Annotated in this window: 31 protein-coding genes (2 of these 31 cut by a window edge); 12 read left to right on the forward strand and 19 right to left on the reverse strand. The window is 68.1% G+C overall.

Translation table 11 applies throughout. The features are described from left to right. Positions 1–1,065 carry the 3' portion of a polysaccharide biosynthesis/export family protein gene (locus tag GGR46_RS14110; protein ID WP_183998569.1) on the forward strand. 57 nt of this gene lie to the left of the window's left edge, so only the last 1,065 of its 1,122 coding nucleotides appear in the window; the start codon falls outside the window, past its left edge; it ends in the stop codon at positions 1,063–1,065. A gap of 17 nt (positions 1,066–1,082) precedes the next feature. Here the strand turns inward: GGR46_RS14110 and GGR46_RS14115 are convergent, their stop codons facing one another. Then, the gene (locus GGR46_RS14115; protein WP_183998570.1) at positions 1,083–1,745 is read right to left on the reverse strand and encodes an ABC transporter ATP-binding protein; all 663 of its coding nucleotides are present in this window, start codon (positions 1,743–1,745) and stop codon (positions 1,083–1,085) included. Between the two features lie 71 nt (positions 1,746–1,816). Here GGR46_RS14115 and GGR46_RS14120 point away from each other — a divergent pair, with 71 nt between their 5' ends. Then, positions 1,817–2,605 carry a glycosyltransferase gene (locus tag GGR46_RS14120; protein ID WP_183998571.1) on the forward strand — a complete coding sequence of 263 codons (789 nt, stop codon included), beginning with the start codon at positions 1,817–1,819 and terminating at the stop codon, positions 2,603–2,605. 8 nt (positions 2,606–2,613) lie between these two features. Here GGR46_RS14120 and GGR46_RS14125 read toward each other — a convergent pair whose 3' ends face one another. The 8 genes from GGR46_RS14125 to GGR46_RS14160 all read right to left on the reverse strand — a co-directional run bounded on the left by GGR46_RS14125 (position 2,614) and on the right by GGR46_RS14160 (position 26,249). Further along, on the reverse strand, positions 2,614–4,548 hold the full coding sequence (locus tag GGR46_RS14125) for an FkbM family methyltransferase (protein WP_183998572.1): 1,935 nt from the start codon (positions 4,546–4,548) through the stop codon (positions 2,614–2,616). 62 nt (positions 4,549–4,610) lie between these two features. Then, a complete protein-coding gene (locus tag GGR46_RS14130; protein ID WP_246426085.1) occupies positions 4,611–7,088 on the reverse strand; it encodes a glycosyltransferase family 4 protein in 2,478 nt (825 codons plus the stop codon). Continuing rightward, positions 7,085–8,326, reverse strand: coding sequence for a KpsE/RkpR family capsule polysaccharide export protein (locus GGR46_RS14135; RefSeq protein WP_183998573.1), 1,242 nt, complete (start codon positions 8,324–8,326; stop codon positions 7,085–7,087). The genes GGR46_RS14130 and GGR46_RS14135 overlap by 4 nt, the downstream gene beginning before the upstream one ends. Positions 8,327–8,330: 4 nt before the next feature. Then, positions 8,331–9,140, reverse strand: a complete 810-nt coding sequence (locus GGR46_RS14140; RefSeq protein ID WP_183998574.1) for an ABC transporter permease — start codon at positions 9,138–9,140, stop codon at positions 8,331–8,333. Continuing rightward, the gene (locus GGR46_RS14145) at positions 9,137–10,408 is read right to left on the reverse strand and encodes a glycosyltransferase family 4 protein (RefSeq protein WP_183998575.1); all 1,272 of its coding nucleotides are present in this window, start codon (positions 10,406–10,408) and stop codon (positions 9,137–9,139) included. The genes GGR46_RS14140 and GGR46_RS14145 overlap by 4 nt, the downstream gene beginning before the upstream one ends. Then, entirely contained in the window at positions 10,405–11,643 is a 1,239-nt protein-coding gene (locus GGR46_RS14150; RefSeq protein ID WP_183998576.1) for a capsule biosynthesis protein, read from the reverse strand. Before GGR46_RS14150 ends, GGR46_RS14145 begins: the two co-directional genes overlap by 4 nt. Then, positions 11,640–13,265: a capsular polysaccharide export protein, LipB/KpsS family gene (locus GGR46_RS14155; protein WP_183998577.1), complete on the reverse strand. Its 1,626-nt coding sequence runs from the start codon at positions 13,263–13,265 to the stop codon at positions 11,640–11,642. The genes GGR46_RS14150 and GGR46_RS14155 overlap by 4 nt, the downstream gene beginning before the upstream one ends. Before the next feature lie 249 nt (positions 13,266–13,514). Further along, positions 13,515–26,249 carry an autotransporter outer membrane beta-barrel domain-containing protein gene (locus GGR46_RS14160; protein WP_183998578.1) on the reverse strand — a complete coding sequence of 4,245 codons (12,735 nt, stop codon included), beginning with the start codon at positions 26,247–26,249 and terminating at the stop codon, positions 13,515–13,517. 275 nt (positions 26,250–26,524) lie between these two features. Between GGR46_RS14160 and GGR46_RS14165 the strand changes: the two genes are divergently transcribed. The 3 genes from GGR46_RS14165 (at position 26,525) to GGR46_RS14175 (ending at position 31,008) form a co-directional block, all read left to right on the forward strand. Continuing rightward, entirely contained in the window at positions 26,525–28,990 is a 2,466-nt protein-coding gene (locus GGR46_RS14165; protein WP_183998579.1) for a TonB-dependent receptor, read from the forward strand. A gap of 136 nt (positions 28,991–29,126) precedes the next feature. Then, complete coding sequence (locus GGR46_RS14170; protein ID WP_183998580.1) at positions 29,127–29,756, forward strand: TetR family transcriptional regulator; 630 nt, start codon at positions 29,127–29,129, stop codon at positions 29,754–29,756. Positions 29,757–29,823: 67 nt separating this feature from the next. Further along, entirely contained in the window at positions 29,824–31,008 is a 1,185-nt protein-coding gene (locus GGR46_RS14175) for a CehA/McbA family metallohydrolase (protein ID WP_183998581.1), read from the forward strand. A 117-nt stretch (positions 31,009–31,125) separates the two neighbouring features. Here GGR46_RS14175 and GGR46_RS14180 read toward each other — a convergent pair whose 3' ends face one another. Both GGR46_RS14180 and GGR46_RS14185 read right to left on the reverse strand, forming a co-directional pair. Beyond that, entirely contained in the window at positions 31,126–39,498 is an 8,373-nt protein-coding gene (locus GGR46_RS14180) for an RHS repeat-associated core domain-containing protein (RefSeq protein WP_183998582.1), read from the reverse strand. A gap of 110 nt (positions 39,499–39,608) precedes the next feature. Next, complete coding sequence (locus tag GGR46_RS14185) at positions 39,609–40,403, reverse strand: hypothetical protein (protein ID WP_183998583.1); 795 nt, start codon at positions 40,401–40,403, stop codon at positions 39,609–39,611. Positions 40,404–41,163: 760 nt separating this feature from the next. Here GGR46_RS14185 and GGR46_RS14190 point away from each other — a divergent pair. Together GGR46_RS14190 and GGR46_RS14195 are read left to right on the forward strand one after the other, a co-directional pair. Further along, a complete protein-coding gene (locus tag GGR46_RS14190; RefSeq protein WP_183998584.1) occupies positions 41,164–42,561 on the forward strand; it encodes a GGDEF domain-containing protein in 1,398 nt (465 codons plus the stop codon). A 189-nt stretch (positions 42,562–42,750) separates the two neighbouring features. Further along, the gene (locus GGR46_RS14195; protein WP_183998585.1) at positions 42,751–43,227 is read left to right on the forward strand and encodes a hypothetical protein; all 477 of its coding nucleotides are present in this window, start codon (positions 42,751–42,753) and stop codon (positions 43,225–43,227) included. Here the strand turns inward: GGR46_RS14195 and GGR46_RS14200 are convergent. Genes GGR46_RS14200 through GGR46_RS14210 form a run of 3 tightly spaced genes read right to left on the reverse strand, consistent with a single transcriptional unit; the run spans position 43,195 to position 47,419 of the window. Then, positions 43,195–45,378: a CHASE2 domain-containing protein gene (locus GGR46_RS14200; protein ID WP_183998586.1), complete on the reverse strand. Its 2,184-nt coding sequence runs from the start codon at positions 45,376–45,378 to the stop codon at positions 43,195–43,197. The two genes, GGR46_RS14195 and GGR46_RS14200, sit on opposite strands and share 33 nt — an antisense overlap. A gap of 2 nt (positions 45,379–45,380) precedes the next feature. Then, a complete protein-coding gene (locus GGR46_RS14205) occupies positions 45,381–46,679 on the reverse strand; it encodes a FecR family protein (protein ID WP_183998587.1) in 1,299 nt (432 codons plus the stop codon). Further along, positions 46,676–47,419, reverse strand: a complete 744-nt coding sequence (locus tag GGR46_RS14210; RefSeq protein WP_246426086.1) for a response regulator transcription factor — start codon at positions 47,417–47,419, stop codon at positions 46,676–46,678. The genes GGR46_RS14205 and GGR46_RS14210 overlap by 4 nt, the downstream gene beginning before the upstream one ends. Positions 47,420–48,143: 724 nt before the next feature. On the opposite strand from GGR46_RS14210, the gene GGR46_RS14215 reads away from it, so the two are divergent. After that, on the forward strand, positions 48,144–48,491 hold the full coding sequence (locus GGR46_RS14215) for a DUF2958 domain-containing protein (protein WP_183998588.1): 348 nt from the start codon (positions 48,144–48,146) through the stop codon (positions 48,489–48,491). A gap of 261 nt (positions 48,492–48,752) precedes the next feature. Here the strand turns inward: GGR46_RS14215 and GGR46_RS14220 are convergent, their stop codons facing one another. Further along, positions 48,753–49,259 (reverse strand): helix-turn-helix domain-containing protein, encoded by a 507-nt coding sequence (locus tag GGR46_RS14220; protein ID WP_221262736.1) that lies wholly within the window; start codon positions 49,257–49,259, stop codon positions 48,753–48,755. 305 nt (positions 49,260–49,564) lie between these two features. Between GGR46_RS14220 and GGR46_RS14225 the strand changes: the two genes are divergently transcribed. From GGR46_RS14225 to GGR46_RS14235, 3 genes are all read left to right on the forward strand, one after another. Beyond that, positions 49,565–50,230, forward strand: coding sequence for a GntR family transcriptional regulator (locus tag GGR46_RS14225; RefSeq protein ID WP_183998589.1), 666 nt, complete (start codon positions 49,565–49,567; stop codon positions 50,228–50,230). A 237-nt stretch (positions 50,231–50,467) separates the two neighbouring features. Further along, complete coding sequence (locus tag GGR46_RS14230) at positions 50,468–51,127, forward strand: lasso peptide biosynthesis B2 protein (RefSeq protein WP_183998590.1); 660 nt, start codon at positions 50,468–50,470, stop codon at positions 51,125–51,127. A gap of 133 nt (positions 51,128–51,260) precedes the next feature. Further along, entirely contained in the window at positions 51,261–52,955 is a 1,695-nt protein-coding gene (locus GGR46_RS14235; RefSeq protein WP_221262737.1) for an asparagine synthase-related protein, read from the forward strand. 610 nt (positions 52,956–53,565) lie between these two features. On the opposite strand, the gene GGR46_RS14240 is transcribed toward GGR46_RS14235, so the two are convergent. Next, a complete protein-coding gene (locus GGR46_RS14240) occupies positions 53,566–54,606 on the reverse strand; it encodes an ornithine cyclodeaminase (protein WP_183998592.1) in 1,041 nt (346 codons plus the stop codon). A gap of 124 nt (positions 54,607–54,730) precedes the next feature. On the opposite strand from GGR46_RS14240, the gene GGR46_RS14245 reads away from it, so the two are divergent. Further along, the gene (locus tag GGR46_RS14245; RefSeq protein ID WP_183998593.1) at positions 54,731–55,159 is read left to right on the forward strand and encodes an Lrp/AsnC family transcriptional regulator; all 429 of its coding nucleotides are present in this window, start codon (positions 54,731–54,733) and stop codon (positions 55,157–55,159) included. 46 nt (positions 55,160–55,205) lie between these two features. On the opposite strand, the gene GGR46_RS14250 is transcribed toward GGR46_RS14245, so the two are convergent. From GGR46_RS14250 to GGR46_RS14260, 3 genes are all read right to left on the reverse strand, one after another. Beyond that, a complete protein-coding gene (locus GGR46_RS14250; protein ID WP_183998594.1) occupies positions 55,206–56,504 on the reverse strand; it encodes an MFS transporter in 1,299 nt (432 codons plus the stop codon). Between the two features lie 106 nt (positions 56,505–56,610). Continuing rightward, entirely contained in the window at positions 56,611–57,336 is a 726-nt protein-coding gene (locus GGR46_RS14255; protein ID WP_183998595.1) for an IclR family transcriptional regulator, read from the reverse strand. A 117-nt stretch (positions 57,337–57,453) separates the two neighbouring features. Beyond that, positions 57,454–57,671 carry the 3' portion of an SDR family NAD(P)-dependent oxidoreductase gene (locus GGR46_RS14260; RefSeq protein ID WP_183998596.1) on the reverse strand. Its footprint extends 547 nt past the window's final position, so 218 of the gene's 765 nt are visible here — the last part of the coding sequence; its start codon lies off the right edge, out of view; it ends in the stop codon at positions 57,454–57,456.

A 57,671-nucleotide genomic window follows, 5' to 3' on the forward strand; every position in this document is an offset into this window, starting at 1 on the left:
GGCTGCGCCACCCTGCCGTCGAGCGGCCCGACCGGCCCCCAGGTCGTCGCCGCCTCCCGGCCCGATTCGCGCCTGCCCGCGCAGCTGGTCGAACTCGACGCCGCCGCCCTGCCGGAGGCCAACAGCGCATCGACGGCGACGGAGACGCTCGCCGGGCTGGCGGCCGAGGGTGTCACCGACCGGATCGGGCCGGGAGACGTGCTTCAGGTCACGATCTTCGAGGTCGGCACCGCGCTGTTCGCCGGCCCGTCGGCGGCGACCGCGGGCCAGCCCGCCGCAGCGGGGACCAACCTGCCGCCGATCACCGTCGCGGCCGACGGGACGATCCAGATCCCCTATGTCGGCCGCATCGCCGCCGCGGGCGAGACCGCCCAGGCGCTCGCCGGCAGCATCGAGGCGCGGCTGATCGGCTATTCCCAGCACGCCCAGGTCAGCGTCGCGATCCGGGAGAACATCGCCAACGCGGTCTTCGTGCTCGGCGGGGTCAAGGCGCCGGGGCGCATTCCCCTCTCGCTCGCCCGCGAGCATCTGCTCGATGCGGTCGCGCTGGCGGGCGGAGCGATATTCCCGGCGCAGGATACCAGCGTCCGGATCACCCGTGCCGGCCGCAGTGCCGAAATCGGCCTCGACGCGCTGCTCGCCGGATCGCCCGACGACCTGCAACTGCTCCCCGGCGATCGCATCGAGCTGCTCCGCCAGCAGCGCAGCTTCACCGTGTTCGGAGCGAGCGACAAGGTATCGGAAATCCCGTTCGAGGCCCGCCGCCTGTCGCTTGCCCAGGCTGTCGCGCGGGCCGGCGGGCCGTCGGACCGCCAGGCCGATCCGACCGCGATCTTCGTCTTCCGCTGGGCCGCCGCGGACCCGTCCGGCGGCGCGCCCGTCCCGGTCATCTACCGGCTGAACCTGCTGCGCCCGGAGAGCTATTTCGTGTCGCAGCGTTTCGCGATGCGCGACGGCGACGTGATCTACATCGCCAACGCCCGCTCCAACCAGGCGAGCAAGCTGGTCCAGATCATCAACCAGCTCTTCTCGCCCTTCTACGGGGTACGCGAGCTGACGCGATGACCGTCGGCATCGCCGGCTCAGGCCGCCAGCGTCTGCTGCGCGAGATGCACGTCGATCGCCTCGTCGATCGTCGGATAGAAGCGGAGCCGGCCCTCGTGGAGCACCGCGCCGGTGCTGCAATATTCCTGCAGCGTCGCCGGGCTGTGCGAGACCATCACCAGCGTTCCGGTCGCGCGGCGATGAGCCAGCGCGGCATGGCAGCGCTCGGCGAACCGATGATCGCCCGCGCTGGTGACTTCGTCGACCAGATAACAATCGAAGTCGATCGCCAGGCTAACCCCGAAGGCGAGGCGTGCCGCCATGCCGGCCGAATAGGTCTTCACCGGCTGGTCGAAATATTCCCCGAGCTCGGCGAACTGCTCGACAAAGGCGAGCAGCCGGTCGACCGGCTGGCGATAGATCCGGGCGATGAACCGGGCATTGTCCGCGCCGGTGAGGCTGCCCTGGAAGCAATGGGTATAGCCGATCGGCCAGGACACCCGCATGCCGCGGCGGATGGTGCCGCTGCTGGGGTGCTCGACCCCGGCGATCAGCCGCAACAGGGTCGATTTGCCCGCACCGTTCGCGCCGCAAATCCCCAGCGACTGCCCCGGGCGGATCGTGAAGCTCGCATCATGGAGCACATGCCTGGTGAGCTTGCGGCCATGATAGGCCTTGTTGACGCGGTCGAAGCTGATCATGCGCAGGGCCCTCCCGGCCTTGTCGAGCGGGCCGGGGTTTCCGGACCGGCAATCAGGAATGGAGCGGTTGCATGACGATCGAAATCACCGCGGTGGTGCTCGCCTTCAACGAAGTGGAGATGCTGTCGATCACGCTTCCGGCGATCAAGGCGCTCGTCGATCAGGTCGTCATCGTCGATATGGGCTCTACCGACGGAAGCGACGCGCTCTACGCCCGACTGCTCTCCGGGGAAGACCGGCTGGCGCATTACGATCAGTGCAATCTCTCGCAGTTCGGCTTCGCGCACGCCCGGAACCACGGCGCGAGGTACGCGGACGGGTCCTGGCTGTTCTCCATCGACGCGGACGAGTGGATCGATCCCGGCCAGGCCGGCGCGCTTCGACGCGAGATCGCCGAGGCCAGCTTCGACACGATCGCGGTCCATCGCCGCAACTATGCGGGCCAGCCGGGTGTCCCGATCGACCTCGACCAGCTTCGCGTCAGCGGTTCCTTCGGCGAGGAGACCCACCGCCGGATCTATCGCAATCGGCATGACATCCGCTGGGAGGGGCTGATCCACGAGGAGATCTGCGATCGGGACGGGAATAGCTGGCAGCGCGCGGGGCAGAGCGAACTCGTCCTTCACCACCTCTCCGCGTTCAAGCCGCATGTGGCGATCGAGGAAAAGAGCCGGCTCTATTCCTACATGGTGCTGCGCGGAGCGGTGGTGCCGGGATATCGCTATGGCACCAACCCGTTCTGGCACTCGACCTTCATCCGCGAGCATTTCGACTTCCTGATGGAAAAGGCCAATGCCTATGCGGCGGCGCGGGGCCTGCCGCCGTACGACGGTGATGCGGTCGCCCGCGCGATCGGCTGATCGGCGCTTCATCCGGCGGCCGTGTCGAACAGGATGTCGAAATGCACCCAGCCCTGGGGAAGCAGGCCCAGCCGCGTCGATTCCGCGTCGCGCGCTTCCCAGAGCCGCATCAGCTCGCTCGTCGAGCTGACCCGGGTCAGCGAACCGTCATGCTCGATCAGGTCTCCATAGGGTGCGAGCCCGAAGATATGGTCGGCGAGCAGCTCCGGATCGGCCTCGGCCTGTTCCCGGATGCACATCGGATTGAACTCGCACAGGATCCGTGGCCTGTAGCGGCGAATGCTGCCCGCCAATCCCCGCAGCACCCGTAGCTCGAAACCCTCCACGTCGATCTTGATCAGGTCCACGCGCCCCTGGGAAAGCAGGATCTCGTCGCCCGGAATGGCCTGCACCGCTTCCAGGGCCTGAAGCGCGGTCGCCTGGCCCAGTACCTTGGCATTCGACGCGTCGCTGAGGCAGATCATCTCCTCCCGGTCGCTCAGGGCGAAGGTGAAGAGCCGCACATTGTGGAGGTCATTGGCGACGATGCCGCGCCGGAACAGGGCGGCATTGTCCGTGTTCGGCTCGAAAGCCAGCACCTTGCCGGCGGCACCCACCTGCAAGGCGGCCTGGAAGGACATGACGCCGACATTGGCGCCCACGTCGACAAAGGTGGCACCGGGGTGCAGCTGTCCCGTGATCGCCCTGGCGATATGCGGCTCCCATCCCCCGCCGGCCGCGAGGCATCGGCCGAATTCGGGCTCGGCGGGATTGACCACCACCTTCGCCTCTCCACCGACCTCCGCCACGACGAGGGGCGTTCGGGACTGCCGGAATTCCGGGCTGTCGAGCAGGATGCGCCGCAGGTCCTGAAGGGCGATCGCACCGGACTCGATTTCCTTCAGATAAGCGGTCAGCCCGTCGGGATCGGGGGCCCGGCCGAGGATCCAGAGATAGGCTGCTGCAATCTCGTCCCTGGTCTGCGCGGTCGTGTTGGGCATCGGATACTCTCGATGGCTCCGGGGAGCGGTTACGGTACGGGTGGGGTCGACCGCCGGGGCAGGGGCCGGCTTCGGGACGTCGTCGGACGGTTCGCGGCTGGTGAGGCGCAGCCTGGGAAAACCGATATCGGTGTACCAGAGCGCGCCTTCGGACAGCAGCGACAGCTCGATCTCGATATCGTTCGCCGGGGTTGCGGGCGGCGCGGGAAGGCTGATGACGAACCTGGCGGACTCGCCGGGCTCGAGCTCGGCGGGGACCGGCATGGCGCGGGCCTCGATCGACCAGTGCGTTTCGCCGTGCATCCGCAGCCGCCCGCCGATCAGCAGCCGATCGGGTGACTGGCGTCCGAAGATCAGCCTCGTCTCACCGGCGTTGAGGATGCTGCCGCATAGCCGAATGCCACCCGATGGCGTGGGCCGTGCCGCTTCCGTCAGTTCGAGGCGATAGGCGTTTCGTCGCTGCCAGCGTGCAGTCAGTTCCGACAGGTCGGGAAGCGCCGCGCCGGCGATCAGTGCCGGAATGATTTGCGCCATCGCGCCGGATTGGCGCAGGGCGAGTGGCAATATCGTGTCGGGCAGCGCAACTGCCTGCTCGTCGAGAGCAGGCAGTTGCGCCAGCCACGCGTCGGCGCGCCCCAGGCCGGTTATGGCCTGCACGGATCTGGCAGCGGCGACGCAGGGCCCGTCCGCGAGCGGCGCCAGCAGGAAGATCGCGTCGGCGTCGATCTCGGCCGCGAGCCGCGTCGCCAGCATGGCCCCGGCTCCATGCGCGATCACGATCGTCCGGGCACAGCCGATCCCCTGGACGCGCAGGATCTCCGCCAACGCGGCAGGATCGACGGCATCCGGAGCGCCCGCCACGCTCGCGATACGACATTCGCTCCGCTCGACGAGATCCTCCGCGAGCGGGGCAGCGAAGTCGTCGCTCGGGTCGGCATCGGCCAGAAGGACCACGAACAGCATGTCGCCATCCCCGCGGACGGTGGATATGGCCGCGCCGTCACGGCCCAGGGGCGGGAGAGCGGTCAAGCTTCGCGCGCTGCCGTCGCCGGTCGCCGGCCGAATGCCAGGTCGTCAAGCGTCCCCAGGGTCATGGCTTCCAGGAAATCGAGCCGTGCCTGGCCGTCCTCCGTCGCGCACAGGAAGAATCCCGCAACGCCGACCGAGACCACGCGCGGATCGCCGCCCGCCGTTACTTCCGACAGGTCCAGGCTCGCATTGCCGGCGATGTTCAGGCGGATGATTCCTGCCGGGTCGGGCAGGAGCGTCATCGTCACCCATTTGAATTCGCTTGGCTTCAGCAGGCCTTCCACCTGCCGCGCGGGGTCCCCGGTGGCGATCACGAAGCGCAGGTCGCGGCCGGGAATGCCGTGGAGCCGCAGGCACAGTCGCATCGCCATGCCGGGAGCATTGGTGCCGATCTCCAGCCGTCCGCCCTGCGGCTTGGTCCAGCATCCCCAATCGTCGGGCCCCCACCAGCCGTCGCCAGCGCGGAAGATCTCGGCGGAGCGCATGCCTCGCCACAGGGTGGTGGCATAGTTGCGTTCCAGTGCGTGCCAGGCGCCGAGCTTGGCCAGGGGAGGGGCCGGGGGCGGCGCCTCCGCCGCGTCCGCAGCCCATTGCCGCGCCGCACCGGCGATATCGGCGGCGATCACGCTCCACGGGCGTGGCCTGAAGGTCTCGGCAATGCGCTGCTCGAGCGTCTCGCGATACCCCTTTTCGCGGATCAGCCGGTCGAGTGCCTCGACCAGGGCATCGACATTGCCAGACGGGAAATAGACCGCATGGTTGCCGCCCGCTTCTGGAAGCGATGCCGCGTCGGAAATCAGCGGAACCTTGCCGTGGCACAGGGACTCGGTCACCGGCAGGCCCCAGCCCTCATATTGGCTGGGATAGAGAGTGAAGAGGCACGAGCGGTACAGCCGCTCCAGCTCGGCATCCGACACGCCCGAGAGCATCACCACCTGGTCGCGCAGGCCTGCATGGCTTTCGAGCCGGGAATAGACCGCGTCGTTGAGCCAGCCCCGATTGCCCACGCACACCAGCTTCGGGACCGCTGTCGGGCCGTAGCGCTTGAGCAGCGTGATCCAGGCCTGGAATGCGGCCAGGTGGTTCTTGCGCGATTCGATGGTCGAGACGAACAGCACATAGCCGCCGGGGGTAAGCCCCCAGCGGCCGAGCCGCTGCTCGGGAAGCGGCTCTGCATCCGCCTTCCGGCAATCGCCGTCGAGGCGGATCACGGCGACGTCCTTGGGCGCCACTGGATGATCGAGCAGCGCCGCGACCCGCATCAGGTCCCGCTTGGTCGATTCCGAATTCACCAGGAAGTGATCGGCATGCTCGAAGGCGCCGATCGCCCAGCTGATGAAGTCCTGGGTCAGCTCCTTGACGCAATGCTCGCCCGCCATGACCGGGATCAGGTCGTGGACGAAGGGAACGTAGCGCACGCCCCGCAGCGCCTTGGCCTGGCGGACGAAGAGGAAATAGTTCTGCAGCCACCAGGAGGTGCCGAGGTTGATGAGATAGGCGCCATACGGCATCTCGATCGGGTCGGCGGTGGCGAGGCGCAGGTGCAGCCTGGCGAGCGCCGCGATCCATTCCGGTGCGCCGCGATCGCCGCCGTTCAGGCTGAGCTCGGCGATCGCCACGAAGCTGGCCGCCGGGATTTCGAGCCAGTCGTCACGCGATTCGAGGAAGGCGCAGATCCGGACGTGGGAACCGTCGAGGCGCAGCGCACTGCAGATCGTCTCGATCTGCACGCGCTGGATGCCGGTCGGCAGCCGGGCGTTGCGGAAATAGGAAATCAGGTCGGAGACATCGAAAACCAGCGCCGGCGAGACGGCAGCGTCCGGTGCGGTGGCGAGGGGCGACTGGGGCTCCGCGGCGCGGATGAGTGCGGTCAGCGCCTGCACCTGCTCGCGGGCGATGTTCCGTTCCTGCTCGGGCAGGGTGCGGAGGAACGCGTCGATCTGGCGCAGCGAACGCTCCGCGTCCCGCGCTTCCGGCGTCGCCAGGTCTTCGGTGGCGAGGGGCGTCGCGCCCGCCCCGAGCGTGGCGATCAGCTCGCGCATCTGGACCTGGTCGCCGCTGCCGAGCATCTGCCCCATCTCGCGCAACGCGTCCGGATTGGCGGGCTCCTGCCGGAGCGCGCGCATATAGCTGCGATTGGCCGCGGCCCGGTTGCCGCGTTCCTTGTGGAGATGGCCCAGATGGAGCCACGGATCCGCCTCTGCCGGCGCGGCGTCCGTCGCCATCCGATAGGCAGCCTCCGCCGCCTCGAGGTCGTGCTGCTCCTTCAGCGCGTGGCCGAGCTGCACCCAGATATGGCCGAGCGAGGGATCGGTCTCGAGCGCCTCGCGATAGGCGGAAGCCGCCTCCGACCAGTCGCGTGCATCGCGCGCCTTGTTGCCGGTCGCGATCATCCGGTGGACCTGCGGCGTCACGGCGATGCCCGCCGATCTGCGCAGCTTGAGCGGGAGGTTCATCATCAGGTCGGTGGTCATGCGGCATGCTCCCGGACGCCCGCGAGGATCAGCCAGCCGATCGCGTAGATCAGCAGCAGGGCGAAGAAGATGGTGGCGACCAGCTTGAGGCGCTTGGGATAGAGCGCCTTGGCCGGCAGATTGGGCTCGACGATCCGCACCAGGTACAGCTGCTGGCGCAGCGCCTGCTCTCGTGCGGTATCGAGCGCTGTTGTCGCGCTTTCATAGCGTTTCGCGGCAAGCTCCTGGCGGAACCGAATCCCCTCGAACCGCCCAAGCCCCGTGGCCGTCGCCTGGGCCGATCCGGTCAGGCTGGCCTGCGCCGCGGCGACCTGTTGTTCCAGCCCGCGAACCTGCGCCGTCTGCGCGACATATTGCGGGCTGTCGGGCCGCACCGCGGCGGCCATGCCCGCCAGCCGGGCCCGCGCCTGCGCCAGCTCGCTCTGCAGCTGGGTCACCATCGTGATGCGCGCCGCGCCGGTGCGCTCGGGATCGATGTCGCGGGCGGACTGGCGCAGGCTGCTCAGCGCCGCCTGGGAGTCGTTGACGCCGGTTTCCGCAGCCTGAAGCGCCTCGCGCGCGGCGGCCAGGCGACTGGTCAGCAGCCGCTTGTTGAACTCGTTCACGCGCTGCTCGCCGATGACGAGCAGGGCTTCGGCCAGCCGCTGGGCGTCCGCCGGCCTGAACCCCCGCACGCCGACCCGGGTGATCCCGGCCTCGTGGCCGACATCGACGTGCACCATCTCGCGATAATAGCGCAGCAGGGTCTCGGGCGGCGCGTCCGCGTCGAGGCGGGAGAAGGGATCCGCCTCGGAACGGCGGAACATGGCTCGCAGACCGACCGTGCGCTCCAGGCTGGCGACCGCGTCGTGCGACAGCAGATAGTCGACGACCGTCTGGCTGTCCGCCGTGGTAGGATTGGGATCCAGGCCGAGCAACTGGCCGAGCCCCGAATTGGCGGAGCCGCTCTGGCCGGCCGTCCGGATCACGAAATGGGTCTCGGACTCATATTGGTTGGCGACAATGCCGTACTCGAAGATCGCGACGGCGAGCGTCGGCAGCAACACGAACAGGGCCAGGTTGCGCAACCAGGCTAGCCGTTTCCGCCAGGGTTCGGGCCCGCCCGGCGCTGCCTGCTCGAACCGGTGGGCCGCATGCGCCGGTTCTCGCTGGAAGAGGGCGGCCGGTTCCCCGGACGGGGTCGGCGGCTCGGTGAGGCCGGTCTCATGGTCGGGTGGGGGAAGTGGGATCGTTGCCATCGGCTCAACTCAGATGAACATGTTTGCGGACGATGCGGATCGAGATCAGCCCCAGCAGGGTGAGGCCGAGGCACCAGAAACTCAGATAGGTCAGGTCGAAATAGGGGCTGCGGACCGAGGCGAACTGGCCGGTGTGGAACAGCTCGAAGATCTGGTTGAGCGGGAACCAGGCGAGCAGTCCGCGATAGGGTTCGGGCAGCCATTCGAGCAGGAAGAAGGTGCCGGAGATCGGCATTGCGAGGTAGACCAGCGGGTGGACGAACTTGCCCACCGCCTTGCTGAAATAGGAGGCCGCGCACACCGGCATGGCCAGCGCGAAGGAGAACCAGGCCATATAGCCAAAGCCCGCGAGCATGGTCAGCGGGGAGGCGGGCACGCCGCCGAAGCCGAGGGCCCAGGACAGGCTCAGCAGCACGACGAGCGCGAGCAGCGACGAAGCGGCTTCGAGCAGCATGCGCGCGGTGAGCAGGTCGAAGATCGTCACCATCCGGTGGAACAGGAGCGGCTTGTTTGCCTCCAGGGCGGATTCCGCGCGCGAGATCACCGAGCGGAACAGCATGAACATGCAATAGCCCCCCAGCGCGAAGGGCACCGGGTACAGGTCGCTCCCGCCGTGTGGGCTTTCCTTCCCGTGCAGGGCCGCGACCGAGGCGGCGAGCAGCATCGGCTCGACCAGCAGCCAGGCATAGCCAATATTCTCGCGGCCATAGCGCGTGTGCAGCTCGCGCATGATCAGCGCGCCGAGCACTGCGCTCTGGACCTCCAGGCCCCGGAGATATTGGGCCAGTCCGCCGCGATCGTCGGTGGCGATCATGACCGTGCGACCTCCTCTGCGAAGGCCAGCGTGCGTTCGACATGGTCTTCCCATGTCCGGCGGGAGCTGCCCCGCATGCGCGCCAGCTGGGCGCTGCGGGCGGAGGAGGCGGGGGCCGCATAGTCGAGGATGCTGCGGTGCCATCCGGGACCGTCGAGCGGATCGAGATAGTCCGGCACCGCGCCGCCGGCCTCGCGATGCGCGGGCAAATCGCTGGCAATGACCGGAATCCCCGCGGCAAGCGCCTCGGCCACGGGCAGCCCAAACCCCTCTGCGAAGGAAGGCATCAGCAATGCCGATGACCCGCCGAGCCAGGCCGACAGCGTGCGATCGGAAACCCGCCCAACCTCGAGGACATGCGGGCGTAGCTGGGGGCAACGGTCGAGCAGGTTGAACGTGTTCTGATTCTCCCAGCCGCGACGCCCGATGAGGACGAGCCGGGGTATCCGGGATCCGTCCGCAGCTTCGGCAAGCCGTCGCCATAGGTGCAGCAGAAGGAGATGGTTCTTGCGCGGCTCGATCGTGCCCAGGCAGAGGAAATAGGGCCCGTCGATCGGTGGCGGACCCGGCGCATCGGATGCAAGCGGCGCGGTGCCCAGCGGGTTGACCAGGAGCGGCGGCACCGGCTCGGCGATGGCATCGAGATGGCGGGCCAGCGCATCGGCGGTGGCCTGCGAATTGGCGATCACGCCGTGCGCATGACGCGCCACGCCGATCATCCGCCGCTGGTGGCGGAGTGATCCGTCGGCACGCGCGAAGCCGGGTTCGGCGATCGGGATGAGGTCGTGGACCAGGCAGATCAGCCGAGCGTTCTCACGGCGCAGGCGCGCTGCGATCTTGCCCGGCTTTTCGAGCGCGCTGGGGGATACGTGCAGCACGATACGTGGCCGCGTGGTCGGCTCGATCCGCTGCGGACGCAGGCTGGCCAGCGCCACGAGCAGATGCCGCATGCCCGCGCCGCCGGTCTCTTCCCCGCCGACTTCACCCCACCGCCGTTCGGTGGCATCGAGAAAGCGGAGGACCGCGCCGGGATCGAGCCGGCCGTAATGGCCGAGCGGATGGGTAGCTGCGAATTGCAGCCGTTCGGGCGCGCGCGCGAGCAGGGCGCGGGCATAGTGCAGCTCCACCCGGTCGACGCCGGTAGGTGTCGGATGCCGCACGCGCGACAGCAGGCGGGTGAGATCGAGGATGAGTTCCGGTTCGATCGAGCGAACCGGCGGCGTGTGGTCCGCACGGGCGACCTGACCGGGGAAGCTATGCGGCTTCATGTGAGCGCCCGCACCGGCTTGCCCGCCTCGACGGCGCGCGCGGCATTGCCTGCGGACAGCATCCGGGTGACCGCCGGTTCGATCAGCAGGGCACGCCCCTCGCGGCTGCTGAACCCGCCTCGGAGCAGGCAGTGATGCGCGAGTACCCGGCGAAACGCGGCAAAGATCTCCACCTGGGGCTGGCCAGGCGCCGCCCAGAAGCCATCGAGCGGGCCCTGGTGCGTGATGCCCGGAACGTCGTAGACCGCCCGGCCCAGCACCTTGACCGGGACACCTGCCGCCAGCGCCAGCGTGCCGGTGGTGCTGTTCACCGTCACCACGCCCTGCGCATGGGCGACGAGCGGTGCGATATCGGCATGTTCGAGATAGCGGACTCTGTCGGCGATGCCGAGCTCGGCGGCTCTTGCGCCGATCCATTTGCGCCAGTTGTGCAACCCGTTGTCGAGCGGATGCTCCTTGAACACCAGCATCGGTCCGGCGGGTGCATGCGCGGCGAACGAGGCCAGTATGGCGCCGATGGCGCTCTCCATGCCCTCGAACGGCGAATGGACGCGCAACTGATAGTCGGAATCCAGTTGCAGCGGCACGGCGAAATAGGACGCGGCGAGCGCACGGCGCACCCTTCGGCTCCGCCATCGGGCCAGGGGATGCCGGGCGAAGCGGCGCAGCCAGCCCGCAGCCTCTACGGGCACGCGGAAGGGGCGATGCGAGCGATAGTGCCGGAACCGGAGGGCCAATGCGGTGCTGGCGCCATAATAGGCGAATGCCTCGCGGGCGCGCTGCGTGAAGCTGGCGGGAACCGGCGGGAGAGCGGGGACCGGCGCGAGGCGGATCGCCGTCCGGCAATAATATTCGGCATCGCGCGGCAGCGGGGAATGCCCGTTCACGCCATTCTGCTCGAGCGTCACCCAGTCGGGGCGGACATAGCCTTCCTCGAAGACGTGCACGGTGACCCGATGCTCCGCCGCCACCGATATCGCTGCGCGGTGCAGTGGCCGGCAGTCGCCGAACAACACCAGATCGGTGACCTTGTGCCGCTGGATCAGCGTCTCGACCGCGTCCGGCCAGGCTTCCGCGCCTTGCCGGAAGTGGATTGCCGGCGCGCGCCAGTCGAGACGATCGCCGCCGTTGAAATTGACCCGCAGCACCGCGTGGCCGGCGCAGCGCAGGGCGTCGCCGAGTTGCCGGAAGAACGGGCCGGGCGGCCCCTGGAGGAACAGGAAACAGCGCATCATGTCGCCTGCCGCAGGATATTGCGGGCCTTGCCCTCGATCCGCCGAAGCCGGCTGAGGAACGAAACATGCGGCGCGGCGCTCGCCAGGCATTCGACCAGCCGCTCCGCAGGGCAAGGCAGGCCGGTCTCGGGATCGAGATAGAGCGGGTAGAGGAGCAAGGTTGCCGCCACCAATGCGTCGAGGTCGAGGCGGCGCGTGCGGCGCGGTACCGGCACGAGGTCGCGGGTCAGCCCCCAGCCGGCATAGAAGGGTATGCCGTGGCACAGCACGGTGCGCTCGCGCAGCAGCGCCTCGAACCCGGCCAGCGAGGTGAGGACATGAACCTCGTCGACCTGATCGAGCAGGGGCGCCAGCGGGCAGGGCGTGTCGAGGATCCGGTCGGCAAGGATGCGGGCTTCGCGGTCGAGCGCGCCGCGGCGATGGCCGGCGAGGGTGTCGGGATGCGGCTTGTAGAGGAGGAAGGCATCCGGCGCGAGCGCGCGGGCGCGCTTCAGAAGCCCGGAATTGCCCAGACCGGCAACGTCGCCCATCCGGACCGACTGATCGTCCTCGACCTGGCCCACGACCAGGATGCTGCGCCGGTCGTGCGGCAGCGGGATCGGCGTGGCATTGTCGGCACGGCCATATTTGCCGATCCCGGCGCCCACGATCGCGGCCCGAAGCGCCGCGGCGCGGCGCAGCAGCGCGGGCGGGAAGGGATGCTCCGATAGCAGCGCTTCGAGGTCGCTGGACCGGGCGGGATCGTAGTGGATTCCCTGGCGATCAACGACGATCGATTGCGGTGGCACCAGATGCACGCCCAGGCCCAGCGACCGGAGGAACCCGTCCTCGACCCGTGCCAACCTCACGCCGGCGGTCGCGGCACTGGCCTCGAAGTCGGGCGGTACCCGCGACGGCCATATCGCGACGGCGGCGTTGTCCGCGCGAGCCCTGGCCAGCGCATCCTTTCCCCGCCTGGCCTGGCCGGGCACGCCGGCGGTGCCGGTGAGGAAACGGTCGATCTGGCCGCGTTTCCAGGCGCGCATGCCGAACTGCACGCCGATTCCGGCGATCGCCTCGAGATGTCGCCGCCATTCGCCGAGCAGGTCGATGGCGGCTTCCACCGCTATCGGCGAGCCGGTGAAGGGCTCGTGATAGTCGTGCGCGACGACGAGCGTATCCCATGCCAGTGCGCGGCGCGCGTCCGCGCCGATGGGCAGCGGTTCGCCGGTTGCCGTGTCAGTCGTCGGGATCGCGCGCAACCTGGCGAGTATCGCGAGTGGATCCCCGTGCGGTGCGATCACCGCAGCGGCGTGGTCGAGCAGGTGCCAGGGGTCGATATCACCCGCCAACACTTCGGTGCCGGCCCAGAGGGTCGCATTGGCATCGGTCGGCGAACCTGGTGCCTTCACCACGGTGCAGCCCGGGGGAAGGGCCGGTCGCGCCCCCCAGAAGCTGCCGCCGACGCGCAACTGGTGCAATCGTTCGATCAGTCTATCCGACCGGTCGGCCTGTTCCTGGGTCAGAGGCGGGTGGCCGTGCGAGCCCCGTGCGACCGCCAGGGGCGCCCGCGAGCGCTTCGCAAAGGCCGGCGGTGCCTGCAGAAGCGGAGCGGCACGCGTCGGGGCGACAGGGGCGGTCATGATGTCAGCACGTCTGCGATCGCAATCCTCGCAGCCGCTATCGCAGGCACTGGAGGCGACCGGGCTGGGGATTCCCCCAGCCGGGAGCGAAATCGACAAAACCGCCCGAGGGTTGCGGGGTATCGCTGGGCCGCGCCCGAACAGGGCCCACGCTACAGGCTGAAGTTGGTACGTCGGCCTGTGTCTGCGGCTCTACGGGGGCGCGGCGGTCGCTCAAGCACGAGCCTGGCGAGTGCCGCGCCGCCCTGGTCAGAAGCGGATGCGCGCACTCAGGCTGGCACGATGATCCTCGCTGCGCTTGCCGAACTCGCCGTCATAGCCGAGCCGGAGCGAAAGGTTCTCGTTGCCGACCACCCGCAATTCCGCACCGACATGCGCGGCCCGGCGGTCCATCAGCGTCGAGATCATCGCCGGTGCTGCCGAGGGATTGCCGCCGAGCAGGCGGAACGGGGCCTCGATCCGATCGGTGGTGTTGAACACCCCGCCGGCGGTGATCGCGAAGGTCGCGATGGTCGGGCCGCTACGCGCGAACCGCACGCCGAGGCTGACCTCGGGCTGGACGGTGCCGATCCACTGGGTGTCCTGCAGGCTCTCGACGCCCAGGCCTTCCAGTCCGCGCTCCTTGAACCCGCCCTGGCGCAGCGCGGTCACATAGCCGCGCACCGCCGGACGGGCGAAGACCGAGCCCTGGCCGATCACCCAGGCTGCCTCGGCGCTGCCCTGGAAATAGCCGGTGCCCTGGTTGCCGACGCCCTGGCGCGAGTCGAAGATGTTCACGCCGCGCCGCAGTTCGGTCCATTGCCAGCCGCCGCTCACCGAAGCGGACAGTTGCGCGCCGCTCGCGCCGGCATAGCGGGCGCCGATGCCGGCATGGACGCCGTCGCCATCGGAATTGGCGCGCAGGCCGTCGATCTTGGCATTGCCGATGCTGTCATAGCCGATCGCGCCGCCGACCATCCAGTCGCCGCCCAGGGGCTTCTCGAAGCCGGCGCGGAACCGGCCGTCGGTCTCGCCGCGGACCTTGGCGTATTCGCTGTCGCCGGACCGGTTGAAGACATGGCCGCCGGCCTGGCTCCACACGCAGCCCTCGCCCGCCGGGCCGGCCAGCGTGCCGCAGCCGAACAGGTTGGACGAGAAGTCGCGTGCCGCACCGAGCTGGGTGAGCGAGGCGATCAGATAGGGCTCGGGATTGAGCTGGTCGAAGATCGCGCGATATTGCGCTTCGCCGCCTGCCTGGATGTTGCCGATCAGCGCGAGCAGGCGGCCGACGCCCGCCGAGCCGCCCGCGGTAACCGCCCGGTCCATATAGTTGCCGAGCGAACGCTCATTGGCATTGAGGAACGGCTGGGCGAAGTGGGTGTCGAGCGCGAGCTGGATGCCCGTGCTGTTGGCGAGGACGCGATAGTCGATCGCCAGCGTGTCGCGGATGTTCAGCCCGTTGTTGGTCGCCGTGCCTGCCGTGGCGAACAGCGTGACGGGGTTCTTGTCCTGCAGCCAGGTCAGGATCACGTCGCCCGTGCCGGCCACGCTGGTGTTGCCGCTGACATTGACGCGGTCCGAGGCATAGGGGCCGAAGGCGACGTCGAATGCCATGTGGCCGGTCGCGGTCTGGGTGAAATCGCCGTCCAGCGTGACCGTGTTGATCACGCGGGCACCGTAGAGCAGGTTGGTCGCGGGCGTGCCCTGTCCGTCGAGATTGGCGAAGACCGCGCCGTTCAGCAGATCGATCGGCCGCCGGTCGGCCGAGAGGCCCATCTGGAAGTCGCCGGCGTTGCTGAAGCTGCCGGTCGAGCCGGCACCGTCGCGCAGGTCGATCCGGTTGAAGGCGATGAAGGTGGCGTTGGCGTTGTTGATCACGGTGTTGGCGCCGCCGCCCAGCGCGACGTTGCCGATGATCGTGCCGCCATTCTCCACCCGGTCGTTGCCCGCGCCGGTGTCGATCGCGAGGCCCGAGGTGGCGCTGATCGAGCCGGAGGTGAGCTGGATCAGGTTGGTCGCACCGCCGGACAGGCGGATGCCCGCACCGGTTCCCGATCCGCCGCGCACCATGTTGTTGGCGGTGACCAGGATGTTGCCCGCGCCGGTGCTGCCCTGGCTCTGGGCGAAGATCGCCGTCGAGTTGAGGCCGCCGGCAAAGACCGAGCCCGAGAGGCGCAGGTCGATCGCACCGCCGGCACCCGAGCCGGTGCCGTTGCCCGCGAAGCTGCCCTCGACCCAGCCGCCACCGCCGCCGAGCGACTGGGCGACCACGCCGACCGAGTTGGCGCCGAGCACCGCGATGTTGCCGGTCTGGTCGAAATGGATCGCGCCGCCATTGCCGCTGTTGCCGGCATTGAGCGTGACGCTGGCCGAATCCACTGCGCCGAGCACTGCGCCGCCGCCGCCGCCGATCGACTGGAGGAACACGCCGTGCGAATGGCTGCCCCCGGTCTGGACCGCACCGTTGTTGGACACCGAAACAGCGCCGCCATTGCCGCTCGCGCCGCCGCTGCCGCCCAGCGTGACGTCGGCGCTGCCGCCGGTCAGGCGAACCTCGCCGCCGCCCGCGCCGATCGACTGGACCACCAGCGCCGGCGAATAATCGCCGAGCGTGGCGAAGCCGCCCGAATAGGCGAGGGTGACCACACCCCCGTCCAGCCCCGCGCCACCATTGGCGCCGAGCTTGACGACGGTGGGCGGCGGAGCGGGAGGCGCCGCCACCAGCGGATTGCCGCCCGCCATCCACAGGGCGAGCTCGCGCTGGCCGTCTGGCGAGAGGCCGTTGGCGACCGCGCTCGGCCCGGTGCCGAGGGCCGGGGCGTGGTCGATGTCGAGGACGGCCGGAGCCGATGCCGTGGTGGAGGTGCCCGTCGCGACCTCGACGATCACCGAGCCGCCGCCGCCGCCGATCGACTGGACGATCGCGCCGGGCGCGAACTTGCCGGTGGTGGTGATCGCGCCGGTCATGCTGCGCTGGATCGCGCCGCCGGCCGAACTGGTGGTGCCGTCCGCGCCGAGCGTGGCCGAGGCACCCGCGAAGAAGGCCGCCAGCTCCGCGGTCACGTCGATGATGCCGCGGCCGCCACCGCCGCCGATCGACTGGGTCAGCGAGCCCGCCGAGCCGTCGCCATTGGTGGTGACGTTGCCCGAATGGCTGCCGGTGATATTGCCGCCATTATTGCCCGAGCCGCCGGTGCCGCCCAGGGTCAGGTCGACGCGGACGGGGGCCTGCGGATCGGTCACGGTCGCATCGTGGAGCGCGACGATGTTCAGGTGCAGGTCGATCGTGCCGCCACCGCCGCCGATCGACTGGTTGCTGATGCCGACGCCGTTGCGCCCACCGACTCCGATCGTGCCGTTGGAGTTCACCGTCACCTTGCCGGCGTTCATGCCGGAGGCGCCGTCCGCGCCGGCGCGGGCGACGACCAGCGGGTTGGGACGCTCGGTGTTGCCGGTCGGACCGACAACGGGCAGGCCGGGCAGGCCGGTGATGCCGCTGAAATCGAAGCCCAGCGTGCCGCCGCCGCCATTGATGCTCTCGGCGACGATCGCCTGCGATCCCGCGCCGAGCACGGTGATGTCGCCGGTCTGGTTGACCGTCACGGTGCCGCCGGTGCCGCCGGTGCCGCCACCGGCAAGGCCGACGATCAGCGCGAGCGTGTTCGACAGGGTCAAGCTCGCCGGCTCGCCGGTCAGCGCGGCGCCGAGGCCGGCATTGCCACCGCCGCCGCCGATGCTCTGCGCGACGATGCCATGGGCCAAGGTCCCGCGGGTGAGGATCGTGCCGGTGTTGGTCACGGTGACCGCGCCGCCGTCACCGCCGCTGCCGCCCACACCGCCGATCGAGATCAGCGGTGCTGAGGTCGGGGCGCCGAGCAGCAGGGTACCGGTCAGCGCCATGCCGCCATTGCCGCCACCGCCGCCGATCGACTGGGCGAGCACGCCGTGTGCGCCCGCGCCCTTGGTCTCGATCGTGCCGGCATTGGTGACGTCGACCACGCCGCCGGTATTGCCGCTGCCGCCGATCGCGCCGAAGTTGAACCCGAAGGCGACGCTGTCCTTGCCCGACGAGACGCCGGTGAGCGCCAGGATCGTCGAGCTGTTGCCGCCGCCGCCGCCCAGCGACTGGGCGAAGATGCCGTAGGCGCCCTTGCCTTCGGTGAGGATGTCGCCCGAATTGGTGCCGCCGGTGTCACGGTTGACCACCGTGACCTTGCCGCCGGTCCCGCCATCGCCGCCATTGCCGCCGATGTTGATCTTGCCGCTATGCGTCTGCTTGTCGCTGCCGGTGAGCCCGACCGCTAGCTGGAGCACCAGCCCGGCATCGCCGCCGCCGCCGCCGATCGAGTTGGCGCTGATGCCTGCCGCATCCTCGCCCTTGGTCCAGATCAGGCCCTCGTTGGTGACGGAGACGTCACCCGCTTTCTCGCCATGCCCGCCGGCGCCGCCGACATTGACGTTGAACGAGTTGTTGGCGCTCTTGCCCTGGGCGCGGAAGTCGATGACCGCGCCACCGATGCCGCCACCGCCGCCGATCGACTGTGCGCGGATGCCGAAGGCGCGTGCGCCGGTGGTGGCGATCACGCCGGTGTTCTTCACCGTCACGGTGTCGCCTATGCCGGCGGTGCCGCCGGAGCCACCCACGGCGATGCCCATGGTGTTCGAGGTGTTGCCGCTGCCCTTGTACTGGAGCGCGACGCTCGCCGCGAAGCCGCCGGTGCCGCCGCCACCACCGATCGACTGGGCGAGGATGCCGTCCGCATCGTCGCCGCCGGTGACGATCTGCGCGCTGTTGCCGACATCGACCGTCGAGCTCTTCGAGCCGACGCCGCCGGTGCCGCCCACCGCGACGGTGAGCGCCGCAGTGGTGTTGACCATCACGCCGGTGCCGCTGCCGCCCGCACCGCCCGATCCGCCGATGCTCTGCGCCCAGATGCCGCGCGATTCGACGCCGCGGGTGGTGAGGTTCGCCGCATTGACGACCGAGACCGCACCGCCGGTGGCGCCGACGCCGCCGTCAAGCCCGACGCCGACGCTGCCGGAATAGCTCTTCGCCGCATCGCCGCTGCCGGTGCCGACGGTGCCGCCGATCTTGAACGAGCCGCTGGTGCCGCCGCCGCCGCCGACCGACTGGGCGAAGATCGCGGAGGAGTAGCCGCCGGTCGTGTCGATCACGCCTTCGGCGTTCACCGTCACTTCGCCGCCGGTTCCGCCGGTGCCGCCCGACTGGCCGAGGCTCAATGCGAACTGGTTCTTCGAGCCGGGGACCAAGCCGAAATCGAACGAGGCATTGCCGCCGCCGCCGCCGATCGACTGGGCATGGATGCCGATCGATCGCGCGCCGGTGGTGACGATCTTGCCGTCATGGCTGACATCGACGTCGCCGGCATCGCCGCCGATGCCACCGCTGCCGCCTACGCTCAGGTTGAGCTGGTTGGCGTCGCGCGTGTAGCCGCCGGCCAGGTTGAAGGTGCCGCTGCCGCCGCCCTTGCTGATCGACTGGGCAAGGATGCCGTCGCTCGCCGCACCGCTGGTGCCGATGTCGCCGCGATGCCGCAGCGTGACGTCGCCGCCCGTGCCGGCGTCGCCACCCGAGCCGCCGACATTGATCACCGCAGCGAACGGGCTGTTGTCCGCCGGTGCCAGGGTCACGTCCAGCACCAGGTTGAAGCCGGCATTGCCGCCGCCGCCGCCGATCGACTGGACGGTCATGCCGTTCGAACTGTCGCCGAAGGTGCGGATCAGGCCGGGCGTCTCGGTCTCGACGCCGCCCACCATGGTGTAGCCGCGCGTGACCGTGACGTCGCCGGCATTGCCGCCCGCGCCGCCGGTGCCGCCGATGCCGAGGGCGATCGGAGAACCCTGGCGCGAGACCGCGCCGGACACGTTGACGCCGCCCTGGCCGCCGCCGCCGCCGACCGACTGGACGAGGATGCCCGTCGCGCCGCCGATATAGTCGGTCGCCGAAAGCGTGACCGCCCCGCCGGTGCCGGTGGTCACCTTGGTGTTGACCAGCACATTGCCGTTGCTGGTGAAAGTGACGTCGCCGGCATCCGCGCCGGTCCCGCCGGTCCCGCCCAAGCCTGCGGCGAGCGCGACGCCGTTGAGCTTCGACTGGCCCGCGCCGGCATTGTTGAGCGCGGCCGAGACGTTGAGCCCGCCATCGCCGCCGCCGCCTGCGATCGACTGGACGATGATGCCGGCCGCCTCGAAGCCGTCGACCAGCACCTGGCCGTTCTGGGTGGCGATCACGTCGCCGCTGGCATTGCCCGCACCGCCAAAGCCGCCCACGCCGAAGACCAGCGCGGGTTCCTTGGTGCTGCTGCTCGCGGTGATGCCGCCCGAGATGTTGATCCCGCCGGTGCCGCCGCCGCCGCCGACCGACTGGACGAGCAGGCCGCGTGCCTTGTTGCCCTGAGCGAACAGGTCGGCATCGACATTGGCGGTCACGGCGCGGCCCAGGCCGCCATCGCCGCCGAAGCCGCCGATCCCGACGGTCAGCTGGCCGTCCATCGAGATGCCGCCCGAGACGTTGATGCCGCCAATGCCGCCGCCGCCGCCCAGCGACTGGGCGATCACCGCCGAACGCTCGTCGCCCGTGGCGCTGACCTGCACCCGGTCGGCACCCGGTGCCTTCACGGTCAGCTTCACCGTGCCCGCATCGCCGCCATCGCCGCCGAAGCCGCCAATGCCGAGTGACGCAACGCGGCTCGAGCCGGCGCTGGGCGAGGAGAGGGCGATCTGGCCGGTGACGTTGAGCCCGCCCTGGCCGCCACCGCCGCCCACGCTCTGCGCGACCACGCCGTTGGAGCCGTTCTGGATCAGGCGATAGCCGGGCAGGGTGAAATCGAAGCCGAAGAAGTTGAAGGTCACCGGGGCGATCTGGACCACGCCCGCATTGCCCGAGGCGAGGACGTTGCCGGTCACGCTTGCGACCACGTCGCCCGCGTCTCCGCCCTTGCCGCCAAAGCCGCCCAGGCCGAAGCCGAAGGACCCGGCGCTGCCGCCGGTGCTGCCCGAGATGCCGCCCGCGACGTTCAGGCCGCCCCGGCCGCCGCCGCCACCGATGCTCTGCGCGACGACGCCGTCGGAATCCTTGCCGCTGGTCACGGTATCGCCAGTGCGGGTTAGCGAGACGCCGCCCGCCTTGCCGCCGTTACCGCCGAAGCCGCCCACGCCGATCGAGACGGTGCCCGCGGTGCCGGCGGATACGCCGATCGAGCCCGAGACGTTGAGCCCGCCCGCGCCACCGCCGCCGGCGAGGCTCTGCGCCATCACGCCGACCGAATCCGCGCCGCGCGTGCGATAGTCGCCGGTGACGCTCGCGGTGACCAGCTCGCTGGTCCCGCCACCGCCGCCGAAGCCGCCCACGCCGATCGCCGCGCCCACCGAGGTGTTGTTGCTGGTCGTGACCGAGAGCGAGCCGGTGACGTTGAAGCCGCCATTGCCGCCGCCGCCACCCAGGCTCTGGATCAGCGCGCCGGCCGATTCCAGGCCGGTGGTGGCGACATCGCCGACGAGCGTGGCGTTCACCGTGCCGGCCTTGCCGCCGTCGCCGCCGAAGCCGCCGACGCCTATGCCCAGCGTACCCGCGCCGCCGCCGCTCGACAGGGCGACGTTGCCGGTGACGTTGAAGCCGCCATTGCCGCCGCCGCCGCCGGCCGACTGGACGAGGATCGCGCTGCTGCGCGCGCCGAGCGTCGAGACGTCGCCGGTCAGCTTGGCGGTCACCGCCATGGCGTCGCCGCCGCTCTTGCCGAAGCCGCCGACACCCACGCCCAGCGAGCCGGTGCCGCTGGTCCCGGCGCTGAGGCTCAGCCCGCCGGTGACGTTGAACGCGCCGTTGCCGCCGCTGCCGCCCAGGCTCTGTACCGCCAGGCCGAAGGAATCGCTGCCCTTGGTGCCGATGTCGCTGGTCAGGGTCGCGTTGACGATGCCGGCATTGCCGCCCGCGCCGCCGAACCCGCCGACGCCGACCAGGATGTTGCCGGTCAGTCCCTTGGACGCGGCGATGCCGCCGGTGACGTTGAAGCCGCCATTGCCGCCACCGCCACCGACCGACTGGATCAGCGCGCCACCCGAGCGGGCGTCGATCGTGCCGATATCGCCATTGATGTCGGCGATCACCGTGCTGGCATTGCCCGCCGTATCGCCCGAGCCGCCGATGCCGATGCCGATATTGCCCGCGCCGCTCTTGGAACCCGAGATGCCGCCGGTGATGTTGAACGCGCCGTTGCCGCCGCCGCCGCCCAGGCTCTGCGCGACGATGCCACGCGCGTCGCTGCCTTCGGTCGAGACGGCGACCAGCGTGTTGGTCGTGTCGGCGACGCCCTGGTTCACCTTCAGCGTGACGGCCTTGCCGTCGCCGCCCGAGCCGCCAGATCCGCCCAGGCCGACGCCGATATTGCCCGCACCGTCCTTGGCGATCGCGACGCCGCCGGAGACGTTGAAGGCGCCCGCGCCGCCACCGCCGCCGGCCGACTGGGCGAGGATGCCGTCGCTCTCGTCGCCGCCGGTCGCAGTGGTGCCGGTGACGGTGAGCGTGACCACGCCCGCATCGCCGCCGCCGCCGCCCGAGCCGCCCAGGCCGACATTGATCGCGCCGGCAACGGTGCCGCCGATGCCGATGCCCCCCGAGACGTTGAACCCGCCGGTGCCGCCGCCGCCACCCAGGCTCTGCGCGGTGATCGCGGTCGACTGGTTGCCGAGCGTGACGACGTTGCCGGTGACGGTCGCGCCGACGCGCTCGGCATTGCCGCCACCGCCGCCCGAACCGCCCAAACCGACCGACAATGCCACGCCGGCGGTGCCGCCAAAGCCGATCCCGCCCGAGACATTGAATCCCCCCGCGCCGCCACCGCCGCCCGCGCTCTGCGCCAGGAAGCCGCCCGACTGGTTGCCTTCGGTCAGGATCGAAACCGCGCTGGCATCGACTTCGCCGCCATTGCCCGCGCCGCCGCCGGCGCCGCCCAGGCCGATATTGACCGAGACGCCATAGCTGCCGGAGCCGGCGATGCCGCCCGAGACGTTGAACCCGCCCGCGCCACCACCGCCGCCGTTCGACTGGACCACGACGCCGCGCGACTGGTCCTTGACCGTGTGGACCGCGGCGAGCGCTGTGCCGGTCGCGTGCCCGGCGTGACCGCCCGTTCCGCCCGAGCCGCCCAGGCCGACCGAGAGGCCGCCGCCAAAGGTGCCGGCACCGGCGATCGTGCCCGAGACGTTGAACCCGCCCGCGCCGCCGCCGCCGCCCAGGCTCTGGACGAGCAGGCCGTCCGACTGGACACCCGAAGTGTAGATCGTGCCGGCCGCAGTGCCGGTGGCTTCGCCGCCGCCGCCACCACCTGCGCCGGCGCCGCCGAGGCCGACCGCGATGCCGCCCGAATAGGAACCGCTGCCGCTGATCGATCCGGAGATGTTGAAGCCGCCATTGCCGCCGCCGCCGCCGGCCGACTGGACCAGGATGCCGGTCGAGCGGTCGCCCGTGGTCTGGACGTTGCCGCCGACCCGGCCGGTCACCTTCCCGCCGTCACCGCCGCCGGCTCCCGAGCCGCCGATGCCGACCGCGATGCCCACGCTGGCCTTGCCCGCGAAGCTGACCGCGCCCGAGACGTTGAACCCGCCCGAGCCGCCCGCGCCGCCGATCGACTGGATCACGGCACCGCCGGAATCGTCTCCGCTGGTAGAGATCGTGCCGTCGAAATCGGTATCGACCACACCGCCATTGCCGGCATTGGCGCCCGAGCCGCCGATGCCGACCGCGAGCGAGATCGCGCCGGCACCGCCCGCGGCGACCGCCGCCGAGACGTTGAAGCCGCCATTGCCGCCGCCGCCGCCGACCGACTGGGTGAGCAGGCCGGTCGAGAAGTCGCCGCTGGTCTGGATCGCGCCGCCCGAATTGACCTCGACCAGCCCGCCATTGCCGCCGGTGCCGCCCGAACCGCCGATGCCGAGCGAGAAGGACGCACCCACCGAAGGCGCGCCGGCCGCCGCGACCGAGACGCTGAAGCCGCCGGCACCGCCGCCGCCTCCCACCGACTGGGCGAGGATACCCTCGGAATTGTCGCCGAGCGTGCTGATCAGCGCATCGCCGTCGAGCGTGACATGGCCGCCGATGCCGCCGCCGCCGCCGCTGCCGCCGATCGCGATGCTGGCGCCGCCGAAGATGCCGCCGGTCGCCTGGACCGCGAAGCCGCCATTGCCGCCGCCGCCGCCGACCGACTGGATCTGGATGCCGCGCGCGCGGTCGCCCGTGGTCGAGATGAACGGATCGAGCAGCACCGGCGCACCTGCGACCATCACCGAGCGCTGGCTCAGGTTGACGTCGACGATGCCGCCATCGCCGCCGGCGGAACCCGCGCCGCCGATCGCGACGCCGACGAATGCGCTCAGCGACGCGGTCGAGCCGCCATTGCCGCCGCCGCCGCCGATCGACTGGGCAAAGATGCCGTTGGAATCATTGCCGGTGCCGATGCCGGTACCGGTCAGGATGTTGCCGCTGTGGTTGACCGTGACGGTTCCGGCATTGCCGCCGCTGGCGCCCTGGCCGCCTATGGTGAGCAGCACGCCGCCGGTCGTGCCGCCATCGCCGCCACCGCCGCCGACCGACTGGACGAACAGTGCCGTCGAGTTGTTGCCCGTGGTCGTGACGCTGCCGCTGTTGCTGACGGTGACCGCGCCACCGATGCTCGCCGCCGAGCCGTCGCCGCCGATCGTGACCAGGCCGCCACTGTCGCCGCCCTTGCCGCCGCCGCCGCCGACCGACTGGGCGAAGATGCCGCGCGCCGCGTCGCCGCCGGTGGTGACCTTGCCGGCATTGGTGACGGTGACCGTACCGCCCGCGCCGCCCGCGCCGCCCTTGCCGCCCAGCGCCACCACGCCGCCCGAGGCCGAGCCCGCGCCGCCGCCGCCACCGACCGACTGGACGAAGACGCCGTCGGCGCCCTTCTTGGTGGTCGTGATCACGCCGGTATCGGCGATCGTCGCGGTGGCGCTGCCGCCTGCGCCGCCGATCGTGCCCTTGCCGCCGATCGAGACGAGGCCGCCTGTGCCCTCCGCCGAGCCGCCGCCACCGCCGATCGACTGGACGAACACGCCGCGCGCGTCGACGCCGTCGGTGGTCACCGTGCCGGCGATCGTCGCTGTGGCCGTGCCGCCGGTACCGCCCGATCCGCCCGATCCGCCGACCGCTACCGCACCGCCCGAAGCGCCACCCGCGCCGCCGCCGCCGCCGATCGATTCGGCGAACACGCCGTGCGCGTTGCTGCCCCTGGTCTCGACCAGCGTGCCCGCCGCGACGGAGATCGTCGCCGTGGCGCCGTTGCCGGCGTTGCTGCCGCTTGAGCCGAACGCGACCAGGCCACCATTGCCGCCGGCCGAACCGCCGCCGCCACCGATCGACTGGGCGAACACGCCGTACGCACCGCTGTTGGTGGTGGTGACCCGTCCGCCTGTCAGCACGTTGATCGTCGCCGATCCACCATTGCCGCCATTGCCGCCGTCGCCGCCGAACGCGACGATGCCGCCCGCATTGCCGACATTGCCGCCCGATCCGCCGATCGACTGGGCCTGGATGCCATAAGCGTCCTTGCCCGAGGTCTCGACCACGCCGCCATGGTTGATCGTGACGGACCCGCCATTGCCGCCGGCGGCGCCGCGCCCGGGATCGCCGATCACGCCGTAGCTGCTGCCGCTGGTGCCGGCGCTGCCGCCGAGGCTCTGGCCCAGGATGCCCACGGCGTCGTCGCCCGAGGTCGAGATATTGCCGGTCTGGTTGACCAGCACCGTGCCGCCCTGGCCGGCGCCGCCGCTGGCGCCGCCGCTCGAGAACACCCAGCCGGTGCCGCCTTCGCCGCCCTTGCCGCTGGCGCTGCGCGCGAGCAGGCCATGGGCGCGATCGCCTTCGGTGACGACGGTGACGCTCGAGGCCACGGTGACGTTGCCGCCGGCGCCCGCGGCGCCGCCGGTGCCGCCCTTGACGTTGCCGGCACCGTCGCCGCCCTTGCCGCCATTGCCGCCCTGACTGACCACCCGGATGCCGGGCAGATCGTCCGAGACTGTCGAGATGTCGCCGTGATTGGCGGGCGTGATGGTCGCCGAGATGTCCGCGCCGCGCGCACCGCCGCCGCCGTCGCTGGCATTGGCGCCGATCGTGAAGCAGCCGCCGAAGATACAGATCCGGACGCCGGCGCCGAAGCTGCCATTGCCGCCGTCTCCCGCGACGCGGACGTCCGAATAATAGTTCACGTCGCCCGCCGCGGGCGTGAAGGTGACGGTGGTCGAGCCCGAGCCGGCGCCCCCGCCGGCCTGTGGCGTGACTGGCGTGTTCACGCCGGTGGTCACGTCGGTGACGATGGGGGTCGTCACGCTGCCGCCGCCGCTCTTGTCGAGCGTGACGCCCGTGACCCGGCCGGAGGTGAGGGTGACGGCGCTGACGGTATAGGTGATGCTGGTATTGGTGTCGGTGAAGGTCTGGCCCACCGTGTTGGCGAGCAGGATCGTGTTGTTCTTGTCGGTGCGGACCAGCGCGGGGTTGATCACCTCGATGACGGTCTCGTCGAGATCGCTCACCGGATTGTGGACCGTGTCGCCTACCGCGACCGGCGGGATCACCGGCGGCGTGGGGGCGGGGGCCACCATCGCCTTGACCAGCGCCATGCGCGAGACGCTGGTATTGGCCGCCGCGGTGGTCGCCCAGGTCGCCGTACCGAGGGCGAGCACCAGCCCGATACGCTTCAGGTGGCGGGTGAGCGTGCCGAACAGCTTGCGGTCATTTTCCCGCGGACGTCGCGGCGTGCCGGCGCCTGCGATGCGGCCGCGAAGGCGTTCCAGCGCCTGGGAAAGTTCAGCCGAGCGATCGGCGAGCAGCGATAGGACTGCGCTGATCTCGGAAAGGAAATCCTCTCGCTGGGCGTGGTTCAGTCGGTCTGCAGAGACTGATTCGCCGGTCGCGTCCACCAAGGTCGCGAGCCGCGCGAGCCGCGCAGCATCCGTTCGCCGAGCCATTGCTATTCCCCCGAAACTCTCCTGAGTCGAGGGCGTATCTTATCAGGGTGAATGCGTGATTACCCTTATTCTTATCACCTGCACTGTCCCGCATTCGTGCACCTTCCCGGAACGGGAATTGCAACGGCAAGTCGACGGGAGGTCATTGGTGGAACCGTGGCCGGGGCGGGCCGGCAAAGATCGTGCGATGTCACGCATGCTTCGCCTGGTTGTCACATAAATGATAATTATAGCTAGCATATGCCGCCCCGACTCAAAATCAGGGGTTGCCAACAATGAACATCCGCGTTTCCCGCCTTGCCTTGTCGTGCGCGCTTTGCGCCGGTGCGGCCTGGATTTCTCCCGCGTTCGCCCAGTCCGCCGACACGCAGGCGACCTCCGGTGACGAGATCATCGTCACCGGTCGCGCCGGCACCACGCAGCAGAAGAAGGTCGATACCAGCTACGCCATCTCGACCATCTCGTCCGAGGAGCTGCAGATGCGCTCGCCGATCGGCGTGGTCGAGGCGCTCAAGCAGGTGCCGGGCTTCTTCATCACCAATACCTCGGGCGAGGCGAGCAGCGGCGTGCGCGTGCGTGGTATCCCGAGCGACGGCTTCCAGACCGTGGCGCTGCTCGAGGACGGCATCCCGATGCAGGCCGATCCGGGCCTGGGCTGGCTGAACGGCGACCAGTCGCTGCGCTACGACCAGACCGTGGAGCGCATCGAAGTGGTGCGCGGCGGCCCTTCGTCGATCTTCTATTCGAACGCGCCGGGCGCGGCGATCAACTTCATCACCCGCAAGGGCGGCGAGACGATGGAAGGCCTGGTCCGCTACGAAGGTGCCGATTATGGTTCGCACCGTGTCGATGCCTGGGTCGGCGGCCCGCTCGCCGGCGACTGGCGCTTCTTCATCGGCGGCTATTATCGGCTGAACGACGGTCCGCGCGATGCCGGTTTCCGGACCGGCCAGGGTGGCCAGTTCCGCGCCAATCTGTCGCGCGAGTTCGCGCGCGGCTCGATCAATCTGGGCATCAAGCGGATCGACGAGCGCATCAGCAACTGGGGCGGCGGCGTCTACACCACCGATGCCGATGGCAACGCGATCGGCGTGCCCGGCTTCGATCCGAAGCGCGATACCATCCAGGGCCCGGAAAGCCGCTACTTCAACTTCCGCACCCCGAACGGCAGCTATGCGTTCGACAGCGGCGTCGGCTCCACGGTCAAGCTCACCCAGTACAGCTTCGGCGGCGAGTACGAGCTGGGCGACAAGGTCAAGCTCCAGCACAACATGCGCTACCGCGAGAGCTGGACGCGCCGCAACAGCATCACCCCGTACAGCGTGGCCGGCGCCCAGGCGTTCCTGACCGGCACCTTCGGCAAGGCGATCCCAGCGGGCAGCGGGCTGACGCTCGGCCTGCGCTACCGCGACACCGGGGCGACCTATGACCTGGCCAAGGCCAACGGAAATGGCCTGGTGCTGGTCGATCTCGCGCGTTCCTACACCACGCCGCTCGACGAGTTCGTCAGCGACACTCGCCTGGTCGCCAGCTTCGAGGCGGCGGGCGAGCACAACTTCGCGGTCGGCGGCTATTACGCCAATGTCGACGAGGGCTTCCGCACCAACAGCGCCGCGATCCTGACCGAGGTGGCCAACCAGGCCCGCGTGCTGGACGCCTATGTCCTGACCGCGACCGGTACGCCGGTGCTCAAGCTCAGCGACAATGGCGTCGTCGCCTATGGCTCCGAATGGAACAATGCCGAGGGCCAGTCGGACACCTTCGCGCTCTATGCCAGCGACGAGTGGCAGATCACCGACAAGCTGCGCCTCGACGGCGGCGTGCGCTGGGAGCGGATCTCGATCAAGGGTCGGGTCGAGGGCAAACGCACCGTCAATCTGGGCCAGACCAGCTCGATCGCCGACGATGCGGTGGCGACCGGCAACGGCGTGTTCAAGCCCTACGACCGCAGCTTCGACCACACCGCCTGGACGGTGGGCGCGAACTACCAGTTCAAGCCGTATTTCGGCACGTTCGTGCGCTACACCAATACCTTCCGCCTGCCCAACATCTCGAGCTTCGTCACCAACGCCGGCGCCGATCCGGTGGTGCAGACGATGAACTTCATCGAGGCCGGGCTGAAATTCTCGCGCCGGAAGTTCGATATCTACCTCACCGGCTTCCGCACCAAGTACAACAGCTACGAGATCACCGACTTCCGCAATGTCGGCGGCACGCTCACGCCGTTCCGCGTGTTGGGCGACACCCGCACCTGGGGCACCGAGCTCGAGGCAGGCTGGCGCCCGACCGACTGGTTCGATCTCCATGCCTCCTGGACCTGGCAGGACGCGCGCTTCACCAACTTCGTCTATACCAACAACGCCGGCAAGCTGACCGACTATTCCAACCACCGGATGAACGGGCTGCCGCACAACAACTTCCGCATCAGCCCGGGCGTCAACCTGTTCGGCAAGGCGCTGCGGGTGGAAAGCGACATCAACTATAGCGGCCAGCGCTATACCGATGTTGCCAACGAGATCAGCCTCAAGCCCTTCTGGGTGGTCGATCTGACCGCACGCTACGAAGTGACGCCGCAGCTCCAGCTCAACCTGATCGTCAACAACCTGACCAACGAGTTCGGCCTAGTGAACGGCAATCCGCGTGCCGGCACGATCGACAATGGCGAGGCGGGCCAGGCGATCTTCATCGGCAGCTCGCAGTTCCGCCGCAGCTTCCGCGGCGCGATCACCTATCGCTTCTGACCTGTCCCGGACCGGCATGTCACGGCATGCCGGTCCGGTGCTTTCCATCCGGTCGCATGATTGTCGCGGCCCGATGCCGATGTTAGCCAACGCAGCGGACGGGGAACGATCCGCTCGGGCAGGAGAGTGAAGGCGCGTGACGGCATATCGCCAACCCAGGCAGGAACGATCGCGGCGAACCTTCGACGCATTGCTCGACGCGGCCGGCTATCTGCTCGCCGAAGTCGGCATCGAGCGTATCTCGACCAACCTGATCTGCGAGCGTGCCAAGGTGACGCCGCCCGCGCTCTACCGCTATTTCGACGACAAGTACGCGATCATCTACGCGCTCGCCGAACGGCTGATGCTGCGCCAGAACGATGCGCTGGAGACCTGGATCGCCAGTTATGGCGACAAGGGGCTCGACGTGCTTTCGGACAAGCTGCTCGAATTGCTCGAGACCATGTCCGCGATCACCGGCAGCCAGCCCGGTGCGATCTGGATCATGCGGGCGCTGCGATCGGTGCCGTCGCTGACGCCGGTGCGGCTCTATTCGCACAACTACGTCACCGACCTGCTCACCGATATCTATCACCAGTATCTGCCGCACGTGGATCGCGAGACGATCCGCCGGCGCACCCGCCTGTCGGTCGAGATGGCCTATTCGATGGACGAGATGCTCAAGGAAGAGGATTTCGATCAGAAGAAGCTCCTCCAGGATGCGGCCTTCGTCTTCCGGTCGATGCTCAATTTCCCCGAATATGGGCTTCACCCCGCGCCGGCCTGACTTGTCATAAAATTGATAGCTATCGCTAGTATTCGGCGCGCCAACAGGGTTCGCAAGGAGTGTGGCGATGAAGGTTTCGGATCGGTTCGGAGGCGTGCAATTGCTGGCCGCGGCGGCGCTGGCGCTGTGCGGTGCGCCTGCGGCGGCGCGGGATGACGAGCCGAATATCCCGCCGGTCGCCAGCCTTGGCGACGGCGTCTGGATGAAGGGCGACCTCCACCTCCATTCGCGCCACAGCAAGGATTCGTCGAACAATTCGGAAGCGACGATCATCGGCTTCGCCGAACAGGCCGGTTTCGATTTCCTGGCGATCACCGATCACGACAATCACGTGGAGGGGGATGTCGCGCATCACACCTGGAGCGATCCCGAGTTCCGTTCGGACAGGCTGGTGCTGCTCTACGGTGCCGAATGGACCACCAATCGCGGGCATGGCAACGTCTTCTCGGCGAAGCCCTACGACCATCAGAGCCTCTACGACATCCGGGATGCGCGCGACGCGAAGATCCTGGCGCTCAAGAAGAAGCTCGGCATCCACCTCTCGGCCAATCATCCCAGCGGCAAGGACCATTTCGGCTTCTCGTTCGACATGGTCGATTCCATCGAAGTGTGGAACTCGGTGATCTGGTCGAAGAATGCCGAAGCGGTGATGATCTGGGACGACATGCTGCGCTCCGGGCGCAAGCTTACCGGCCGGGGCGGCAGCGACTCCCATCACGGCACCCCGTCTTCGCCCGACAAGGCGGGCAAGAACAGCATGGAGCGCACCGCCAACTATGTCGGCACGCCGACGACCTGGGTGTTCGCCCGGTCGAGGACGCGCGAGGGTGTGGTCGAGGCGCTGACCAATGGCCGCGTGTCGATCAGCGCCAATCCGCGCGATCCCCGGGTCGAGCTCTATGCCGATCGCGATGGCGACGGGAAGATGGACATGATGATGGGCGACAATGCCCCTGCCAGCGGCAAGCCGGTCCGCTTCGAGGTGCGGCTGGTCGGGGGCGATGTGGCCGACGCGGTCTACACGGTCCGGGTGATCCGCAACGGCGAGAAGTTCGGCGAGTATGAAGCCCGGGGCACCAACCCCTCGATCACCTTCGAGGACAGCCCCGGCGCAAGGGAACGTTCCTATTATCGCGTCGAGGTCGAAGGCCCGCAAAGCGCCTATCCCGAAGTGCCCAATTCGATGCGGCTGAGCGGCAGGATGGTTGGCCTGTCCAACCCGGTCTTCTTCAATTTCGACCCGCGCTTCTGATATCCGCGGGCGCGTCCCAGCGCTCCCCCGGGGATACGATGTCCGCAGACGAAGGTGCGGGGTGAGAGAACCCGTGCCCCGTCTGCGGTTTCGCGCGATGGCGAAGAAGAAGGAGCGTCAGTTCTTGGAAAGCGAATAGGCGCCCCAGGCGGCATATCCCCCGGCGATGTGGAACGCGACCACGCCATAGATGGCATAGGCGTCGTTGGTCTGGAGGTTCTTGCTGAGATCGGCGAGCGCGGTGGTGAAGCGCGTGAGGCCATAGCCGGCCTTGGCGTAGTTGCCGCCCTTGTCCATCAGCGAGCCGATCGCGTTGGTGGCGAGGTAGCCGCTCTGGGCCCAGGCGCTGCTCGCCGCGCCGCTGCCCGCGCCGCCGAGCCCGCCGGTCAGCGCCGAGGTGCCCAGGTCCTGGTACCAGGGCTGATGGTCGAACAGGTTGGTGACGATCTTGCTGACGTCGCTGCGTACCGCGCCGGCGACCGCACCCAGTGCGGCGTTGGTGCCGATCCGCGTGAAGATCGCGCCATAGGAAAGGCTGCCCTGCAGCGTGCTCAGCTCCATCGCGCCGCGCGCGACATTGCCGAGCGCACTGATCCCGCCGCTGGCAAGCCCGCCGGCGGCGCCGGACAGCGCGCCGATGCCCACTGCCGCGAAGAAGCCGGCGGCGGTGAAGTCGCGGCCATGGGTGGCGTCATATTGCAGGCCCGACAGGCCGGCGCCGACCAGCGTACCGCTGAACACCGCGTTGCCGATCGTGGCGAGTGCCGAGCCGGTGACCGTCTCGGCCGCTTCGGCCGCGACCACGCCGGCGCCGACTTCGGCACCGATCTCTGCGCCCTCGGCACCGACCAGCGCCGCGTCGATCGAGCCGGCGACCGCATCCGATGCGCCCCCGGTGAAGGGCGTGGCGAGCAGCCCCACCGCGGCGATCGCGACCATCGCGATGCCGATGCCGACCTGCGCCCAGATCGAGATCTGGCCGCTGGGGTCGACCGCGACCAGCGGGATGTTGCCGGCGAAGAGATAGGGGCTGGGGAACTGGTTCTGCGGGTCGGGCGCGAGGAAGCGCATCTGCAGCGGATCGTAGAGCCGCGCCTTGAAATTATAGAGCCCGACCTCGGCATCCCATTCCTGGCCCTGGAACAGCGTGGCGAACGCACCGGCATCGCCGGGCTTCTCGACCAGCTGCTGGCCGAACGGCATATAGCCATAGTGCGCGACCGCGCCCGAGGCGTCGACCAGCGCCCAGCAGCTCTGCGTCGGATCCTTGAGCGGGTAGCGGCGGGTGCCGCCTTGGTCGATGGCCAGCAGGCCCGCCGGGCCCTGGATGTACGCGGTCCATTCGCCGTTGCTGAAGGTGGCGAGCGGCTCGCTGCTGGCACCGTTGAAATAGGCGATGGTGCGGCCCTCGCCGGCGCGCAACTGCTTGAGCACGCGCTGGCTGGCATCGCCATAGCCGAGCCGGATGCGGTTGCCGTCGCGCGCGGCCGCGACCGCCATCGCGATGCAGCGGTCATAGGAAAGCGTGCGACCCAGCCCGGCGGTCTGCTGGCCGCGGGCGTTGAAGGCGAAGTCGCTGGCCGTGGTGCCGCCCAGCGTGGCGGTGGCGACACGGTCCGTCCCGGAGGCATAGGTGAAGTCGGTCGCGTCGCTGCCGACCGTGCCGGCCCAGATATTGCCGTTGGGATCGAAGCTTGTGATCGCCTGGGTCTGGGTGCCCTCGAGCGCGTTGAAGCGGCGCTGGCCGTCATAGCCGATCGTGCCGCTATATTTGGCCGTGGCGCCGCTGAGGTCGAGCGTCACGTCGCGTGCCGTCATCGCCCCGTCGGGGGCATAGTCGAACGCCATCGACAGCGATTGCCCGCCGGCGGTGGCGACCGTGTCGATCGAGACCGGATTGGAACGCGGATTGCTGCTGGCCGCGACCGTCCAGGCGCTGCCGAGCGACTGGACCGCGACGCTGCCATCGGGCGAGAAGACGAAGCTCCCGATATCGTCTGCGCCAGCGGTCGATCCGACGGCCACGATATGGCCAAGCTGGCTGAAGCCGTAATGCACCGTGCCCGGCGTGCAACCCTGGGGATAGCCGATCGCGACGACTTCGTTGAGCGGGTTATAGGTATAGGTCACCGTGCCCGCGGCGTCGTTCGCGCCCGACAGGCGCGTCGCGACGCTGGCGATCTGGCCGTTGGGGGCATAGCGATATTCGGTATCGACGGTCAGCGCGCCGGCATCGGGATCGCCGGCGGGCGCCGGATTATGACTGGTGGAGGCGGATTTCTGCCCGATCCGGTCGGGGGAGCTGCCGTCGCCGTCGAATTGCCACGCCGTCGTCGGGATCGTGCCGCTGGTCGGATAGGCGGGATCATCGGCGTTGGCGCGGAGGGCTGCGGGGTCCCAGCTGCCCTCGATCACGCCCTGTTCGATCATGCGGTTGAGCGGATCGAACTTGTAGTAGAGATACCAGGCCTCGCCGCCATCCATCGCTGGCTGGACGAAGCGCAGATTGCCGGCGGAATCATGGACGAAGCGCACCAGCCCGGCATCGCTGTCGGCAACTGCGTTGTTGAGCTGCAGCGGGTTCGTGGTCGCGGTGCGTACATAGCCGGCATCGCCCTGCTGCGGGCCGCTGCCGGTCGCGTTGGGTAGCCGGGTGGTAACCGTGACCGAGGGGCCATCGGTACCCACCGCATAGCTGTACAGGCCTTCCGATCCCTCGGTGCCCGAGCCGTCCGACGCTTCGCTGGTCGAGCCCACCTGCTGCGTCAGCATGTCGAGCAGGGTCGATGCCTTGACCTTGGCCGGGCTGGTGACGGTCTGGACCGAGAAGATCGGGCTGTCGCCGCCGCCGTTGCTCGCGCCATAGTCGAGCTGGACGGTCTTGCGATCGGCGACCGGTACGGTGAGGTCGATCGCGCATTCCTTGCCCGGCGCGCCGGTCTCGACGGTCACCTGGCGCGGCGATGCCTCGAACCGGGTGCCGTAATAGGGATAACCCTGGTCGTCGCTGCGCTTGACCGGGCCGTCCTGCTGGCCGCGATAATAGTCGGCGACGTCGCCGGGCATCTGCCAGGTCGAGCCCAGATTGGCGAGGAAGCCGGCAACGTCGACGAAGCCCGGATGATATTGCAGCGTCGCCTGGCTGGCACCGCTGCCGAAACTGCCCGGCGCCGCCTTGGTCGTCGCGACCGAGCGGTCGAGCCCGTCATTCACGGTCTGGACGATGAAGCTGTCGGCGGCGACGAGCTGGTGCGCCTGGCGCTGGCGCTCGGCGGCGTCGTTATAGGTCAGGCCCAGCCGCATGTCGTTGCCGGTGGCGAGGTTCCTGAGCCCGGTGGTCGCGCCGCCCAGCGTGATCGCCATGGCGCGGCTGGAGGGAGTCCGCTTCGCGCTGAACAGCAGCTGCCCGCCGGCGAAGAACAGGAAGATCCCCTGGTCCGCCAGCACCAGCCATTGCCGTGCCGGCGCGGTTCGCGTCGCGAGGGGCGGGATCGGCGTGGAGCCCTGCGCGGCGGTATAGCCCTTGCCGTCGACGCCGACCGTGATGTCGCCGAAGGTGACCGAGATGGTGGTCCCGTCACCGGGGACCAGCTCGAAATAGAGTGCATGGGCACCGGTCGGTTCGGGGCCGGTCCAGCTGAGCGTGCCCGGCGCGCTGCCCGCATGGGTGAGCACGTCGCCGGTGACGGTCCAGGCGCTGCCGTCGCCATCGGTCGACCAGCGCTGGCGCCAGGCACCGGCATCGCGGAAGGTCTCGACCTGGCCGCCGCCGGCGGCATTGCCGGTCACCGCGGCATTGGGGCTGGCCGGATCGAAGCTGCCGTTCGCGGAGCCGCTGCGCGACAGATAGTTGAGCGCGATCTCCTGCACCTGGTCGGTCGGGCCGACCGCGAGCGCCGTCCGGTTGGTGTCGTCATAATAGCTGAAGCTGGTCGATCCGCTCGCCACCATCGAGGCGAGCACATTGTGGTTCGCCGCGTCGAAGGTGCGCCCGGTCAGGCCATTGGCGAGCGGCACGAGCAGGGCCGCGTCGATCTGCACGCCGACAGGGGTCGCATTGGCGATCCGCAGCGTGATCGACACCTTAGGGTCGGAGCCGCCGGCGGGCACCGGCACGGGGAGGGTGCGATAGACCCAGGCGCCGTCGGTCGCCTCGAAATCGAGGGTCACCGCCGGCTGCGCGGCGCCATCGACGGTCACCGTCGCGGACAGGCCGCTGCCGGCCGCGGGCGCATAGCCCGGATCGGTCCGGTACCAGCAGCCGGCGACATAGGGCGCGCCGGCCTGGTGCGGCGCGACCGTCACCGCAGCGGATGCCTTGGCGCCGCCCGGCAGCTCGAGCGACTGCACGCCGGTGCGCGCGAGGTCGGTGCGGAACCGGGTGCTGGCGAAGGTCCAGCCCTCGAACGGATCATAGGGCTGGAAGTCGCTATAGGTCATGCCGCCGGCCGCAGCATTGGCGCATTGCGCGATCGGGAACTGGTCGTCCTTCGCGTAGAGGGTCGCGGTTGGCACGCCGAGCGCGCTCCGGCTCTCGCGCTCGAGGCCATAGCGGGTGCGCTGGGTGAAGCGCTGGCCCAGTGCCCAGCCGGCCGGCTTATCGCCACTGTGATAGGCGCCGAAGGGGAAGCCGATCGTCTGCGCGCTCTCCAGCCCGAAGCGGGCCTCGCACGCCCAGGCGGTGACGCCATCGCCGAGCAGGGTCGCCCAGGGCTGATAGGTGGTTGCCTGCGCCTTGATCGGAATCTTGTCGCCCGATCCGCCGGCCGGGCTTGCCTGGGCATAGGTCTCGGCGATGTCGGCCAGCGCATGGATCGCGCGGAGGCCGGGATAGATTTCCGCGCCATAGACCGCGCCGTTCTCGAAGGTCTGGCGAACGCCGCCGACGGCGTAGGAGTCGGTGTACTGCAGGACCGGACTGCTGCTGAACGGCCCCGGCTGTCCGGCCGCGACATAGTCGCTGACCTTGCGGGTGGTCAGGCCGTCGCGGAAGCTCTCCATCGCGACCGTGGTCGCGAAGCCGCCATGGAGCTGCACCGCGGTCGCGCCGCTGGTGCCCGGCTCCAGCGAGACCTGCTCGAACACCTTGTATTCCGAGGTGGTGGACTCGCGCAGCACGCCGCTGCTGTCATAGGTCGCGGTCTGGCGCAGCATGCCGTCGAGCATGTTGTAATAATTGCCCTGCGCGATCGTCAGGCCGTTCAGGTACAGATTCTCGGTATAGCCATTGGCGGGATCACTGATCGCGGTGCAGTCCGGATAGAGCCGGGCCTTGTAATATTTGACGATCCGGCCCGAGGGGTCGCAGGCGGCGGTGGCGGTGTCGAAGGTGTAAAGCGTAGTGACCGGGCTCTCATAGCCATAGTCGATCGTCAGTCTCTCCACTGCGAAATGGGCGATGTTGCCCTGGAGCGCCGCGCCGGCGAAATGGTTGAGATAGACGGTGTCGCTGCTGTCGAAGCTGAGCGCGCTCGCCGGATAGGTCATGAACATCTGCGGCCCGCCGGCATAGATGCCGGCGCCGGTGATCCCGCCCGGCATGCCCGGATAGGTCATCTTCTGGGCGTCGAACGATTCCAGCGGCCCGAGCTGCCCGCCATTGCGCAGCACGACCGAGCTGACCGCGACCGGATTGGCACCGTCATTGACGACGAAGCTGAGGAAGCCCGGCGCCTGGTTGATGAGCGAATCCGAATTGAGGATCTTGGTGCCGCCACTGATCTCGCTCGCCAGATCGATCGTGGCGTCCTTACCCACGACCAGGCCCCAATCGTCGGCGATGCCGCGGAAATAGACATAGGGCCCGGCGATCGCCCAGTCGCTCCCGCCGCTGCTCGGCCAGTTGAGATATTCGGCCTGCTGTGCCGGCAGGGTCTGCTTGAGCGCCGTGCCGTCCTGGGGCCAGTCGCTCTCGTTGCGGGTGGCGTCGAAGCCGAGCGCGAACCCGGTCGGCAGGCCGATAGAATCGGTCGGCGCGAGGATCTGGAACACCCAGTCCGGGCCATAGGCATAGCGGATCTGGGTATCGGTCACCGATGGGAGCGGGGTCAGTGCCTGGTTGCCCAGCCACTGCGTGCCGCTGAAGCGATAGATCACGCCATTGACCGCGATCATCGTGTCCTCGACGATCGTCGGCACGAAGATCGTGTTGGCAGTGGTGCCGCTCCCATAGGTGAAGCTCACCGGATCGAAGCTATCGACCGAGACGGTGTAGCTGGCGTCCCAGCGCGCTGGCCAAAGCTGGAATTCCATGCCCGAGGCGAGCAGGTTGCTCACCACCACCATGCCGTTGCCCGGCACGACTGCCACGTTGCGCGTGTCGAGCGTATAGAGGCCGGGAATCGTCACCGGGGCCGCGGCCTGCCAGGTCAGGTTGCCGTCGAGATAGTGGACGGTCAGCGCGCCGCTCGTGTCGAGCAGCGCATAATATTCGCTGCGCGCCGCGAACCAGCTGTAATGGGCGAGCGGGAAACGCTCGACCGTCCAGGCCATGTCGGTCCAGCGGAAGGTCACGCGTTCGTAGAAATCGTTCGACGAACCCGCGACGCTGGAGACCAGGAAGAAGCTCGCGCCCGAAGCGAATCCGGGATCGAGCTGGACATTGTCATAGACCAGCGAGGGGGTGTCGGGCGCGGTGGTGCGGCCATTGATCGTCGCCGCGACCCATTGGCCCTGGCGCGCGGTATCGCGCTGGAAGACATAGACCGCGCGCTGCGGCACGCCGGTGCCGGCGAGCCGGTTGAAGTGGAGCGCGAGGAAGTCGCTGTCGGCCAGCACGTCGAGCGAGTTCAGGTCGAGGCCCTGGGTGTCGAGCACCTTGTCCTCGGTCAGCTGCCAGCCGAGCCATGCGCCGGTCCAGGTGAAGACCTGCATGGTCAGCGTGCCGCGCCCGGCATTGGCGTTGTAGTAGGTGACGACGGCATAGTCGCCGCCGAAGAACACGCGTGGCGAGCCGCCGGCGCCCAATGCCGTCGGCCGCGTCACGGCGACGCTGCGATTGCAGGCCGCGAGCGACTGGAAGCTGTAGTCGTAGTGCGCGACGGCGCCCTCGGGATAGGTGATCGTCTCGAGCGCGGCGGGCGAATAGCCGGCGGGGCGATGGGGATCGTCGGCCTTCTGGAGATAATAGCCGAAGTTCAGGGGCGGCGCGGTGGTGTCGTCGGCGTTGACGAGCATGATGCCGGTGAGGAAGCGCTTGTAGGTGTCGCCCTCGAGCCGGCCGCTGCTATCGGTGACGTTGGCGACTTCGCTGCCGCGCCCGCCGGTGCCGGGCCGCGGATCATATTGGAAGCGATAGCCGAACAGCGGCACGCCATTCGCGTCATGCGCGGTCATCGCCGACAGGAACTTGGTCTCGTAGCGGTCCTGATAGGGGCTGGGCTCGGTCGAGGGCAGGGCGCGGTGCGGGTCGCAATATTCGCGCGGATCGGTCTCGCCGTCGCTCCACAATTTGTCGCCATAGCCGAGCTCGACCATGCGGCCGAACACGTCGGTGACGCGGGTGAGATAGACCGCCTTGGTGAAAGGAAGGCCGGCCATGCCGACACGCTGCTCGACGTCCGGGATCAGCCCGGTCTTGGGGTCGCGTTCCCAGCCATTATAGGCAAAGCCGATATGGTCGCCGAAGCGGTCGCGTATGCCGGTGAGATACCAGGCGCGCGCGACCTGGACCTGGTCCTGGGTGACGTTCGAGGCGCCGGTCCAGACCGGCCGCGCGCTCGCGCCCTTCCACCACACTTCCCAGGCGATGCTGTTGTCGATGCCGGTGCGGAAATGGTCGGGTGTCTCGTCGCCGAGCCCGCCATAGGACTGGACCATCCCGGTCTCGGTGACGATCAGCCAGCGCTCATAGGCGGGGAAATAGACGATCGAATAGAATTTGTAGTTCTGCAGCGCATAGCATTCACCGCCGTAGCGGACCGCGATACCATTGCTCTCCGTCTCCAGCGCGAACTGTTGCTGAAGCGCCGGATCGTCGATCGTCCAGGGGCCGGTGCCCGCAACGGTTGCGCCGCTGTCGAGCGGCAGGCCCATGCCATGGAAGGCGTCGAGCACATCGCCCGGGACGGGCTGGCCCGCCTTGAGCCCGCTCGCTGCGCCGGAGGGCAACTCGAACAGCAGCGGCACGATCGCCTGGCGATAGAGGCTGTTGGGCGTGCCATTGTCGTAGAGCGTGTACTGGCGGGTGCCCGGCACCGGAGATCCGCTGTCGGCGGCGTCTATGTAGCTGAGCGGGAAATTCCAGCCGAGGCCGAGAATCCCGGTCGGCGCGTCACGATTCCAGGTGGCCGCGGCTTCGGTGACATTGCTCTGATATTGCAGCGAAATATCGATGTCGAGGCCCGAATTCTGCGCACGGCCGGGCAAGGTCAGGATCGACTGGGTGAGGTTGATGTCGCCGCGGAACAGATTGACCGCGCTCGAAAGCTTGCCGACCGCCGTGCCGTCCATCTGGAAGGTGCGGATTGCGGGCACCGAATTGTCGACCATGTGCGCCTCTCGGAATCGCGGCGCGGACGACGGCGACGCGCCGGCGCGACTGCCGCTCGATCATGAAAACCGGCCGGGAGCGGCACTGCGCCGCGCCCGGCCGATGACGGTCAGCCTTTGGGGATGCCGACGACGATGAGATTGACGAAGGACGCGTTGTTGTCCTGCGTGTTGCCCGAATTGTCGCTGACGAAAGCCCGGGCATTGTCGATCGTGACCTTGGACGTATCGGTGCTGTCCAGGCTCCAGCCCGTAGAGCCTGCTCCCAGCGTCTTCACATGATGGTCGTCGCCGCCGAAGGTGATGGTGAAGCTGTTCAACATCACCACTGCGCTCGACAGCGGCTTGCTGAAGGTGACCTGCTGGGCCGATGTGGTCTGCTGGTTGGTGAGGATCGCGATTTCCATTCCGGTCTCGGCATAGTTGCCCGCGAGGAGCACCGCATCTGCGCTCTCCGTGCTCGCTTCATGGCCACTGCTGTCGACCATCGCCGCGTCGGCGCTGATCTGCCCGGACGTGCCGTGCTGGGCGAAGCCGAGCGAGACCAGCATCTGGCGGAGATGGTGGTCATTGTCGCCGAAGGAAAGCGCGAAACCGGCAATGCCGGGCTGGGCGAATTTGAGCGAACTGCCGGGCAGCGAGATCGGCGCGGACTGGGTTCCGGTCATGATGCCGTCGACGGTTGCGAATGCGAGATTGTTGTCGGCGGAGTCGGTGTTGGCGATGCAGACGAGTCCGATCTTGGAATCGGCCTTGTCGATCAGATTGCCGGAGGCATCGACAAGTTGCGCAGTCACACTGGCCTGAACGGTATTGTTGCTCCAGCTCGTCTGGACCGACAGGCTGACCTTCTTGATGTGGTGATCCGTGTTGCCATAGGTGAGGCTGAAGAAGGATATACCCACGACATTGGATATGACCGCGCGGTCGAAGCTGAAGCTGGCTGACTGATTAAGATTTACGGTAGTAGACTTTACTTCGATTGCCATGATGAATCTCCCAAGCGAGATTGTCCATGAGGTATATAAATGTCACAAAACTCTCAAGTTTTGCTAATTTACTTTGGATTCTTATTTGAGAGAAGATGAACGGGTATCACTCAAATAAGAATGGTTCGTAATTTATTTGTTGTTAACTGGAATATCTGCGTCGATTATCAATAACAGGATTCGATTTTGCTTCGCAAGGCGCGATGTGTATTAGAACCGCAACGGTCGCAAAAGCGGGATGGTGTTGCGCGGGCTTCCGGATTTCGGTCGATCGGGCAGGGCGATGCGCGGGACTGGCGCAGTGGCGCAGTGGCGCAGTGGCGCAGTGGCGCGGTCGCTGGCGGTCGTCGAGCTCAAGCTGGCAACGCCTCCGGGTTTCGCGAGGTCGCGGCCAACTGGATCTTCGATGCCACCGAGAGGATGCCCGCCGGCAGGTCGCCGGTGAACCTCGGATTCGGATGTGTAAAATATTGTAATGTAAAACGAATTTTACATCCTGAGACTGTTCTTCGGTAAGGCTTCTGGCGGATAACGCCTGTGCTGACCCCTGATGGGTTCAGCCATTGTATCGATTTCACGAAGAGCTTGGGTGGGGCGTGAACATCTATTGGCGGCATCGGCCGGATCTGAACCAGGGAAGGCGCGCTTCGATGCCGTTCGCGCGCCGCAGGGCCTGATGGGGGCACATCCCCTGGAGATCGTGCCCGACATGACCGGCGCGGACAGTCTGCGTGTCCTGATCGAAGGCTCGCCGGACGGCTTTCTGGTGCATGACGTGGCCGGGCACATCCTCGATGTGAACGAGCGCTTCTGCCGCGATCTCGGCTATAGCCGGGCGGAGCTGATCGGGCTGACTATCGACGAGATATCCTGCGGCAGATCACCCGCCGCGAACGCCAGGCTATGGGTTGCCGCGGTGCCGGGAACCGCTGCCACCGTGTCGCAGATCGCCGTTCGCAAGGACCGCACGACCTACCCGGCGGAGGTCCGCCTGACCTGCCAGATGGTCGCGGGCCGCAAGCTGTTCATGGCGTTCGCGCGCAGCCTGGGACGCCCCGCGCCACCTCGCCTCGGGGCGCTCGAGCTCTCTGCGCGAGAGAGGGCGCGGGAGGCCCAGTCGGTCTATGGAAAGCTGCGCGCGGTCATGGACAGCGCCGACGACGTGATCGCCTTCCAGGACCGGCTGGGCCGTTGCCTGATGCTCAATCGCAGCGCGGAGGCGCTGGCCGGGCTCCCACGCGGGGAAATCCTCGGCCGGAACGCGATCGAGATTTTTGGTGACGAGATCGGCACACGCCTCCGCGAGAAGGAGGAGGAAGTCCTGTCTACCGGCGCCTGCTCCGTCACCGAGGAAGTCTTCCCGGTGGATGGCGGTGAACGGATATTCCTCATCACCCGAAGCCCGCACCGCAACGAGCGGGATGAGATCGACGGGTTGGTGAGCATCGCCCGCGACGTCACCGATCTCCGCGAACGCGCGCGCCTGGCCGAGGAGCGACTGAAACAGGCCAATCTCTCGCTGGAGGAGGAGAAGTTGGCGCTTTCCCAGCGCACCGTCGAGCTGGGGCGCCAGGCGGGCGAGGATGCGCTGACCGGAATCGCCAATCGCCGTCGCTTCGACGAGGCGCTTGAACGGGCCTGTCTCCATGCTGCCCGCATGCGTCAGCCGCTGGCCCTGGCGATGATCGATGTCGATTTCTTCAAGCTCTACAATGATCGCTATGGCCATGTGCAGGGCGATGCCACGCTGAAGCGGGTCGCCGATATCCTCGCCGGTGCGGTGCGGCGGCCCTATGATCTTGCCGCGCGCTATGGCGGCGAGGAGTTCGTGCTGCTGCTGCCCGGCTCGGACCAGCCCCGGCGCGTGCTCGAGGATATCGCCACCGAACTGGCGCGGGCGCGGCTGCCGCATGCCGCGTCGCCCGTATCCCCGTTCGTGACGATGAGCTGCGGTTGTGTGGTGGTGGCCGACCCCGCCGCCGTCGCGCCGGCGGACATCATCGGGGAGAGCGACAAGGCACTGTACCGGGCGAAGCAGGAAGGGCGAGACCGGATCGTCGTCACGCGCTTCTGACGAGCTTTGTAAAACCTTGTAAAGTCGGCGAAATGGCGCGCGACTTCGTGCGATCTAACCGGTTACACGCGTGATTGCGAACCTCCCATCGGTCGCAGTCGCCGCCGAGTTGAGGCTCGGCGGCGGCATCTCTATGGTTCTCCCCGGCGAGCCATGCGGGAGAAAGAATTGCGTTGTGCCTTCTGGATCATGGCAGCCCCGCCCGCGCTCCTCGCCGGTTGCGTCGCGCCGATCGAGCGAAGCGACCTGATCGTCGGCGAGGCTCCGGTTCCGCCCGTGACGAGCTTCTTCATCGCGGGTACGGACATGAGCACGCCGATCGGTGTCGAGGCGCGCGAGGAAGTGCGCCGCGCCCTTGTCGCAGCCGGGCTGCGGGAGGATCCCGCAGCGCCGGTTCGCGTCGATATGGGGTTCGCGGTGGCCCGCAAGGCACTCCAGGTGGCGCTTCCGGAAGCGAAGCCGGTGCCTGCCGATCCGGAAGGCATCTCCACCTGCCGCCGCAGCCAATATGTCCTGTCGGTCGCGATGATCGCGCGGGACAATGGACGGGTGCTGTTCCGCGGCGCAGCTACGGCGCATCGCTGCCCGCGCTCGGCCCGGAAGGCACTGCCGCTGCTGGCCAGGGCCGCCCTGTCAGACAGCCCCTGGACTGGCCGGAAGGACTAGGGTGAAGCAGGCACCGCCGTCCGGGGCCGCGCGATAGACCAGCACACCGTGGTGGCGCTCCGCCACGGTGCGGGCATAGGCGAGCCCCAGGCCGGCGCTGAGCCCCTTCTTCTCCTTGGAGGTCGGGCCGAAGCGCTCGAACAGCCAGGGCAGCTGCTCGGATGGAACCCCCGATCCGGCGTCGCGTATCTCGACGCGCTGCCAAGTCGCGCCTTCCTCCACGACCTCTTCCAGGGTGCAACGGACCTCTCCACCCTCCGGGCTGAACTTCACCGCATTGTCCAGCAGGTTGAGCAGCGTGCGGGTCAATGCCTGGTGCTCGCCCCGCACGCAGTGCGGCTCTTCGCCGGCATCGACGACGACGCGCACGCCTTTGGCATTGGCCAGCGGCCATACCGAGTCGCTCGCTTCGGCCAGGCAATCTGCCACGTCGATCTCCTCGGGCTGGAAGGTCGCACCCTCCAGTCGTGCGAACTGCACGAAATCGTCGGCGAGGCGCAGCGTCCGGCGTGCATGACCGGCGAGCCGGCGGGCGAGGCTCTCGGGGATGTCCTTGCCCGGCTCGCCCTCGACCAGCGCGACGATCGCGGCCTGGGGAGAACGCATGTCGTGGCTCAGGAATTCGATGGCCGCTTCGCGATCGCGTTCCGCCGTGCGGATCGCGGTGATATCCGCGAGCAGCAGGATCCAGCCCCGCTGCTCGGCGCGCGCACCGGTGAGGGGCGTCTTGCGCGGTGAGAAGCTGCGGCCGTCGGAAAGTGTCAGGTCCTCCGCCAGCGGCGCGCGGATCAGCCGTGTCACCTCCGACAGGTCGAGCGGACCGTCGAGCAGCAGCTGGGCGGGTTGGTTGGCCAGCAGCAGCTCGCCCGACAGAGTCGTGACGATCAGCGGATCGGCGACGCCCTCGATCGTGTCCGCGACGAACTGCTTGAGGTCGCGCAGACGGGCGATCGAGCTGCTCAGGGCCAGCGCGTTGCTGCCGGTTGGATCGAGTCCCACCGGCGCGGAGGGGGTGATCGCGCTGTCCGCGCCGAACCGGGTCAGCTCGTCGGACATTGCCCGGTGGATAGCGCTCAACCGGCGCCATCCCCAGAGCGGGTAGACCAGGGCGAGTGCCAGCAGCGCCGATACCGGCGGGATCCAGATGCCGGCAAGCAGCAGCAGGGCGATGGGCAGCATCGCCGTCACCGTGAATATCGCCAGTACCGCGAGCAGCGACTGGGTCGGCCGCAGCCGCAGGAAGAGCAGCAGCAGGATGATGCTGGGCAGCCCGGCGAAGAGCAGGCGCCACGGCATCGATGCGAGCTGGACGAAGCGATCGACGAGCAGTGCGTTCAGCAGATTGGCCTGCACCTCGACCCCGGGGAGAGTGCCCGCCCCGGCGACGAAATGCCGATCGCCGAGCCCTGCCGCGGTCGCGCCGACGAGGATCAGCTTATCCTCGAGAAACCCCTGGGGAACCTCGCCCGCGAGCACGTCCTTGAACGGCACGGTGCGGAAGCTGCCTGCGGCGGCATAGGGTACGAACACCCGGTAATCGTCATGCGCGGCGGCGCGGCCAAAGGCCGGCGAGGGCACGCGGTTGGCCAGGCGGTAGGTCGTCTCGGCTAGGTGCGGAAGGGGCCGGCCGTCGATGTCCAGCGCCAGCAGCGCCGCGCGGGCGCTGCCGTCCGGATCGTGCGGCAGGGCGACATGGCCGAGTGCGGCCGCCGCCTCGCGCTCCGGCGAAATGGGAAGGGTGGCGTCGAATTCCCTGCCGGCGGTGCCGGGGGCTTCGAGGAGGATCGGCAGCGAGACCGGCACACGGCGCATCGCCTCGGCCAGCGCGATGTCCTCGGCGGGGCGCGGGGCGGGCTCGGTGAACAGCACGTCATAGGCGATCGCGGCGGGCCGGGCGGCGGCCATGCGGGTTAGCGCCTGGGCGTGGATGTCGCGCCGCCACGGCCAATGGCCGATCGCGGCGACGCTGGCATCGTCGATCGCGACGATCAGGATCCGGTCGGACGGCGGCGCGGCGCGGAAGCGGATCAGCCCGTCGTACAGCGCACTGTCGAGCCGGGAGACTCCGCCACCCAGCACCAGGCCGCAGGAGACGGCGAGCGCCAGCAGGGCAATCGCCGCCCATTCCAGCAGCAACCGGACACGGGCCAAGTTCAGCGATCCGCCTTGCGCGTGCGCGAAGGCGCGGCGATCGTCAGCTTTTCCGGATTGGTCCAGGTCTCGACGGTGTCGTCCGCTTCGATCTGCAACAGGCCGACGCGCCAGTGATAGACGCCGGGCGCGAGCCGGTGGAGCGTGAGCGAATCCTGCTCGAGCCCGACCCGGTCGACGATCGGCGGTGCGCCGGGGGTGTCGCCCAGCAACTGGAAGCGGTAGCGCCGCGCGCCGCTGCCCGAACCCCACCAGCGGAAGCGATAGCCATCGTCCGCCGTATCGACCGAGGCATGTAGCGAGGCGAGGCGCCGCTTGAAGCCATAGCTCTGCGCGAAGCCCTCGATGCCGCTCGACGTTATCGCCGAGATGCGGGCGAACTGGTTGCCATTGGGAATGTCGGCGAAGGAGAAATGGCCGTCCTCGGAGATTTGCTCGACATTGTTGTCGATGAAGCCGGCATCGCTGGCGATGACCAGCCGATAGCGCGCGGCGCCGGGTGTCGGCGCGGCGCGGAATTCGACGATGTCGTCGAGCTTCACGGCGCCAGGATCCTCGAGCGCAGGGGCGGGGAGCAGCGGTTCGGTGCGCACCGCGCCTTCCCCGTCACGGGCCGCGCCGATGCCGGGATCGAGCGCCAATTCGCGTCTTTGCCCATCGGCATCGGTGACGAGCACATGGCCGCTCAGCACTTCGGTGATCGCCGTTCCCGCGGCGAACGATACCCGGAACTCGGTGCCGCGCACCGCGGTCATGCTCACCGGCGTCTCGATCCGGTACCGGCCCGACGACCCCTCGAGCGGCTGGACCTTGGTCTCCAGCCGGCCATTGGTGACCTCGAGGCGATAGTCGATCGCGTTGGTGAGCAGGATGCGCCGGAGTTCGCGGACCCGGACACGGCTCTGCGAGGGCAGCACGATGCGCGACTGATCGGCGAGGATCAGCGTGGCGAAGCTGTTGGCCGCGGTGGAGATGAACATCCCCTCGCCGATGCTCGCGCCGATCACGGCGGAGGTTTCGCGCCCTTCGCTGGTGATCGCCACCCTGCCGCGATAGCTCGCCAGCCGGGCGGGCTCGATCCGGTAGCGCAGCCAGTTGCGGGGGATCCGGATCTGCCGTCCCGTCGGAAGGCGGCGCGGGTTCTGCACCCGGGCGAGCCTCAGCAGCGCCCGCCAGTCGCGCCCCTCGACCAGATAGTTGCGGCTCAGCTGGTCGGCCGTGTCGCCGCGCCGGATGACATAGGCGATTTCATTGGCACGCGGTGCGGGCCGGACGGCGGGTGGAGGCGTGTCGAGGATCATTGCATCTCCTCCGCGCCGAACTGCTCCATGCGATAGCCGAAGCCGGAAATCGCGACGATGCGGTAGCCGTTGGCGGGGGTCAGGTTGAGCTTGGCGCGGATACGCGAGACGTGCATGTCGAGCGTGCGGGTGGGGAGGTCGCCGGCGCTCTGCCAGATCTTCTCGAGCAGGTAGCTGCGCGACAGCGGCCGGTGCATGTTCTCGAAGAGAAGCAGGGCGAGCTTGAACTCCTTCGCACTGAGCGGGATGTCGGCATCCTCGAAGCGCACATGGCCCGTCAGCCGGTCGAAGCCGTATTTGCCGAAGATCGAGACGCGTTGCTGTGCTGCATCGGGCAGCGAACGGCGCAGCACCGCGCCGACGCGCGCGGCGATCACGATCGAACTCTCCGGCTTGATCACATAGTCGTCGGCACCGGTCTGCAGCGCTACGGCGATGTCGTCCTTGTCCGATCGGCTGGTCAGCATGATGATCGCAGTCGAATGCGCGCCCGCGCCGCGGATCGAGCGGAGCAGGTCGATGCCCAGGCTGTCGGGCAGGTTCCAGTCGAGCAGGATCAGGTCGAAGGTCTGGCGGCGCAGCGCGGCGAGCAGGGCGGCGCCGGTCCGGAACGGAGTGCAGGCATAACCGGCCGCGGTCAGCGCGGCGCTGACGAAGTCGATGATCTCTTCGTCATCGTCGACCACGGCGATGCGCATCGCGTCGCTATGGTCCGGGAAGCCCGCCTTAAGCGAGACCATCGCAGCAGAAACCGTTACGCAAGTACATCTCGTCCTTTGTCAGTGGGAGCGAGCACCTATTTCCGGACACTGGATATCGGTGTTGCGTGAGTTTTCTCCGTATCGCGCGGTATGGCGCGGGACCATTCCAAGCTGCTGCCAACTCGCCTCATGGTGGAGTGCTAGCAAAGCGCTGCCCAAGGGGACAGACATTGCCGGTGTAAACTGTTGTAACGCGCGTGCGCTGTTGAGCCTCTCCTGCCCGCCCGCTGCGGGAGCTGCTGCGGAATGCGATTGTAAACTGTTGTAACCGAAGCTGATTTGATCGGGCTTTGCCCGGGTTGATGGGATATTGGCGGATCGTCTCGGGACGCGTGGCTGGGGGGCGCGTGTTCGTGAAGGCGATATTCGCACCCCCTCCGGACAGCACACCCCATGTGCTCCGGGGACCCGGCCGGTCCGACTCCAACGGTAGTCGACCGTGCTGCCCCGCCGGGTCCCCCCGGCTCGGCGGGGCTAGGCTTTCGCGGCCCACCTGTCCGGTTTCGCTCTCGTCGTGACAAGTGGGCCGCCTTTTCCCGCCGGGCGCGCGGCCTATATCTCCTTGTAAAATCTTGTAAGATAGGCGCGCTTCGGATTGTCCGGGCCAGGACCGTGATCTACCTCCGAGATGCTGGAGGGGTGCAGGAATCCGAATGCCGGCGGGGCACGCGAACCCCGCTACAGGCTCAGCGACGGAAAATACATGACGCTTGATTTGCCCATCACGATTCTGGGCGGGCTGCTCGAAAATGGCGAGAAGACCCTGGCGGGGACCGCCCATGATCCGATGCCCGTCGTCAAACTACATTGTCCCGATACCGGGGGAATCTGGCTGCTGACGGAGCTCGACCCGAGGGATCCGGACCGGGCGTTCGGCCTGTGCGATCCGCTTCCCGGTGCCCCGCGGGTATGTACGGTCTCGCTGACCGAGCTCGCGAAGTTTCGCGGGCCGCTGGGCCTGGCGATCGAACGCGACCTGCTCTTCCAGGCGGACCGAACGCTGCGCGCCTATGCCGAGCAGGCGCTGGCGGCGGGGCGGATCATAGCCTGAGCCGGGGTGTCCGAACTGGACACGCATCACACGTAATCTTCGAACTCCCGGGCAATCCATTGCCAGGAAAGCGGGAATTATGTCTCGATGCGAAGATGGCAGGCCATCGTGTACGATATTCGAACTTCTCTATGGGAAGACGCCGACATAATCGCCGCGAGCGTGCTTAGCCTCCGATTGATCGGCTATCTACCGCAAGCCGGCGGAGGAGGCTAAACTGGGGGGCGCGTTGGTTCGGCGCCTAATGCGCGTGGCCAGAATCTAGTCCGCAGTCCGGCGGCCCAGTCGGCGGGTATCGAGCGGCCGTGCGCCCTGCACCTTGGAACTATGCTCTTTCATCCAGGTCTCGGCGAACAGGTCGCGCTTCGCGATATGGTCGCTCAAGTCCTTCGTAACCCGGGTGAAGGCGCCGATCAGCGTGCCGGGCTCGAGGAACGTGATGTCGTCGCCCAGCGTCTCGTTGAGCTCGCTCATCGCGATCATCAGAATCGTCATCAACTTATTGTCCGCGCAGCGCAGTGCGAATTCAGGGGACTTGAGTGCCAGCACTGCAATGATCGCGAATGGATCGCTGTTGGTGACTTCCGCGAACCGCACCAGCCGGTCGAAAGTGATGCGGCCGCGACCGGATTCAAAATGCTCATAGGAGCGGAGCGGCATGCCGAGCGCGCGGGCCACCTCGCTCGATCGCATGCGGCGATCCATGCGGATCGCCTTGAGCGCAGTCGAAAGCAGGCTGATATCGGCGCGCTCCTCAGTGCTCTTCATATGCCTCCGCTCTCCGTCTTCAATCGCGGTCGCGATTTCCGGAAGCCTAATTCTCGCACCCAATTGTTGCGTCGGGCTGTCGGCCAGTTCGCCCGGGAACAAGCGGGGTGGCATCAGGGAATGATACGCATTCTGCCAATATTTGTACGCTTTTCCATGCGGACGCGGCAACACTCCCGTAGAATTAGCGCACGCTGTGCCCATACAGGATCGGTTTTTGGTTCTTTGGCCGGAGCGGTGCAGCAGTTCTACCCATTTTGGAGGATATTGCTGGACGGGTTCTACTGCGAACCGATGCTGGCCAGATGCAGGAGAAGTGGGGGATCGAACGAGGCGGGCGGGGCGATCCGTATGAACGGGCCTATCGCGGACTGCGGCGCGATCTTGTCACCGGCGCAGTCCTGCCCGGCGACCAGATCGTCGTCATCGAGGCGGCGAAGCGGCTCGGCATCAGTCCGACGCCTGTGCGCGAGGCGCTCGCGCACCTGGCGGGCGAGCGCCTGATCGAGGACCGGCGCCGGCACGGCTATTTCGTGCCGCTGCCCTCCTGGTTCGACCTGGTCGAGCTCTATGATCTTTGCGAGCTGCATCTCGTCGCCGCGCTTCGCGAGGCTGGGCGCAGCGGTGCGTCGGCGCCGGTAGGCGCGACGGAGGTCGAGGCGACGAGCGTCCAGATGGATCCCCTGGGCGAAAAATTCGCAGCGGTGATGTGCTTGTCGCGAAACACCCGGCTCGTGCTTGCCGGTTGCAGTTTCATCGACTGCCTGGCCGCGGCGCGGCGCTTCCAGGTGGGGATCTATGGGGAGGACGAAGCGCTCGCCACTCTATCCGCATTGCTTAGCGCCGGAGACTGGCGACAGGCGGTCGCCGTCCTCTGCCGGATCCTGCGCCGGTGTCGTGGCCATGCCGAGCCGGTGGCGCGCGCGATGGCCGCTGCGCACCGCGCAAGAAATAGAGCCGATATAGTTTGAGAATAGAAAGGCAAGGGCATCTGCTGGGCCTGCCGCAATTCCGCGGCACGACAGTGGAGATCTATATGCAGACCAAGTCAGCACGGCTCGTCCACGTCGGGCAGGTGAGCAAGCTCACCAAGTCCGTCGTGCTCGTCCAGCCGAACGAGCCGGGCAGCATCCTGCTCGGCATTCCCACGCCGTAACGGCAGGTCTGGGGGCGACCGGTTCGGCCGCCCCCATTTTCCGGGTGCCGCCATGTATTATGGTCTCTCTCCCGACGTTTATCTCGCGGAGGTGGACGGCGATATCGTCCTGCTCGATGCGCGTGCCAATGCCTATTTCTGCCTGCCTCGCGTCCATACTCGCGGCGTGAAGGCGGCGCTGCTCGGGAACCACCGCTTTCGCCCGAGCGCCGACCTGCTGGATGAGCTTGAGGCAGCGGGGCTGTTCGGGCTGATCGACACGCCTCCTGATGCGCCGCCCGTCGAGAGCCGGGCGCGGCGCGACCTATTCCGGCTGCCCGGTGCGCGTGCCCGGCTTACACCTTGGCGGGCCTGGCTGCTTATTAGGGTTGCGGTGCGCACGCGCCTGCGCCTCGGTCTGTTTCGCCCGCGCCGCTGGCTCGCGGTGGTTGCGCGCCGCAACGCGCATGGTCGAGAGGACGATGGCGAGTGCCTCCTAGCGCTGGCGCGCCTGGCGCGCGACATCCAGCCATTTGCGCCGGCGATGTCGAGCTGCCTGCCGAGCTCCTTATTCCTGCTGGATCTGCTCCAGCGCCATGGTCTGCGGGCGCGATGGGTGTTTGGGGTGCGCACCTATCCGTTCGAAGCCCATTGCTGGGTCGAGCATGATGATATTGTCCTCAACGACAGCCTCGAGCATGTCCGCTGGTTCACACCCATTGTCGCCGTCTGACGCCTATTCGGCGCTCGGTTATCTAGGGCTTTGCTGGGATCCGGTAGCCGAATCAGCCTCTCTTCGCCGCATCCTCGCAGCGCTGGCCGTGGAAGCACCCAGGCTAAAGCTACAGCTGTCGCATCCCGGGCTGATGGTGTTCGGCGAAGCGGACGCGCCGCGCTGGTCGGTAGATGGCGACCGTGAAGGGACCTTGGCGCTGATCGGCACGGCCTTCGATACGGCCAGCCTCGGCGAAGCCGGTGCTGCGGGTGCGCAACCGGACGGCCTGGCGGGCATGACTGACCTCGGGTTGCTGCGCGCCGCCTGGGGCGGGTTCGTTGCCATTCGCCGCCGTGGCAGAGGCTCAGGTTGGACCTTTCTGCGCGAGCCTGGCGGGACGGCTCCGACGCTGATTGCCGAAGGCGCCGGGCTGGTTCTGCTCGCGCCCAGTCTGCCGCGCTGGTTGCGCGAGGCAGCCGGGATCGCGCCGCGGATCGATATGCCGATGCTGGCACGCGCGCTCTTCAACCCCTTGCTCCCCACCTGGCGGTCGCTTCTTCAAGGCGTGCACCAATTGCCGGCGGGCTGCGCGATCGATTGGGACGGCCATGGCATCGGCGCGGCGCGAACGCTCTGGCCGGGCCACGAAGTGCTCAGCGATCCCGTGCCTGAGGATCCGACCGCCCCGGCGCACTTGCGCAGCACAGTCATCGGCTGCGTACGCGCGCTGGCGGCGCGTCACCAACGCGTGACGCTGGAGCTTTCAGGCGGCCTCGATTCTGCGATAGTGCTCGGCGCGCTGGCGAGCGCGCCCGAGCCTATCGATATCAGCTGCGTCAACTTCGCGGTCGCGCATGCTGGCGGCGACGAGCGGTCCGAGGCGCGTGCCGTCGCCGATCGCTGGGGCGTTCGGATGATTGAAGTCGCCGCCGATGCCAGGGAGCTGCGCTTCGAGGATTTGCTTCTGGGTGAGCAGCCGGTCGAGCCGGTCCTGTTCGGGCTCGACCCGATTCTAGAGCGTGCCAGCGTCGGGGTCGCCCAGGCGTTCGATTCGCACTCGATCTTCACCGGCCAAGGCGGGGATGCGATCTTCTGTAATTTGCCGACGCCGCTGGTCGCGGTCGATCATGCACGCGCGATGGGCTGGCGCGCCTTTGGGTCGCGCGTCGCCTATGATGCAGCCATGCGCGCCCATTGCTCGATCTGGCGGGTGCATGCGCTGATGCTTGTCGATCGCTTCGCGCCCTTGCGCCCGCCGCCGCAGTCGCTGCCGGGCATGCAATTGGGCGCGCGCGCCGCTGCGCTGGCTGGGCCATTGTCGCGCCATCCCTGGTTGGCCGGCGATGCCGGCATGGCGCCGGCCCGCCGGATGCAGCTCGGCGCGATCGCCAATTGCCAGCATTTCCATAGCCCGACCTGGCGAAGCGGCGCCGCAGCACTCGTTCATCCGTTGCTTGCCCGGCCGATCGTCGAGGCCTGCCTCGCCATACCCACCTACCGCTTGGCCCAAGGCTCGGGCAATCGTGCGCTGGCGCGCCAGCTCTTCGCCGACTGGCTGCCGGAGTGCGTCCGCACCCGGCGCGACAAGGGCGACGCCACCAATTATTATCGCCGGGCGGTCGCCGAGAACGTCCCATTCCTGCGCGAGCTGCTGCTGGACGGCGTGCTGGTCGCGCATGGCCTGCTCGACGGCGCCGGAATCGACACGGCGCTCAGCGATGCGAGCCTGATCTGGAGCTACGAGTCCCGGCTGATCGTTGCCTATGCGAGCTTCGAAGCGTGGGCGCGCTATTGGGGCTTGGAGCGTTCCGGTGACAGCGGTGCTTTTCGGGTGAGATCCATTTAGCGCCGGGCAGTAAGGCCTGCCAAGGGGAGGATTTGGGCAGGGTCTTATGAAGCTGCCCGCGACCTTTGGAGCCTGCCTTCGAACAGGGAGCGTCCCATATTGGAGTCTTAGCCGGCGGCGTGCGCTCGCTGATTTTGTCGGTGTTCAGCTCCACATAAGCGAGGTTAGCGAACCGCCCAGGATGGCTGGCTGCCAGGCCCATGCAACATCTCGTACGTGCTGCATGGATGGCGCTTGCCCCGGTACCGGACAGGTCTCAGGGCAAACGACGAGATCCTGCCCGGCCTTCGCATAACGCCTTTCGCTCGACTCGGTTTCCTAAGTAGAACGCGGGGACAGTGGCGCACGCCGGGCCTTCTTACGAATGCGATAGGGCGTGTGTCTTGATTTGATATTGTCTCGGACATAATCTCCGAGAACGGCAGATTTCTGTCGTTTTCGCCGCTCGAGCTTTAGTCGATTGCTCGCTGGGGAGACCCAGCCTCCCCAACTCCTCCAAATGAGTTGTCGTCCCACTGGGACAGCGACAAACGCGCGATTCTCCTCCGAGATGCAATGTGGAACCGGCCGCACGGGCGGGTCGGCTGTATTGTCGGCCTGTTGGTGCTCATCAGGCTGCTTGCTGCTGCACTGTCTGGCGCCGGGCAACCAAAGAGAACAGGTCACGTGGGTCGTTAGGTTCGACGATCAGGTCGAGCCGGCGCAGGTCCTCGCGGCCCTCGATCAGTTCGTGGAGATAGGAAAGGGCGGAGAAGTCCTCGATCCCGAAGCCGACCGAGTCGAAGATGGTGATCTCGTCCGCCGTTCTGCGTCCTGCCGCTTCGCCGACGAAGACACGCCATAGCTCGGTTACCGGGAAGTCGGCCGGCATCTGCTGGATCTCGCCTTCTATCCGGGTCTGTTCGGGATATTCGACGAACACGGTGCCGCGCGACAGGATCGCCGGGGCGAGCTCGGTCTTGCCCGGGCAATCGCCTCCCACTGCGTTGATGTGGATGCCGGCGCCGATCATGTTGTCAGAGAGGATCGTGGCCTGCGCCTTGTCGGCGGTTACGGTGGTGACGACGTCGGCCCCCAGTACCGCCTCGGGTGCCGAAGCGGCCGCGACGATCTCGAAGCCCTGGTCGGCCAGGTTGACGCGGAACTTGGCGGTCGCCGCGGGATCGACGTCCCAGACCTGCAGGCGCTCGATCCCCAGCATCGCGCGGAAGCCGATCGCCTGGAACTCGGATTGGGCACCCAGCCCGATGATCGCCATCGTCCGGCTGTTCCGCCGGGCGAGATAGCGCGCCGCCAGTGCCGAGGTCGCCGCGGTGCGCAGCGCGGTCAGCAGCGTCATCTCGCTCAACAGCACGGGATAGCCGGTGTCGACATTGGCCAGCACGCCGAACGCCGCCACCGTCTGCAGGCCCAGCTTGGTGTTCTTCGGATGGCCGTTGACGTATTTGAAGCTGAAGCGTGCGCGGTCCGCCGCGGGCATCAACTCGATCACCCCGTCGGGCGAGTGGCTGGCATAGCGCGGCGCCTTGTCGAACTCTTCCCAGCGACGGAAATCGCTCTCGATCCGGTCGGCGATGCCGAGGATGAACGGCTCGACCCCAACCTGCTCGACCAGCCTGCAAAGATCTTCCACACCCATATAGATCGTCATGCCGCTGCCCTTCCTGTTCGCGTTCCGGGGAAATTAGCTCCGCATAGTGTCGAAAAAAATTGCCATAGTGCGCAGTTGATGGGTAAGCATTCGTCAAAATGACGGGTTGTGCTAGGCAATTTGCATGATTTTGCTCGACTCGCTCGATCGCCAGCTGATCTCGCTACTCCGGGCCGATGGCCGCGCCCCGGTCTCGCGGTTGGCCGAGGCACTCAAGGTATCGCGCGCCACCGTGCAGGCGCGGCTCGACCGGCTAATCGAATCGGGCGCGATCCTGGGCTTCACGGTGCGCGCCGAGGAGCGGGGGGCGGGCGAGGGCGTGCGCGCGATCACCCTGATCGAAGTCGCCGGCGCCTCGACCAGCGCCGTGATCCGTGCGCTACGCGGCCTGCCGGAGATCACCGCCCTCCATACCACCAACGGCGCCTGGGATCTGGTCGCCGAGGTCCATGCGGATTCGCTCGTCGATCTTGATCGCATCCTGCGCGAGATGCGCACGGTCGAGGGCGTGCTCAACAGCGAGACGAGCATCCTGCTGCGCTCGGTGCAGTAATCCATTTGACCGTCATCCCGGCTTTCGCCGGGATGACCGCTAGAAACTAATCCCGCCCGCGCAGCAACCCGATCGCCACCGCCGCGATAACCCCGCCCGAACCCATCACCAGCGACACCGTCAGCAGCCCATGGCCCCCGGCGAACAGCGCCCCCGCAAGCAGCGGCCCCAGGATCGACCCACCACGCCCGACACCGATGACGAAGCCCGTCCCGCTCGCGCGCAGCTCGGCCGGATAGGTCTTGGCTAGCAGCGGGTAGATGCCGACCACGCCGGCGTTGATGAAGAAAGCCGCAACCGCGACGCTCAGCGAGAGCAGGGTCAGGTCGCGGAAACCGAGCCCGAACACGCCGATCGCCGCCACGCCGACCAGCATCGCGCCACCGATCAGCGGCCGGAGCTGCAGCCGCTGCGTGGCCAGGCCGATCACCAGCGCGCCAAGCAGGTTGCCGACATTGGCCGCCACCAGCACGCGCCCGGCCTGCGCCGCGTCGAAGCCCATGTCGACGATGATCTTCGGCACCCATTTCTGGATGTAGTAGAAGAATGTGATCTGGGCGAAATAGGCGATCGTCAGCAGGATCGTGACCGCACGATAGTCGCGCGAGAACAAGGCGAGGATCGACGGCCGGGCACGCGCTGCATCGGCCGGCGGCAGCGCCGTGATCGGTGCGCGGCGCAGGCGGGCGAGGGCGCGGTTGATCGCGTCCAGCGCCCCCGCCGGCCGCCGCGCCAGCAGCGAGTCGATCGATTCCGGCAGCAGGAACCAGGCGAGCGGCAGCGCCACCAGCGTCATCGTCCCGCCGAACAGGAACACGCCGCGCCAGTCGCCGCTGCCCGCCAGCAGCGACGAGGCGACCAGTCCGCCCAGGATCGCTCCGGTCGAATAGCCGGCGATGTTGAGCACCGTGTTCAGCCCGCGCCGTCGGCTGTTCGAGAATTCCGCGACCATCGCGCTGGTCGCCGAGAGCATACCCCCGATGCCCAGCCCGGTGAACAGCCGGATCGCCGAGAGCATCTCCACGCCGCTCGCATGCGCCGCCGCGAACATGCCGATCGCCATCACGCAGAGGCAGGCAAGGATCGTCGGCCGCCGCCCGATCCGGTCGGCCAGGTTGCCGAGCAGCACCGATCCCGCGGCCATGCCGATCAGCTCCATCGACAGCACCACGCCGAGCGTCGCCTTGTCGACACCCCATTCCCTCGCGATCCCGGGCGCGGCGAAGCTGATCGCCAGCACGTCGAAGCCGTCGAGCGCGTTCAGCGCGATGCAGACCGCGACCACCGCGATCTGCGCCAGCCGCATCGGTTCAGCGGCGATCGCCGCGCGGGGATCGTGGGACATGGCATTCCTCTCGTTGGAAACCGCGCCCCTGCCTGCATGGGCGGGGCATCGGGGGTGTTGTCGGTGGGTACTGCTGTTCCCCTCCCTTGCAGGGAGAGGAGTAGGCTCAGCCCAGCATCCCCACCTGCCGCTGCAGCACCGCGGCCATCTCCGGCCGCCGCTCCAGGCAGCGCGACACCGGCCCGACCACCACGATGGACAGCCGCCGCCCGGTCACCGGCAGCGGCAGGGCGACGCCCGCCAGGTCCGGGGTGTATTCGGCATTGCTCTGGTGCCAGCCACGCGCCGCCGCCTCGGCCAGGTCGGCCTCGATCCGCTCGGGGCTCATCGGCGTGGTCGGCGAATAGCCGGTGAAATCCATCTTGCGGTACAGCGCCTGGCGCTCCTCGGCCGGCATCTGGGCAAGCAGTGCGCGCCCCGCCGAGCTGGCATGGATCGGTACCCGGTCGCCAACCTGCGCGAAGTAGCGCACCGCATGGCGCGATTCCTTCACCGCCACGAACATCGCGAAGATACCCGCCGGTGCCGAGATCGCGGTGGTCTCGCCGGTCTCCACCGCCACGTCCTGCACCAGCTTGAGCACCTGCGGCGGCAGTGGATCGGCCTGCGCCACCTGCTCGGCCTGCTCCAGCCAGCGCGGGCTGGGATAGTGCCCGCCGCGCCCCTGCGGCTCGTAGAGATAACCCCGCGCCGCCAGCGTGCCGAGCAGCTTGAACGTGCTCGATCGCGGCCAGCCGAGATCGTCCGCAATCTCCGCCGCCGTCGCCGGCCGTCGCCGCTCGGCGAAATATTCCAGCACCTGAAGCGCGTTCTCCGCCTGCCGTACCGTCATCGATGCTGTCCGTCACAAAATGGAAGGGGCCGCGATATGACGCCACTTGCTGCGCGGCAACTGCGGGGCCTTCCATCCTCCCCCTCCGGGGGAGGATCTTGGAGGGGCGCCCCAAAATCACCGCGCGGTAAACCCGCCATCCACCGGCAACGCCACGCCGGTCACAAAGCTCGCTTCGTCCGAAGCCAGCCACAGCGCCGCGTCCGCCACTTCGCCCGGCTTGACCAGCCGGCCCATCGGCACCGCGCCGATTACCTTGGCTTCGTTCGCCGCCGCCTCGGCCGGATCGCCACTGCGCCCGGTGAAGCCGATCTTCATCGGCGTGTCGGCCAAGC

This window comes from Sphingomonas kyeonggiensis (assembly GCF_014196745.1).
Classification (GTDB): domain Bacteria; phylum Pseudomonadota; class Alphaproteobacteria; order Sphingomonadales; family Sphingomonadaceae; genus Sphingomonas; species Sphingomonas kyeonggiensis.

Excerpts from the sequence above, each read along its gene's own strand:
- GGR46_RS14115 (WP_183998570.1), bottom strand. The coding sequence starts at position 1,745 with ATGATCAGCTTCGACCGCGTCAACAAGGCCTATCATGGCCGCAAGCTC.
- GGR46_RS14120 (WP_183998571.1), top strand. The coding sequence starts at position 1,817 with ATGACGATCGAAATCACCGCGGTGGTGCTCGCCTTCAACGAAGTGGAG.
- GGR46_RS14125 (WP_183998572.1), bottom strand. The coding sequence starts at position 4,548 with ATGCTGTTCGTGGTCCTTCTGGCCGATGCCGACCCGAGCGACGACTTC.
- GGR46_RS14130 (WP_246426085.1), bottom strand. The coding sequence starts at position 7,088 with ATGACCACCGACCTGATGATGAACCTCCCGCTCAAGCTGCGCAGATCG.
- GGR46_RS14135 (WP_183998573.1), bottom strand. The coding sequence starts at position 8,326 with ATGGCAACGATCCCACTTCCCCCACCCGACCATGAGACCGGCCTCACC.
- GGR46_RS14140 (WP_183998574.1), bottom strand. The coding sequence starts at position 9,140 with ATGATCGCCACCGACGATCGCGGCGGACTGGCCCAATATCTCCGGGGC.
- GGR46_RS14145 (WP_183998575.1), bottom strand. The coding sequence starts at position 10,408 with ATGAAGCCGCATAGCTTCCCCGGTCAGGTCGCCCGTGCGGACCACACG.
- GGR46_RS14150 (WP_183998576.1), bottom strand. The coding sequence starts at position 11,643 with ATGATGCGCTGTTTCCTGTTCCTCCAGGGGCCGCCCGGCCCGTTCTTC.
- GGR46_RS14155 (WP_183998577.1), bottom strand. The coding sequence starts at position 13,265 with ATGACCGCCCCTGTCGCCCCGACGCGTGCCGCTCCGCTTCTGCAGGCA.
- GGR46_RS14160 (WP_183998578.1), bottom strand. The coding sequence starts at position 26,249 with ATGGCTCGGCGAACGGATGCTGCGCGGCTCGCGCGGCTCGCGACCTTG.
- GGR46_RS14165 (WP_183998579.1), top strand. The coding sequence starts at position 26,525 with ATGAACATCCGCGTTTCCCGCCTTGCCTTGTCGTGCGCGCTTTGCGCC.
- GGR46_RS14175 (WP_183998581.1), top strand. The coding sequence starts at position 29,824 with ATGAAGGTTTCGGATCGGTTCGGAGGCGTGCAATTGCTGGCCGCGGCG.
- GGR46_RS14180 (WP_183998582.1), bottom strand. The coding sequence starts at position 39,498 with ATGGTCGACAATTCGGTGCCCGCAATCCGCACCTTCCAGATGGACGGC.
- GGR46_RS14190 (WP_183998584.1), top strand. The coding sequence starts at position 41,164 with ATGGGGGCACATCCCCTGGAGATCGTGCCCGACATGACCGGCGCGGAC.
- GGR46_RS14195 (WP_183998585.1), top strand. The coding sequence starts at position 42,751 with ATGGCAGCCCCGCCCGCGCTCCTCGCCGGTTGCGTCGCGCCGATCGAG.
- GGR46_RS14205 (WP_183998587.1), bottom strand. The coding sequence starts at position 46,679 with ATGATCCTCGACACGCCTCCACCCGCCGTCCGGCCCGCACCGCGTGCC.
- GGR46_RS14210 (WP_246426086.1), bottom strand. The coding sequence starts at position 47,419 with ATGGTCTCGCTTAAGGCGGGCTTCCCGGACCATAGCGACGCGATGCGC.
- GGR46_RS14215 (WP_183998588.1), top strand. The coding sequence starts at position 48,144 with ATGACGCTTGATTTGCCCATCACGATTCTGGGCGGGCTGCTCGAAAAT.
- GGR46_RS14220 (WP_221262736.1), bottom strand. The coding sequence starts at position 49,259 with ATGAAGAGCACTGAGGAGCGCGCCGATATCAGCCTGCTTTCGACTGCG.
- GGR46_RS14225 (WP_183998589.1), top strand. The coding sequence starts at position 49,565 with ATGCAGGAGAAGTGGGGGATCGAACGAGGCGGGCGGGGCGATCCGTAT.
- GGR46_RS14230 (WP_183998590.1), top strand. The coding sequence starts at position 50,468 with ATGTATTATGGTCTCTCTCCCGACGTTTATCTCGCGGAGGTGGACGGC.
- GGR46_RS14235 (WP_221262737.1), top strand. The coding sequence starts at position 51,261 with ATGGTGTTCGGCGAAGCGGACGCGCCGCGCTGGTCGGTAGATGGCGAC.
- GGR46_RS14240 (WP_183998592.1), bottom strand. The coding sequence starts at position 54,606 with ATGACGATCTATATGGGTGTGGAAGATCTTTGCAGGCTGGTCGAGCAG.
- GGR46_RS14245 (WP_183998593.1), top strand. The coding sequence starts at position 54,731 with ATGATTTTGCTCGACTCGCTCGATCGCCAGCTGATCTCGCTACTCCGG.
- GGR46_RS14250 (WP_183998594.1), bottom strand. The coding sequence starts at position 56,504 with ATGTCCCACGATCCCCGCGCGGCGATCGCCGCTGAACCGATGCGGCTG.
- GGR46_RS14255 (WP_183998595.1), bottom strand. The coding sequence starts at position 57,336 with ATGACGGTACGGCAGGCGGAGAACGCGCTTCAGGTGCTGGAATATTTC.